This window comes from Paenibacillus sp. FSL R5-0912 (assembly GCF_000758605.1).
In the GTDB taxonomy this organism is placed as follows: Bacteria; Bacillota; Bacilli; order Paenibacillales; family Paenibacillaceae; genus Paenibacillus_AQ.
In genome coordinates, this window is record NZ_CP009282.1 from 1499461 (window position 1) to 1557131 (window position 57671).

Consider the following 57671-nt stretch of genomic DNA (forward strand, 5'->3'; position numbering starts at 1 on the left):
GTCTGGAGAATGATTTCGGCCACCTGCTGGAGAACAGCAATCAGGACTGGTCGAAATTTAAATAAAACAAACTTTACCAGTATCAGGGTTGACAATCTGCAGCAGCGCCCTATATTATTGGGTTTATCATTTAGAGAAGGGAGGCCGATGGGTCATGATTGGAACAAATGGTTTGAGAACGCCGCACAGTCACATTACAACCGCATATGAACAATCTGATCTCATCGCCTTCGTCCGGAAGACATAATGCGCAGCGTGCTTATTATGTCACAACTGCATACGGGTGTCCCAGCTTGAATTCGAAGCTGCACCCAGCGCTCCGGGAGCCGCATGATCAGAACTGATCTGCGGCTCTTTTTGTGTACCACAAAACTGGGATTTATCTTACCAACCTGAGAGGAAATGAAAACATTTATGAATAGCATGAAGCAGCAAGCGGGGGAGATATCCCGCTACAAACATGAGGTAGCCCTTCCGGGCGGCGACCTCAGGGTATATGCCAGCGAGCAATTATTTGGCTCACTTGATTACAAGGTCCTGGAAATGGCTAATAACAATCTGCAAATCCCGAATATAGAATATATGAGCTACACCCCGGATGTGCATGTAGGCGTCGGAACCTGCATCGGGACCACGGCGGTCTGGGATGCCGCGTCAGGCTATGTATCGCCGTCCATTGTGGGCAGCGATATCGGCTGCGGCATGCGCGTGCATCTGACTAACCTGCATATGGATGATCTGCGTGAAGTGAAGCTGCGCCGGAAGCTGGTCCGCAGGATAGAGGCTTATCTGCCGATGGAGGCCCAGCAGCGCGGCCATTACAGCGATATCCGGCTGGAGAATATCGTCCGCAAAGGGCTGCACGGCCTGCCGAACAAATATATTCCGGACAGCTACACGCCGAAGAAGTCGAGTGCGCTGTCCCATGTGGAGATCAGCAAGCTTGCCTTCGATGACGAGATTCTGAATGAGCTGCCGGATATGGCCTGGCACCGGGGTCACCGCCAGCTCGGCACCCTTGGCGGCGGCAACCATTTCGTCGAGATTCAAGCGATTGAGATTGCTGAAGAGCAGCGGCAAGTGGCTGAAGCGTGGGGCCTGAAGGACGGGCAGCTTGCCGTGATGATCCATTCCGGCTCCCGGGCCTGGGGAGGTATGGTCAATCAGTTCTGTACCCCGGCCTTCGCCAAGGTCATGGGCCAGCTTGGACTGGGCAGCGCCGACCCGCGCCTGATCTATGCGCCTCTGGCACATCCGCAGGCCCAGCGCTATGTTAATCTGATGTACTCGGCGCTGAACTATGCGGTAGTGAACCGCCATCTGATCGCTTATGGTGTACGTGAGGGCTTCCGTGACGTCTTCGGCACGAAATGCGAGCTGCGGACCCTCTATGATCTGATGCACAATTATGCCTGGAAAGAGGAGACCTCCTCCGGCACCAAGTTCGTACACCGCAAAGGGGCGACGCGCGCCCTGCCGGCCGGACATCCGGATAATCCGTCAGCCTATGCGGCGACCGGGCATCCGGCGCTGATTCCCGGCTCGATGGGCACCGCTTCCTACATCATGGTCGGCCAGCCCGGAGGAGAAGAGAATTATTATTCGATCTGCCATGGAGCCGGACGCATCCGCTCCCGCTCGGCAACGAAGCGGCTGGTGTCTGTCCATGAATTCTCCCAGTCGATGAAGGTGGGGACGGCAGACGAGATTGTAGTGAATCAGCATTCCCTGGAATCTATCATTGACGAATCTCCCCAGGCCTATAAGAATGTAGATGAGATTATAGAAAGCGTTACGGGCGCCGGCCTGGCTGCTGTTGTGGCCAAATGCAAGCCGCTCGCAGCGATAAAGGGGACGAAATAGGATGGAGCAGGAGATTAAGAAGCCTACTGTAATCTACGAGTACGATGAAGACAGAGCCGGAATCATCAAAGGTTATGATGTGTACGCACGCCTGGTTGACGGCATACTTGAAGCGCTCTACATCCGCTACGGCGTCCGTTATGAGCTGTATGCGAGCGATGACCCCAACAGTGAATACTGGAAGCTGCTGGAGAATGATGTGCAGAGTGGAAATGCCGGGGTGGAGCATGTGGCGCGGATTTTTGACCGCCTGGAGGACCGGACGTTTGTGTATGACGATGATAAAGAGCAGCCGGAATACAATATCCATCTCTCGATCCGCAATAATGTGCTGGCGTATCCTGCCATGGGCATTGCTCTGGCGCGGGTGCCGGTGTTCCAGGAGAACGGCATCAACTTTCAGGACTATGTGTTCGCGGCATCTGACGCGCAGCTGCAGTTCTTCCTGGCCAATGTGCGTACCCGGCAGCGGGAGCAGAACATCAATAAGGTGACGGTGTTCACTGACCGGCGCAATGGAATCTTCCGTGACGATGAACCCATCACCCGCTCTGTCGGGCGTGAGGAGGTCGTGCTGGACGCGGGGATCAAGAAAGAAATCTACCGTTCGCTCGACCAGTTTTTTGATTCGGACCGCAGCTTCTACGTCACTTACGATATCCCGTACAAGCGGGGCATTCTGCTCTACGGCCATCCGGGCAACGGCAAGACTACGCTCGTCAAATCGATCGCCGGAAGTGTACCGGGACCTGTGATCTACTGGCAGATTACCGAATATACGAGCAGCGAGTCAGTGAATGAGGTGTTCGAGGCTGCGGCCCGGCTGGCGCCGATGGTACTGGTGATTGAGGACATCGATTCCATGCCGCAGGAGGTCCGCTCCTTTTTCCTCAACACGCTGGACGGGGCTACTTCGAAGGAAGGCATCTTCCTGATCGGCACCACCAATTATCCGGAGAAAATCGACCCGGGTCTCATGAACCGCGCCGGGCGCTTCGACCGGGCTTATGAGATCAAGATGCCAAATGAGGCGCTGCGCCTCGAATATCTGCAGCTACGCGGGTTCTCCGCCTTCGCAGGTGAAGAGGGTACGGCCACCGCTGCGCGCCTGACAGGAGATTTCTCCCTGACTCAGCTTGGCGAGCTATATGTCAGTGCGGCGCTGGAATGGCATGAGAATGGCATGGCAGATGTCGAGTCTCTGGTGCGCGGCATGCGCGGCGAACTGGACAAGGGGCGCAAACGGGAATGGATGAAGGATGCTTCGTCCAGTATCGGATTTTATTAAGTATGTGAGAAGCGACTGTAAAGGGAAGATTTGGGGAGCCGGGAGGCTCCCTTTTTGCGTAGGGATGAAGATAAATCTGCTATAGTAAGATGGATGATTCCGGAAATATATGGCTGGAAGCTGTAACTTTTGGCGTTCTCATACGTGGATGGATTAAGGGGGGAGGAGATGGAGCCGAATTCGCTGGATGAGGTATACGAAAATTATGTTACGGACATCTACCGCTATCTGCGCTCCCTCTGCCAGGACCACCATGCGGCCGAAGATTTGATGCAGGAGACCTTTTACCGCGCTTATCTGTATTTGGAGGATTGCCGGGAAGATAAGATTAAGCCGTGGCTGTTCCGCGTGGCTTACAATGCTTTTGTAGATTATAAGCGCAAGGAGAAGCGGAGTGTGTCCAAGGAAGCCGGTTATTTCAGCGGTTTGGCTCATCCTGACACAACAGAGGGGACTTTGCTGCGTCAGGAACGCTGGGCGGAAGCGGCCTTGGCGCTCAATCTGCTGCCGGAAGGACAGCGCCATGCGCTGCTGCTGCATGATTATCACGGGCTGAGTTACAAAGAAGCCGCAGTCGTTATGGATGTGGGCCTGTCCCAATACAAGATACTGGTATTCCGCGCCAGGCAGAAGCTTCGTGAGGCGGAGCGGAGGAGGAATGAGCATGAGTGAGGAATTCAAGGAGAAGCTGCGCCAATACAGCGAAGGCACACTTCCGGAGGAAGAGCGTGAGGAGCTGGAGAGTGAGCTGGCGAAGCTTGAAGCATATCAGCTGTATCTGGAGGAGCAGATGGAGCGGGAGGAGCAGACCAGCGAACGGTGGATCAAGACTGACCCAGAAGGAAGCGCACCTACAGGGCTTAAGAAGACCAAGAGGAAGGCCAAGCGAAGAGAGAAGTCTATTATCCGGCGCGGCAAATGGAAAGCACGAATCACCAATACGTTTACTGTTTTTTCTGCGTTTCTGATCTTTACGGTCATCAGCAGCATCATTACTGCGGTCTTCTACAGCACTGGAGACCGTGGTGACACTTACAAGGATGTGGTGACATCGGCGATTGCCGTTACCCGTCCCAATACAACGGTGAGGCTTTCATCGAACGCACATTATTTTTTCCGACTGGAGTTAACCGGGAATCTGCTGAGGCAGGTGGGCAGCGAGAGCATTCAGGTGGGCAACTATACCCAGAATCTCTTTCTGGGAAGGGCGAATCTTGGGGAGTTTAACTGGATGGATGAGCAGAATGCGGCTACTTATGTATTCTATTATCCGTCTGCGAAGGGCACTGCCGGGAGAGGGGACAACAGCGATCAGTGGAAGAAGCTGGAGAAGCTTCCTGAAGGTACGGTGGCCGAGGCGTATCTGTCGCTGGACCATTTGTATACCACAGATGAGCTGCTCAAGCAATTGGAACCGCTGAACCTTCTGCCTGTCTGGTTCGGTGCAGATACTGGACCTTCAACAAGAGACGATGTGGTCAGATATCCGCTGGGCTTTCCCTACCAGCCCATCTGGCATGAGGATGATATGAAGAAATCCGAAGTCACTACTACCAAGACAGGCTGGTTCAGCTCGGTATCCTCCTATAGCAGCGTATCGCCTTCCGTTGAAGCGTACGGGAGCGGCGCGCTGCGGGATGCCAATTTCATCAAGACCCTTAAGCTGTTGCAGCAGCATCAGACACTTGCGGGCAGAGCGGTGTATATTGACCAGCTTGACACCTCTCTGGCCTATCTGGAGCAGAACGGGGTTAAGCTCTATGGAGCCGTTGTCACCGGGCCGGTCAAGGAACTGCTGAAGCTGCGCGAGGCCTCCTGGGTCAGCTATATGCGGGTGGGTGAAGTCCGGCTGTGGAACTGGCGGGAATAAGGCTTAGGCCGGGCGCGGCTTGCTTCTAAGTTCGCCAAACCGTACAATTATAAGTACGTAAACTTGAGAAGGTTGATGTGAAATGGCTGAGGAACGTTGTTTACAGCGTTTCTCAGCTATTTTACTTCCAGTATCTCGGGTCATCTTTGAACACTTGGAATTAGGATGGAAATTTACCGGGGTGCCGGCAGGAGGACTATAAGAATTAGGAGCTGAAGCAGATGAAGATTGGAGTAGTATCGGATACACATCTCTCAAGCAGGGCCAAGGGACTGCCCTCCGTGCTTATGAAAGAATTCAGCAAGGTGGATATGATTCTGCATCTGGGCGATTGGGTATCGCTGGAGATCTACGATCTGCTGGCCGGGCTTGCTCCGGTAGAGGGAATTGCCGGCAATAACGATGGATATGAGATCATTCAGCGCTTCGGCGAGAGCAAGATCGTTACGCTGGAGGGCATGCGTATAGGAATGATTCACGGACATGCGCCGTATTCCCGCAAGGGGACGGATGGAAATGCGCTGCTGGCCTTTGAAGGCCAGGAGGTGGACTGTATTCTCTTCGGCCATTCCCATCAGCCGCTGATGCGCCGGGAGAACGGTATTCTGCTGTTCAACCCCGGATCACCTACGGACAAGCGCCGGGAGAAGCAGTATTCCTTCGGCCTGATGGACATTGAAGACGGTAAAATCACGGCCCGTCATGTCTTTTATGACTCCAAGGAATAAAGGAAGCAGGGGAGAAGGAGGGAAGAGCTGTGTTGAAATTTCGTTTTGAACGGGCAGGGCTTGAGGATGTGGAGGAGCTTGCTCCACTATTCGATGAATATCGCAGCTATTACGGCCAAGCCTCTGACCTGGAAGCAGCACGGGAATTTCTGAAGGAGAGGCTGTCCAATGAGGAATCTGTAATTTTTATAGCAGCAGCCGGTGAGGGTGCGGACAAGCGGACGTATGGAATGGCGCAGCTGTACCCTTCCTTCTCCTCCATTACAGTTCAGCCCGTATGGATTCTGAACGATCTGTTTGTGACGTCGGAGCAGCGCGGGCATGGACTTGGCTCACTGCTGCTTGAAGGCGTGCGCGGATTTGCGCAGGGTACTGGTGCGAAGGGACTGACGCTTTCAACGATGACGCATAATACCGGCGCACAGCGTCTGTATGAAGCCCAAGGCTACATCCGGGATGATAGCTTTTTCACTTATCATTTATATTTCTAAAGATATAGTTAGGGGAGTTTACGTGGAGACAAGCAATAAGCTGGCCGTGTTTTTTGATCTGGATGATACGTTGTACGACCATTTGGTGCCTTTCCGGGAAGCGGTGCGCGAGGTGCTGGCGCCAGATGAAGACAAGCTGGATTATGCGGAGCTGTTCTACACCGTACGGCATCACAGTGACCTGCTGTGGCCGAAATATCTGCGCGGGGAGCTTGAACTGGAGGAGACCCGGGTGATGCGGCTGGAGCTGGCTTTTGCCGAATATGGCCTGCCCTTGAACCGGGAGCAGGCAGCCAGAGTTCAGGCCTCCTATATTGCCCGCCAGTACACGATCGAGATGATCGAAGGCGTGGCGGAGCAGCTTAAGCGCTTCATTGCCCTGGGTCATCCGGTAGGCATTATCACCAACGGCCCGCTGGAGCACCAGATGGGCAAGCTGCGCGGGCTGGGTATAGATAAGATCATTCCGCAGGAGATGATCTTCATCTCGGATGCTGTCGGCCTGGCTAAGCCCGACCCGGCCATCTTCGCCCATGTTAATAAGATGACGGGAACTGCACCTGAGAACAGCCTCTATGTAGGCGATACATGGGCTAACGATGTGGTTGGTGCGCTTGCGGCAGGCTGGAAGGTATGCTGGTACAACCCGCGCGGCCGGCAGCCGGGTGGGGATCACACGCCAAGCTATATTTTCACCAATTATAAGGAGTTCAGCGAGCTGCCGCTGGTATGACAAAAAGGTGCCCTCCCCCAAAGGAAGGCACCTTTTCTGCTTACATACGATGCTGTACATCCACACTGCGCGGTATTAATCAGCGAAGCTGTACGTAGGATCGGTCAGATTCAGCCGTTCTCTCAGCGAAGAGGTGGCATGAATCTTATTGTCGTCTGTGATGAAGAAGGCATCGATCTTCTCCGGGAGTGCTTCAAGATACTTCATGCCGTCTTCGAGACCCATCAGGAATACACCGGTTGACAAGGCATCCGCATCTGTTGCGTTCGGACTCATAATGGTAATGCTCTTCAGCCCGTTCTGGGAAGGGAAGCCCGTACGCGGGTCAAGAATATGATGGTAACGCACACCGTCCTGCATGAAGAAGCGTTCGTATACCCCGGATGCGTCAATAACCTCGTCCGAGATTTTGATGGTACCCAGCTGGGTACCTCGGCTCTGATCGGGGTCCTGCAGGCCGATATTCCAAGGCGAGCCGTTCGGCTTGTTGCCAAGCGCAATAATACTGCTGCCGCCGAGATTGATCATCGCACTGTCCAGGCCTTGCGCCTTGAGGTAGTCGGCGATCCGGTCAGCGGCATACCCTTTGCCGATCCCGCCCATATCCAGTACCATGCCTTCTTTAGCCAGCTTGACCGTCTTCGCGGCATCATCCACAATAACATCCTTGTAATTGGTCAGGCTGCGGGCTTTATCAATCGCTGCCTGATCGGGAACATGCTCTCCGCCTTCACCGATTGCCCAGAGGTCAACGAGCGGTCCAACAGTCGGATCATATAGCCCGTCCATTTCTTCGGCATATTTGAGGGAAAGCTTCACGATATCCAGCGTTTCGTCGGATACGGCTACGGCTTCTTTACCGGCTGCCTGATTCACAGCGTATAATTCCCCATTCTCCTTGGTGCGGCTGAACTCGATGTCCATCCGTTCCAGCATCGCCTGAATATCATCCATATTCTTCTGCTCTACAGTATTACCGAAGACCTTGATATTCACGACCGTATCATAAATATAAAACGTCTGTTCCAGGGACTTCGTATCGCCATCCTTCGTGACCGTTGCACCGCCGGGGGGTTCAGTAGTCGTGCTGTCTTTTCCATTGTTGCCCACCAATAGCCAGATGCCCACAGCTGCGACGATAACAATGACGAGAGCAGCCAGAATAACGCCAGATTTCTTGTTCTTAAACATATTCCACCATCCATAAAGTTAGTTTCTTGATCACATCTTTATTATCATACCCCAGAAAGAATGGCAAGGGATACTAATTTCATGACATTTTGTGCAGAAGAGCAGCTTGCAGAACGGAAGCGGATTGAAACTTTTATCAAAAAGTTGTCTTCTTGCCGGTGACATGATAAATTGATTGTGACTTGGTGACCAAAAATAAAATTTAGTCAATTTATGGTCGTACAGGAAGAAGGGAGTTTTACCTATGTCCATTGACCGCAAGGCGTTGATCCTGCAGGCAGCGACCCTGTCCTTTGTACAATTTGGCTATAAAGCTACGACTATGGATCAGGTATCCAGAATCGCTAATGTGGGCAAAGGCACAATCTATACTTTTTTCAAAACCAAAGAAGAGCTGTTTGAGGAAATTCTGGACAAGGCTTCGCAGGAATTAATGTCGGTGATGAACCGTGTAGCGGCGGAACAAACGACCTTTGTGCATAACTTGCTTAATCTGCTGGACTCCATTCTGGAATTCCGGTCCGATCATGAGCTATTTGTGAAGCTCGCCCAGGAGGTGCGGGACATCGGGACAGCCCAGGCGCTGGAAGGGGTTAAGCGGATGGAGGCATACGCGCTTGATTTCTTGAAACAGCAGATTGAGGAAGCCATCGGCAGCGGTGAGGTGAAGCCCTGCGATTCCAGTGTTGCGGCATTTATGATTCTGCGAATGTACCTGGCGCTCACCACGGAATGGAACAAATCCCATGAGCCGCTGGACAAAAACAAGATTAAAGAGCATATGATCCTGTTCATTTCGACGGGGATTCTGCTATAGTGTGGGTGGGCTTTTCCCGGATGAGGGGAGTCCGCCCCACGTCTATAATGAGAGCGTCTTCATATATACCGGAAAGCGAGGCTGATCCAAGTGAAGGGCAATAACAATGATTCTACCGGCGGCAGAATGGAAGGTCCGGCGGCACCCAAAGATCCGGAGGACAGAAGAGGCGGCTTCTTCGTAATGTTCGAAACAGCGATAGAGGCGACAGCCAGAGCGGAGGGCAGTCCATCCCAGGAAGTGTATCTGGAAGGCAATTATCTGACGGATAAGGCAAGATACATAGGCGGGATTACGGATGAGGGGATGCTGGCGCTTCTGACCACCTGGGCCGGGTTCCGTGAGCTGGTGCATAGCATCGGGGTGTCCGTGAAGACCGGGACAGGCAGTGAAGGGGGAAAGGTCTCCTTTCTTATGCAGAACTGGGGCGGAAGCAGCAAGTATGAGACAGGAACGCAGCTGCGTGTCCCCTGTCCGGGGGACGGGACGGAGGTATTGCTGAAGCTGGAGGAGGCCATGTGGTCCGGGGACGATATAAGTCCCGGTAAATTCGCTTTTGAATTTAGCCGTGAAGGAGAGCTGGCAACGGCGAGTATTATTTTCTATTTGAATGACGGCTATACTGCGCCTGAAGTTGCAATGGAAGCTCCGGTTGCCTTCGGTTCGCTCGAATACCGCGCAATGATTGCTAAATCTCTGCTGCATTCGGGCAATAATTACCGGCTCAGAACAGCTATAGACAAAGCAATTAAGGGTGAGGATGTCACTATTGCTTATATTGGAGGGTCCATCACCCAAGGTGCAGGGGCTAAGCCGATCCACACCGGTTGTTATGCCTACCAGTCTTATTTGCAGTTCAAGGAGCTGTTCGGTAAGGACGGTGGAGAGAATATCCATTATGTGAAAGCCGGAGTGGGCGGGACGCCTTCTGAGCTTGGAGTGATCCGTTATGAAAGAGATATTCTGCGGGAGGGTGCGGTAACGCCGGATATTGTGGTGGTGGAATTTGCAGTGAATGACGAGGGCGATGAAACGAAGGGCAATTGCTTCGAGAGCCTTTGTCTAAAAATTCTGTCTGATCCGGCCCGGCCTGCCGTGATTCTGCTGTTCAGTGTGTTTGTGAATGACTGGAACCTTCAGGAACGGCTCGCTCCTGTGGGCAGGCACTATAACCTCCCGATGGTCAGCATCAAAGATGCGGTAACCGGACAGTTCCGTTTGAGCAAGACTGAGGGGAATGTCATATCGAAACGGCAATTTTTCTACGATATTTATCATCCTGCGAATGACGGGCACCGGGTTATGGCTGACTGTCTGGGTTATTTATTCTCCGAGACCTGCCGGTCGCTCCGGGACGAAGAGGATATTACAACCGCTAAACGGCCGGTTCTCGGAAATGATTACGCGAATATACGGCTGCTAGACCGCAAGAGCCTGAGCGATCTCAGCGATGTCCGGGTGGAAGCTGGCGGCTTCAGGGCAACCGACACGGATTTGCAGCGGGTAGAGCTAGATGCCGATCCCTTCGGCACCCCGGAATTTCCGCATAACTGGCAGCATACGGCAGCATCCGGTGAGGAAGGCTTCAGGCTGACCATCACCAGCAGCAATCTGATCCTCGTATACAAGGATTCGGGCAGCCCTGATTTTGGCAGAGCAGATATCTTCGTCGATGGCAGCCTTGTACTGACTGCTGATCCGCATGTGAACAGCTGGACGCACTGTAATCCGGTCATTCTGTACCAGAATGAGCAGAGTCAGGAGCATGTCATTGAGATCCGCATGGCGCCGGAAGATAAGGACAAATGCTTTACGGTACTGGGCTTCGGTTATACTGCTTGATGGTTTAAGAACCAGCACACAACAGGACTGAAGAAGTGAGTTCATTCAGACAATGCAGCGACTTATGTATTCAGTCCATGTGGAAATTGAGTGATAGTTGTATTATGTACAATTAAAACCTGCGAAAAGGGTTGCTGCCTTCTTATAACTGCAGTTTGTACAACTAAATCCGCCCGAATCGGACAGAACCCTCTACAACCGGCATTTTAATTGTACGAAATACAACTAAACGGAGAATGGGGTGTAAATTAGACGATTTAGTTGTATAAAGTACAATTAAGCATGCCGGATATCCCATATTCCGTTCACTGCAAAGGTACGTAGGGGATTTTGGAACTGTAGGAGCGATAGCGGACGCCTTTGTCACCGGATTCCCACCGCGAACAGCGGTACAATTCATTCACCGCAGCTACTTCCTCGCTTAAATGGGGGAATCTTTAGTTCAATCTATATAGGTTAAATCTGGCGCTGCTAGTCCAGCATAAATTCCCTGTATTTATCCTTACGGGGGTTAAGTACGAAGAGAATTCCGCTGGCATAGCCCGAGACGGCATTGAAATTCCGCTTGAGGGTAGCTTTGCCGGTTAAATAGGTCAGTGTCCACAGCAAAGCGGCATAATTCTTCACCGGTGCCTTGCGCAGATTAAGCAAATAATAATGATTTACTGCAGTAGCCCGGGCCACCCGGCCAGCCTTGTCGCGGGAGCTGGGAGATTCATGATGCATGATCTTCATCTCCGGGTTGATGACAAGCTTGCCGTATCTGCTGGCCAGATGGCACATATAGATATCGTCAGCCACCGCATAGCTGGTCATCCAGGGGTAAGGCTTCATATCCTGCAGCGCCGACGTCCGGAAGGACATATTGCAGCCATGGAAGAAATCCGTCTCAAAAATATTCTCGGTCTCCCCCCACAGCAGCAGGGAGCCTGCCAGTGTGCTTGCCGACAGCCGGCCGGGTGAAGCCGACATCTGGCAGGTCAGCCTGCCGAGCAGTTTGCCGGACTTGCTGCTGGAGAGGCCCTTGGCGATGCCGCCAACTCCGGCAATGGACGGGTCCGAAGCGTAAGTGTCCAGCATCCGGCGGATGTAGAGCGGATCATCCAGCTCGGCATCGTCATCGAAGCTGAGCAGAATTTCACCGTCGATAAGACCCAGGGCTTCATAGCGGGAGAGCCAGACGCCGGGTTTGGTTTTGCGGTAATAGCGCAGCTCGGCTTGAGGCATACGGCCCAGTACCTTGCGGAAATACTCCAGCACTTTCTCCTCAATCTCGCCGTCATCCACAATCAGCAGTTCAATTGAAACATCCTCCAGCTCTGTCTGCCTGCCGATGGATTCAATGCACAGGGTCAGATCGCTGATCCGGTTGCGTGTAGGAATTACTATAGACAGATCATGCATACCGCTGACTCCTCCCGGGACGTCCTAGACCGTCCGCTTTAATTTTAGATTACAATGCACCGAAAGTACGTGTTGATCTAATTTTACTCCCCCTTTTGTAGGCCGTATATACCACTTTGGTTTACTTTTATTTAGTACAGTTGCGCTTATAATAGAATTAATTTCAGAATGTATATGCTTTCAAAACCTAAGCGGATGCTTCCGAAATGAGCTCTGTTCGAGTTATACAGGGTGTGAAAAAATTTTAGGAGGGGACGTTATGCATGTCGGGATCTTTATGCATACCAATTACTTTGAAGATTTCTTCGTAAAGGGTCTGGGTCTCAGTGAAGAGGAATATGTACATTCGTATCATAACGATTTTTCTTTCGACTATGCGCGTCTTCTGCAAACCAAGGGGATCCGCACGACCATTTATAATTTCACCAGAATTGGGAGTGAGGTCCGCACCTATCAGCACGGAATCGTGGATTGTACGATTAAGTTTATCCCGGTGGGCATGCTGTATAAATGGTATTCCGTCATTCCCTTGTCCCACCGGACACCGATCGGCAAATTCGTATCACAATATATATCCACGATTCAGAGAGACCTGTGTGATATTCTGCGGGGAGACGGAATCAGCCTGATTTATGCCCAGGAATATGCTTCCGGACGGTTTGAGCGGCTGGCTGCCGCTGCGAAGAAGCTGAGCATCCCGATCATTGCCGCTTACCACGGGGGCAGCATCCATAAGTGGATTCTGCCGATCAAGAAGCATACGCTTCATAAGGCAGCATTCATGACTACGCTTAACGAAGATGAGCAGAACAGCATGGTGCGCCACTTTCCGCATCTGGAGGGGCGGATCCGGCTGCTTCCGAATTTCGTGAATTCGGCGATCTTTTACCAGCGGGATAAGGATGAAGCAATAGCTGCGTTGGGGCTGGACCCCGGCTACAGATATATTATTACCGTTGGACGGCTGTTTGAGCATCAGAAAGGCCATTCGCTGCTGGTGCAGGCCATGGAGCAGCTGAAGCAGTACCCTGACCTTAGAATATTGGTTGCCGGCGGCGGTCCGGATGAACAGAATCTGAAGAATATGATCCGGGCCAAGGGGCTGGAGGACCGCTTCATCATGCTCGGTACAATCCGCAACAAGGATATGCTGGCCAGCTATTACAGCGTCTCTGAGCTGTTTGTGCTGCCTTCGCGGTATGAAGGATTGCCGCTGGTTATCCTGGAAGCGGGGGCCTGCGGTCTTCCAACCGTTGCTTTTAATGTGATGGGGGTCAGAGGTCTGGTACGCCACGGGGAGAGCGGACTGCTCGCTGAAGGGCTTGATCCGGCTAAACTTGCTGCATCCCTGGATCAGCTGCTCGGCAATCCTGAACTGTGCCGGGAGATGGGGGCAGCAGCGCTGCAGATTGTCCGCTCTGATTATTCGGAAGAGATTATCGGAGCCAGACTCTACAATCTGCTTCAGGAGAGCTTAGGGCTTGATCCGTCCGCACCGCTCTTTGGTGACGGGTATGCTCCAGAGTTAACGTCTCCCTTGTAAACCGCTGTCTTATTGTTGTGCCGTTGTGACTGAGGCCGCGGCTGCTGGAATACGGCCGATGGTCACTCCTCTAATTGGCGAACCCGTTGCAGATCTGATGCTCTGCGACTACATAGAAGCCGTATAGCTGCTGTATGCCTGCATAGAAGCCGATGGCGGCTATACAGGCATACAGCAGCTTGTTGCGGAACGGGGCGATTTTGGGATAGCTGCCGCATATATCAACAGACCCGCCGTAAGCAAGCATCCAATCTGCGGATGGCAGAAAGTTTGTTTGTAATTTTCGGTTTTTAACTATATAATAGTAAGTGACATGTAAGACTCGTCAATTGTAGTACAGCGTTACATCCAATACATTTCAGGAGGAATTCCCATGAGAATAGATATATGGTCCGATTATGCCTGCCCGTTCTGTTATATCGGCAAAAGACGGCTGGAGCACGCCCTGAGCCAGTTCCCGGACCGTGACAAAGTGGAGGTCGTATTCCGCAGCTTCCAGCTCGATCCGAATGCGCGCACCGACGAAACGAGAGATATTCACGACATTCTGGCTGCCAAATATGGCATGACCCGTGACAAGGCTAAAGCTACGAACGCACAGCTTGCCGAACAAGCGCAGGGTGTGGGTCTTGAGTTCAACTTTGATACGGTCCAGTCGACCAATACGTTTGACGGTCACCGCTTAAGCCATTTCGCGGGTACAAAGGGTAAAGCCCAGCAAATGACCGAACGGCTGCTGCGCGCGTATTTCACTGACTCGCTGAACCTCGGTGACCGCAAGGTACTGGCTGAGCTGGCCGCTGAAGTCGGCTTGGATCAGGCTGAAACGGCTGCGGTGCTGGAGAGTGACGCTTATGCTGATCAGGTGAATGCAGATATTGATGCAGCCCGGCTGCTGAATATCACCGGCGTGCCGTTCTTCGTCTTCAACAATAAGTATGCGGTGTCCGGCGCGCAGCCGGGTCCGGTATTCATCGAAGTCCTGGATACCGTCTGGGCCGAAGAGCAGAATACCCCTGTGCTCCAGGTAGTCGGCAAGCCACAGGCGAAGGCAGAGGATGCTGACGGCTGTGATGATGGCTCCTGCAGCATCTGATTCCGTTTAGGCAGACTACACACAAATACCCCGCTGTATGGATTTTCTCCATGCAGCGGGGTATTTCTTTTACCTATTTCGGGCCATATAACAGTACTATCTGAACGAAGTCACAAGGCTCGATAACAGCGTGCGCACATCATGCTGGTATTCCTTAATCGGCTCAACCGGACGGCCCATGCCGAACAGTGTGTAGACAGCGATTCGGGCCGCCCTGACGGAATATTCTTCCGTGAAGACCACATCATCCGGGATTTCACAGTATTGGCCGACAAAGGCCAGGTTAGTGGAGCCTTCAGGTACAACCTGCGGCCGGTCGCTGTTCAGCCGTGGCATAAACTGGGAAGTGATATAAGGCATCATGCATGGAATGCAGTTCGCTGTAGCCATGATCTCTTCCTTATGCGCTTCGAAATGGAGATGGCCAATCAGCTCCTGCATGATCTCTTCGCCGGTACAGTCACACATTTTCTTGTGGACATAATCACCGACCTTATCCGGATACAGTCCGTAACCCCAGAATACTTTGACATGCTCCGGCTGGTTGCGGAAATGCGGCTGGAAGGCCAATACAACGGACATCAGCCAGCTGGAATCCTTGAAGGTCACTAGTGCCCCAGTGCCGGCACGGTTGCGGGTGAAGTCTTCCATGAGGTCGAAGAACTTCGAGTCCTGGAAGGTAACCGTGAAGGATTCCCATTTGGACTCGTCCACATGATCGTCGAAGGACGAAGGATTGCCGAGACCCTGCTTCTTGGCGGCGATATTCTCCCACAGCTTCCAGGAGCTGCCCTTGCCGTTCAGGCGGGGTGCGGAGGTCATCGATCCGAGGCTGGAGCCTTCGGTCATCGAGCCGTTGGTGATAATGACACGGTCGCCTTCGTTTACCTCGATCACGTCTTCCACGCCTTGGCGGGAGACCTTCATTTTCGTAACGGTAATGCCGTCGCCTTCTTTGAATTCCAGATCGGTTACCGTACATTTTAACGTGAAATCTACGCCAAACGGTTCCAAGTACTGGTGCAGCGGCAGAATAATCGAATCATATTGATTGTAAGGGGTGCGGGTTACGCCTTCGAGCGTCTGAATTCTCGGGAATTCATGAATGAAGCGGATCATATACCGTTTCAGCTCAACCGCACTATGCCAAGGCTGGAAGGCGAAGGTAGTCGCCCACATATACCAGAAGTTGGTGGTGAAGAAATGCGGCCCGAACCAGTCATTAATCCGCGCTTTGCCCATTTTGGCCTCCGGAGTAATGATCAGCTTGCCGAGGGCCAGGCGGTCAGCCATATCGAAGCCCATTGAATTGACGTCCTGAATCTCACCCTTGCTGTCGACCAGGCGCGCCTTGGAGCGGGTGGGATTGGCATCATCGAACTGGGTGATTTCTTCCCGCAGCGTCAGCCCCGGCTGGTCAATCGATGGAATCGTATTTAGAAGTTCCCATAGGTTCTCATAGGTTTCGTCGTTCAGCATCCGGCCGCCCCGGATCACATAGCCGTGCTCCTCATTGCCTGAGCCGTCATTGCTGCCGCCGAGGATCTTCATCTCTTCAATAATGTGAATGTTCTGTCCGGGAAAACCACAGTCTCTGACGAGGTATGCCGCACCCGCAAGTGATGCAATTCCGCCGCCGACAAAATACACCTGTTCGTTACCGTACTCTTTTTTCACTGATTGTCGCCTCCATAGGTTTGCTTGATTGCTGTACCTGAACCGAGTGTAATATAGCGCCGCTGTGGAAGGTATCATCAAAAGTCCGCGAGTGTATGAAATTTGGTCATATCGAGCAAAGTGTATAGTTTTTGGACAGAAAAAAACCCCACACTGTGGGGCTTTGGCTTCGCTGCTTACCCGGGTAAGCAGCCCGGAGGGTTACGACGTCGCCTGTTCATATTTATGCAGCGCCTTCAGAAAATTTCCCTCGATCAGCACACTGAGCTTCTCAATCACATGCTTCGGCTGATCCTTCATGCCGTCGCGCATCCACTGAATCACAAGCCCGGTGAAGGCCAGCGTATAGAAGTTAGCGATAAATTGCTTATCCTCCAGCCTGATATCCATTCCCGTGGCCAGCTCGTCAATGACTCCCATGATCAGATCATTAGTTACTTCATACAAGTAGGCGTCGAGATGTGTCCGTCCAAGCGAGTCCAGCGTGTTGCAGCAGAAGGCTTTATTGCTCTCGATATAGCAGAAAATCCGGTGAAAGCCGTCCGTCCACGTGCTGTAGCTGCGGTACTGGGCAATGCTCTCGACCGCCTCAGTCTTATAGATCCAGCCCAGGAGGTCAAAGATATCCTGAAAATGATAATAAAAGGTCTGCCGGTTCACTCCGCAGTCGTCAACCAGATGCCTGACGGAGATTTTGTTCAGCGGAATATGTGCCATCAGCTCTTTCAGGGAGTGGGCGAGCGCATTTTTGGTCAGCAAGGAATTGGACATCAGGGTCATCAGCTCCTCTTGTAAACCTGTATAAGGGTAGAGTCCGGCCAGCAGAAGGCATCAGCGTCTGCGCAAATATTGAACAAGCAGCCGGCTGCCTTCCACAAGCAAACCCAGGACGAAACCACCCGCCGTGAACAGGAGAAAAGACAAAAAGCCCGCAAGATCCTCCCAGCCTGACATATCGCGGGAAGTGTACATGAACATCAGGCTGATCCCGAGCACAACACCTGCGGTCGAGAATATCCACACCAGCCGGGCACCATACCAGCCGAAGCTGTTAATAATGCCGGAGAGCACGATGGCAAGAGCAGCCCAGCGCAGTAAGATCAGAAGATCGAAACCCTCGCCGAGCAGCACGAACCGGTGCAGAATCAGCAGCAGCCACACAATCAGCGCATAACTGACATACCACCAGAGCCAGCGGCCTATCCGGGCAGGAGGCAGAAAGTTCATAAGCAGTTCACCCGCCTTAAGAATTATACCTCCTCCAGTTCCCCGGCGCTTTGCAGCAGGAACTTCAGAAGGTTCGGAATATCTTCCATTTGTTCTTCAGTAATTTGTCGCTTGAACTGCAGTTCTATGCAGTTATTGTAGGTATCGCCTTCTTGACCGTAGCGGAAGCTGAGGGATTGGACAGGCTGGAAATCCGGCCCCCAGATCGTAGACAGAATCTTCTCCGCCGCAGGACACTGCACGTTCACATCGTCAATCTCCATATAAAATCGTAATAGAAGAGTGCAGCCGGGATCGCTCCCCGGTGTTTCCAGAATTTCGTCACCCAGATCCTTCACCGAAGATTGCAGTATAATTTCGGAGGTTACATTATTGCCTTCAGTCAATTTGAACGCAAGGCTGAATTCCCGTGACATCAGCGCGAGGTTCAGCATATCCGACCGATCCGTCACGACGAGGATTCCATCCAGATTATCGTAATCGTAGATCTGGTTCTCAAAAGCAATTTTAATATTGTCAAAGACAGTAGGATGGAACAAGAGCGGCACCTTCTCACGTTTCTCTGTATTGTACCATGACGCAGAAAAAAGTGATAAAGAATGCGGATGAATCGAAGAATCCCTGCAATGACAAATGAGAGGCATAAATGCCTCTCATTTGCCCTTCAAAGAAATTAGCCGGCTTGTTTAGTTCGTCGGCGCAGGTGCGGTATACTTCAGGAATGTCTTTGGAATCGGACTCTCGAAGGTCAAGATTTCTCCCGTAGTAGGATGAGCGAACGAGAGAACGCGGGCATGCAGTCCGAGACGGCCTACGGCTTTGGTCTCTGCGCCGTATTTCTTGTCACCGGCAATCGGATGCCCGATATCCGCCATGTGCACACGGATCTGATTCTTACGGCCGGTCTCCAGATGCACTTCCAGCAGGGAGAAATGGCGGTTGGCCTGGAGCAGCTTATAACGGGTTACGGCATGCAGCCCGTCCCCTTCATGCGGACTGGAGTACATCTTCAGCGTTGAAGTTTCCTTCAGCCATGAACTGATAGTGCCTTCCGGTTTCTTGACTGCGCCTTCCACCAGCGCCACGTAGGAACGTTCCTTGACGGTCTCCTTCCAGCTGTTCTGCAGGGACTGCTGAATCGCCTCGCTTTTGGCAAACATCATGACTCCTGAGGTATCACGGTCCAGCCGGTGTACCACAAAGACGCGGTTCTTCGGATTCGTCAGGCGCACATGCTCCATCAATTGGCGGTAAGCTGTCAGTTCATTGTCTTCTCCGGTAGCAATCGACAGCAGTCCGGCATCCTTCTGAATGACGATGATATCATCATCCTCATGAACGATGGTCAGGCCGAGCATTTCTTTGGCTTCTGCATGCCTCTCCTGATCAATTGTCACGGTCTGGCCGGGGTGGAGCTGATGATTATGCTGGGTCACCGGCTTGCCGTTCACCGATATCTGTCCCCGGGACAGCATCGACTTGACTGCATTCCGTCCCTTGTTCGTAATCGTCTTAAGCAGATAAGGCAGCAGCTCTGCGGGCTCGGACACCGTATAGGACTTTATCTGAGCTGGTGTTTTAGATATTGTTTTGGCAGGTGCTCCCGGCCTTGCTCCCGGTTTATGATTAGAGGTCTTGTTCCCCTGATTTCTGGTTCCTGATTTAGGCTGGGCCTTGGAGGCTGCTGCGGGCTTCACGGACCGCTTGGAACCCTCTTTCGGATTTCTTCTTGTATTCATGCCTGCATTCTCCGTCCTGTAAGATTGTACTCCTCAATATACCATGCACTGTGAAGAAATACTACGGAGAGCGCGGGGATAACTAGACATAAATCATCAGCCCGATAAGAATAAATACGCTGAGAATACAGTAGATCCATCCCATAACAGCAGCGTATTTTTTCTCCCGGAACCAGCCTCTGTCTTTATATATCCTGGAATCTACAGTCAGCATCAGCAGCGCGGAGACAAACAGAATGATCGAGGAACAGGTGAGTAACCGGATTATGCAGATCAACCCTCTCTAAAGTGAAAATATTGTACATTCGCGATTTTTACTGATCTTTAAGTCCGACTCTCCGGAGGCGCAGAGACAATTTGATATCGACCTCCACAGTGCTGTACATCATTTCCCAATCGTCTTTTCCATGGATATGCTGCTTCCAGAATGAAGGATGTTTGCTTCGGATCATTTCACCCATACCAAAGATATCGGAATGATCCTTTTGCGTTTTTTGAATCAATCCGGTCAGCAGCTTGCTGATCCCTTCTTCGAAATCCCGTTCAATCTCATGCAGATTGGCCGATGAATTGACCGGTTTGTCACTATTGTAGTGCTCATCCAAATCCCCTTCCAGAAAAATCTCATAGGAGACATGGGGCTTGCCCTCAGTGATTCGGCTCCTGACCCGGGTAAAGCGTTCATTTGTCTTGGTCATAACGACTCCCAGATTCTTCGTTTTGAAGAGGGCAGAGTACCCCCCGGGGTCTATTCCCTGGATGGCCATGAATACGCCGATCTCAATCGGTACGGTCCTGCTGACCATTTTTCCGCCGCTGAAATAAGCCAGGCCTTTGATCATAATATTATCTTTATCACGGAGTGCGATATAGGGAAGGTAAGCACTTTGTCCCCATGCGGAATGTGCTGACCAGAACGTGCCGATACAATCCCGGGGGAACTTGCCGGAGGCGACGGATTTCTCCATCATGGCCAAAATGTAGAGCGTAGGCACACGTTGAAGCGGGGGCTCCAGATCCATAAATGCTGAAGCCGGCCCTTCGGACACAAGCAGCCAGGTTCTGCGCCGGATCTCCGGATTACGCCTTAGATAATCGTTCAGCTCATTGAAATTGCCCCGGGCGATACCCTCGCTGATGATAATGATCCGCAAATGAACCAGGTAACGCGGGTCAGCAATTTGCTGCTGCAGATTATTCATAGCGTCGTCCAGTGAAATGCCGTATACATGTACCACCCATAGCGGATTTGAGCTTCCTTCACTAGATCCGCCTCCGCTGCTCGGCCCAAGAGGAACCCTTCCGGGAACTGCAATCTGTGCCGTAACACTGATGTATTCTGCAGGTAAAGAATCATTATCCATATGAGTGACCTTATCTTCTTTTTCTGCCACTTCCGCTTTGACCTTGTCGATGGAGAGGCCAAGCACAAGCGCGCGGTCTTCAATCTCTACCTGATCCCAGCATCCCGCCAGAAGCGGAGCGATAAAAACCAGCAGCAGGGTCAGTGCAGAATTGCGAAGAAGCCATTTACTCATGCGGGAACCTTCTTTCTTGGAAGCCGGATCAAGTGCGCAAGCCATAGTAGCAGCGGATAGCCAATCAGCAGAACCATTACGGCATTCCCGAGCTGCAGAGACCAATAATAAGTGTCAAATACATTCGTAGGAAACATGGATATGGCAAACACCACCGGGAGCAGGACACTGGAAGCCATACGCTGGTCGCGGAGAGCGAACAGATTCTGTATAAGGTAAGCAGATACGTAATACGTAGTGTAGACCGTTGTGTAGACGGAAATGACCCAAAGAACTATAAAGATGGCATCCAGCCGTTCAAAGACTCCTTGCTCAAAGGCTGCATTCCGGGCCATCTCCAAAGTGGGATAGATCAGCAGCTTGCTCTCCTCAGCACCGAATATTCCCAGTGAGGTGATAACGATCAGCAGATAAATGGCACCGGACGTGAAGATTGCCAGTGCTCCTGCCCGTACGGCCTGCTTAGGCTTCACCATAAAGGGAATCAGCAGTGTGATTACGAATGAGCTCTGAAACAAATAGCTGGCGATCTGTGCCCCTTTCCAAAACTTGTGATTCAGGGGCATAAGAATAGGCTGAAGATTAAGCAAAGTAATATTGTCCATTGAGATCAGAATCATGATTACGATAGAGCCGACAATCAGCGGTAAATAAAAGGCATGGATATAAGAAAATTTCACAATATTGCGCCTGGAGGAGAGCAGGCATACGAACAGCAGCAGAAAAATGGTGGCCTCAATGGGTGTCTTCCGGTAGAGCACGGTTGTGGCGATATCGCCGAACTGGCGGGCGGTAAGGCCCGTCTGTATAACGAACACCAGCATAATCACAGCAGTGAACAATACAGCGAACGGACGGCCGATCAAACGGCGGCTGAACACAAACAGAGTTTCTTTGGGGTAAAGCTGGCATAGAGAGGTAAGCACATAGTAGATTAAAAAGGAGATGATCACACCTGTGAGCGCGATAAAAGGCCCACTGTTATCCCCTGCTGCGATCATAAAACGGGGGAAACTCTGTATTCCTACGCCGATAATCGTGCTACAGATGACGGCTGCCGCCCGAGCTGTTGTGATCTGCCTGAAATTACTCATCGGTCTCACCTTCCTGACTGAGGATCTGATCTACATAAGCGGAGGAAACGCTGCCAGCTATCCTGGTGTTATCCTTGGCATGCAGGAAGCTGGGGCGGCGGCGCATCCACCACAGAGGAACTCTGACCAGAGTGTCCTTAAGGTCACGCCACTTCCCCGGGACGTAAGGCGACATGTATGGAACTCCGAAGGATTCCAGAAACAGCAGATGATTCACAATAAGGATCGTGCCGATCATTACACCATACAGGCCGAACATCCCAGCCAGTATTATTAGAGGAAACCTAAGCATCCGCAGTGCGATTGCGGCATTATACGCCGGTGTGGCAAAAGAGCCGATTGTCGTAAGCGCGACAATGACGACCGTGATCGGGCTGGCCAGCCCGGCACCCACGGCGGCCTGGCCGATGACAAGGACGCCTACAATAGATAAAGCTCCGCCGATCATTTGCGGGAGGCGGATGGTGGCTTCACGCAGCACTTCCATGGATACCTCCATGATCAGCACTTCCAGTACAGCAGGGAAAGGGACACCGGCTCTTCCACCCGAGATGGCCACGGCGAACTCTGTAGGCATTAATTCGGGGTTAAACGAGATTACAGAAACATAGAACGCCGGGAAAAAAAGGGAACAGGCTAAAGCGATCAGACGGATCATACGGATCAGGCTGCCCATAATGAAACGCTCTGTGTAATCATCTACCGTCTGAAAGAACTGGTTGAACAGAGCAGGGACGATCACAGCAAAGGGAGAACCGTCGACAAGCATGGCAACCCGCCCTTCCAGCAGAGCGGCAACCGTCTTGTCGGGCCGCTCTGTGCATTGTACCTGCGGGAACGGAGACAGCGGCTGGTCTTCGATGAACTGCTCAATATATCCGGCATCAAGAATGCCGTCGGTATCAATCATTGAGATTCTGCGCATCGCTTCAGCAACGAGCCCGCTGTCGGCAATGCTCTCGATATAACATAATGCCACCCTCGACTGGGTACGTGTTCCGATCGGGCTGATTTCGATCCGGAAATCCGTGCTCTGAAGCCGATAGCGCAGCAGGGAGAGGTTATTCTCCAGCTTCTCCACGTAACCTTCACGGGGGCCGCGGATGACCTGCTCGGTCTGCGGCTGCTCCACGCCGCGCATGTCAATCTGGCGCATATCGAGTACGAGGGCTTCGGGCACTCCCTCTATCAGCAGAATTAGCTCACCCTTCACGGCCGCGTCAGGCAGCACAGAAATGTCTGTAGTGGTGGTTCCTTGTGTTACCTGGACGGCTGTGCTCCAGATATAATGGATCATGCCGGCAATAGAATCCGGAATATCCTGATGCCCGGAGGGCCCGGCCATTAAGGGTTTAAGGACATGCTCGCGCACCTGCTCCATATTAACCAGTGAAGAGAAGAAGAGCATTGCGGCCTGGTGAGCTCCGAAGAGCTGGAAGTCGCGGACTACGAGGTCGCCGTTGTCGCCGAGCCGTGCCTGCAGCGCTTGTAAATCGGCCTGCAGATTTCCTGTAAGCGGACTTTTGTCAGGCTCTGGAGGAGAAGCTTGCTGCTGCTTGTGCATATAAGAGGTATATATATCTTTCCAGGCTTGCAAGTGGCCGCCTCCTCAGCAGTACAATTTGAATGTATTTCTATAAAGTGTTGCTTGAACGCGTGATTTTTATGTAAATTTTATGTAACAGGCCCAAAAGGAGTGCTATGATATCTGCTTCAAGCGGTTGCCTAAGTACCCTGTTGCCCGGTAAACTAAAGGTAGAAAGTCTTAAGGAGTCAGAAGAGATATGAAGATGCAAGGATCACTAATGGAACAAGCGCAGGCTGAACTGCAAAAATATTACGGTTATCCTGATTTCCGGGAAGGCCAGAAGAAAATTGTGAACAACTTACTCGAAGGCCGCGACACGCTGGGCATTCTGCCTACCGGGGGCGGTAAATCGATCTGCTATCAGGTTCCTGCACTGCTACTGCCGGGACTTACACTTGTTGTATCCCCGCTGATCTCGCTGATGAAGGATCAGGTGGACGCCCTTACTACCGCCGGAATTCCTGCAGCCTATATCAACAGCACCTTAAGCGGCAAAGAAGTGAATGACCGGATCCGTGCCGCCCGCCGGGGCGAATTGAAGCTGCTCTATGTGGCGCCGGAACGTCTGGAGCTGGACTGGTTCCGCCTGGAGATGGCGGGTCTGTCCATCTCCTGCGTAGCTGTCGATGAGGCGCACTGCGTATCGCAGTGGGGCCATGATTTCCGCACCAGCTATCTGGCGGTGTCGCCGTTTGTAGAGGAGCTGCCACAGCGGCCAATCCTGGCCGCTTTCACCGCTACAGCTACACCTGAGGTTATGGAGGATATGGTCCGGCTGCTTCGTCTGCGCGATCCGGGTGTCTTCATGACTGGACTTGGCCGTGATAATCTGGCCATGCAAGTGCTGCGCGGAGAGAATAAGCGCGAATTCGTGCTGGACTACACGGCGCAGCATTCGCATCAGCCGGGCATCGTCTATGCCGCCACCCGCAAAGAGGTGGATGATCTCTATCAGCGGCTGCAGGCGACGGGAGTCGCCGCGGGCCGCTACCATGCCGGGATGAGCGACCAGGAACGGGCCGAGAGCCAGGAAGGATTCCTGTATGACGATATCCGCGTCATGGTGGCCACGAATGCTTTTGGGATGGGGATCGACAAGTCTAACGTTCGTTATGTCATTCATTACAATATGCCGAAGAATATGGAGGCTTATGTCCAGGAGGCCGGACGTGCCGGCCGCGACGGGGAGCCGAGTGACTGTATTCTGCTCTTCAGTGCGCAGGATATTATGACGCAGAAGTTCCTGATTGAGCAGAATCCGCAGGACACAGAGCGCAAAGCCAATGAATACCGCAAGCTGCAGCAGATGATTGATTACTGCTACACCACCCGCTGTCTGCGCAGTGCACAGCTGGATTATTTCGGCGAGAATCATGACGACGATCCGTGCGGCATCTGCAGCTCCTGTACCGATGAACGGCAGCTGGTAGACATGACGGTGGATGCACAGAAGATCTTCTCCTGTATCCACCGTATGCGCGAACGCTACGGGGTGGCGCTGGTGTCCTCGGTGCTGAAGGGCTCGCGCAACCAGAAGGTGCTGCAGTACGGCTTCGAGAAGCTGCCGACCCACGGGGCGATGTCGGGCCGCAGCGAGAAGGAGATTACCGAGAGCATCAATGTGCTGATCTCAGAGGGGTATCTGGCCTTGTCCGAAGGCCAGTATCCGGTCGTGCGGCTTCAGCCGCTGGCAGCAGAGGTGCTGCGCGGCCAGCGTGAGGTTCACCAGCGCGTGGCCCGCACGCTGGTCACCTCCGGCACGCGGGACCGCAGCCGGACGCGCGACCATTCACCGTCGGCCGTAAACGAGACGGTCTTCGAGCAGCTGCGTCTGATCCGCCGCGAGCTGGCGGGGCGCGAGCATGTGCCGTCCTATATCATCTTCAATGATGCGACACTGCGCGAGATGAGCGTGGTTTGCCCGCAGACTGAAGGCGAGATGCTGAGAGTGAAGGGTGTCGGCGAAGTGAAGTATCGTAAATACGGTAAGGCATTCCTGGAGTTTTTTCAAAATGAAATGTAAAGAAGGTTATAAGGCATGAGAATCATCCTGGCCACATTAAATGCCAAATATATTCATACATCGCTGGCGATCCGGCTTCTGAAGGCGTACAGCGAGCATGAATTCGAAGATATCCTTTTGGCGGAATACACCATCAAAGATCCCGTGATGAATATCGTGTCGGACCTTTTCCAGAAGCAGCCGGATGTGATCGGCTTCTCCTGTTATATCTGGAACATCGAAGAAACAGTCAAGCTGGTCTCAATTCTCAAGCAGGTGATGCCGGAGGTGAAGATCGTACTTGGCGGGCCGGAGGTGTCTTATGAGCCGCTCTACTGGATGAAACGGGAAGCCGGAATCGACTTCGTAGTCAATGGGGACGGGGAAGAGACCTTCCATCATCTGCTGCAGGAGATCCGGGATGAGCATAAATATCATTTTGTATACGGCGCTGCCTACCGCAAGGGGGAGGACCTGATCGTCAACCCGCCGCGTCCCAAAAGCGACCTTAATACCCTGCCGACGCCCCACCGGTTCGCGGAGGATCTGCCGGAGCTCAGCAAGCGCATTGTGTATTTTGAGACAAGCCGGGGGTGCCCTTTCAATTGCCAGTTCTGCCTGTCCAGCATCGAGGTAGGCGTGCGTTATTACGATATTGAACGGGTGAAATCCGATCTGCTCTATCTGATTGAAGGCGGGGCCAAGGTGATCAAATTCCTCGACCGCACCTTCAATATCAACCGCAATTACGCGATGGAGATGTTCCAGTTCCTGATCGACAATCATCAGGGCTGTGTGTTCCAATTCGAGATTACAGCGGATATTATGCGTCCGGAGGTGCTGGATTTCCTTGCGCAGAATGCGCCGCCCGGAGTTTTCCGCTTCGAGATCGGTGTGCAGTCGACCAATGATGAGACCAACGAACTGGTCAAACGCCGCCAGAACTTCACGAAGCTGTCCCGCACGGTAATGAAGATCAAGGCCAGCGGCAATATCGACCAGCATCTCGATTTGATTGCCGGACTGCCGATGGAGGATTACTCGACCTTCCGCAAGACCTTCAATGATGTATTCGCCATGGAGCCGGAGGAGCTGCAGCTAGGTTTCCTCAAAATGCTCCGCGGCACCGGGCTGCGTGCCCAGGCTGCCAAATACGACTATACGTATATGGAGCATGCGCCGTACGAAATTCTCAGCAGCCATGTGATGCCCTTCTCCGATATTATCCGCCTGAAGCGGCTGGAGGATGTACTGGAGAAGTACTGGAACAGCCACCGGCTGGATCACTCGGTCAAGTATCTGATCCGCCATGTCTTCCCGTCCCCGTTCGATTTCTTCCAGGAATTCGGCGACTACTGGGAAGCGCGGGGCTGGCAGAAGATCGGGCATCAGCTCGAGGATCTGTTCACCCGGCTGCATGATTTCCTGACAGACCGGGGCACGGCTTCCATGGAGATTATCACCGGACTGATGAAGCTGGATTACTTCCTGGGCCATAAGTACAAGCCGCGCAAAATCTGGTGGGATGATGTGCTCGATAAGTCAGAATGGGCGAAGTACCTGAAGCAGATTGCGGAGCAGCCGGAGCGTATTTCGGCCAAGCTGGCAGAGGCAGGCTTAAGCGAGCGTGAACTGCAGAAGTACATCGTGCTGGATGTGCTGCCGTTCGTGCTTGCGCCGGTGCTGGATTCGATCAGCGGGCTGCGTTTTGACGGCTTGGCTGGTGCTGAAGGTGAGGCGGCAGAGAATGCGACGGTTGCCGTGGCTGGCTATGAAGGCAGCGACAAAGCCGAAGGAGGCATGTCCGGCAGCTTGACTACGGCCGGGACGGCAGCTACGGTGGCTCCGGCAGCACTGCTGCAAGCTGCAGTAGCTGTGGCCGGGGACACAGTACCGGCCGTGGCGGATGCGCATCCCGGTTCCAGCGGCGGCAGTACGCTGCTGATTGTGCTCTATCAGCAGGATGAGAGCCAGCGGGCGCAGTATTACGCGCTGCCTATATAGACGGAAGCCTGCTGAAATGGCCGGAGCTTACGGTTGTCCCTTGGGGGCAATGAAGCTCCGGCTTTTTGCTGTGTGCATGGCGCTCAACTACTTCAGCAGATGGGATATGAAGAAAGTGGCAAGCCTCCATTAAGAAATACGACTGGGTAGGATTGTGTAGAACGAGTAGCGAATAGATTGAGTACCAATAACAGACAGGAGGATTTCAATGACACAGTTTTATCTCATCCGCCATGGTGAACCCGATAGGAACATCAATGAGCAGTACAAATTAAAGGGCCATGGCCGGGATCTGGTACCTCTTACGGAAGCAGGAGTGAACCAGGTATATCGGACAGCGCAAGATGAGCGGCTGAAAGAAGCGGAGGTCATTATTTCTTCTCCTTACACAAGAGCACTTCAAACGGCCGCTATTTTATCCAAGGAACTCGGTTTAGACATAAAGGTTGAATTGGATTTAAGGGAATGGCAGCCTGACTTAACCTTTGAATATGATTCCCTGGAGCAGCTTGCAGAGCTGGGGAACGATTATGATGCTAATCTTGGGGTATATCCTCCAGGGGCAACCAAGCAATGGGAGTCCAAAGAACTGCTGAAGAACCGCGTGGAGAAGGTGATTGACAGATATCTCGGATTTGAAAAAGTGATCATTACCGGACATGGCATGGCTTTTCGTACCCTCGTAGGAGAGATGGAAGAAATTCCGCATGCCTCCATTACCGGATATAATAAAACACAGGCTGTAATAGGAATTACGTAATTGTAATTGGCGGTATCCGGTGTTAATATCAGGAATGAGATGCCTGTAAAGGAGCATAAACCGTATCATGTGGATGACTCTGTAAAGATTAACAAGCCGGAAGAATGTCTGAAATAGTGAACGCACTATTGTATTAGGCATGTCTTTCTTTAATCTTACAGGGTATGCAGGATAAGGTGTGTCATAAAACCACTTCTGCGGATACCCTTTTGGTATCCGCTTTATTGTCGTGTCGCGGGAAATACGCATCTCCCTTGATTCTTACCTGCCTATCCTCCTAAAAATGACTGGAGGAACTACTATATGCATACTAAATTGATCTTAATTGAGGGCTTACCGGGCTCCGGGAAATCAACCACGGCTCAGCTGGTGCATGAAATTCTTACAGAGAATAATCTTAGGGCTCAGCTATTCCTTGAAGGGAATTTGGACCATCCTGCTGATTATGATGGAGTCGCTTATCTAGATGAAGTTGAATACGATGATCTATTGAGCGCCTATGAGGAATTTAGGGATTTATTAAGCCCATATACATGGAATCAAGGGAATAGTTATTTCGTGGAATACCGGAAACTAATCAATGAACACAGTTCAAGTATTCCAAATGAAATGCTGGATACTTTGGTGAAGCACGATGTGTATGAATTGCCGCTAGACCGAAACAGGGAACTGATTACGGCAAAATGGAAGCAGTTTGCGGAGAGAGCCTTAAATGGCGCTGACCTTTATATTTTCGATTGTTGTTTCATACAGAATCCTGTAACCATGGGAATGATCAAACATGATGCTGCCAAGGAAGACATCACAAATTATGTTGTTGAACTGGCAGCCATATCTGAAGCGCTGAATCCGCTTCTGATATACGTTGACCAGAACGATCTTGAGTATTCCTTCGGCAAGGCTGTTGAAGAGAGACCCCAAGAATGGTCTGAAGGCTTTGTTGACTATTACACCAAACAAGGGTTTGGCAAAAAACAGGGTTACACCGGCTTGGAAGGAACTCTGCAGGTGCTTAAGGCAAGAAGGGACTTAGAAGAATCCATGTTAAGCAGCTTGAATATGGCTAAGCGCAAAGTAAACAACTCTTCATATGATTTAGATGCGTACAGACAGGTTTTAGTGAAGGTATTATCAGGAATAAACTGAAGGGATTTTAAAGGCAGATGGGCGATGGAACCTGGAATTGGATCATCCTCAAGCTTGGGCCTGAATTCGGTGCAATCGGTAAGGATTGAGACCATTCTCAAGCAGAGAGCCTAGCAGATAATTGTATTTCGTGCAGTTAAAATACGGCGAAAAGCCGGATGAGCAGGGATAACTGTATTCGGTACAATTAAAATACTGCGGCGTCAATCAGGTGGAGACCCTGGCAGCAACAGAACTTTGGCAGCATAACCGAAAGCGAGGCACTCCGTCAGGTACGGGGTGCCTCGCTTTATTTTAAAGATATATCTTAAGCTGCTGACAGTTCTCATCCTTTCCCCTGCGGGTTACATGAATGGTCAGCCAGGGTACCAGAGCCAAAGCTCCATTGAAGCTAATTCGCCGTAGGCTGAAGCCGCATGGAGCCGGCAGGGAGGTGGCGGGCAAGCCAGTCCAGTACATCGGCGGTGACCTCATCCCGGTTGACCTCGTTCAGCATCTCATGCCTGCCTTCAGGATACAGTTTGTACTCTACGTCCTGTATTCCTTGGCTCCGGTAGAGCCCAGCCAGACGTTTCACCCCATGACCGTTCATCCCCACAGGGTCCTTCTCCCCGGAGAACAGGTAAACAGGCTTGTCTTTGCATACAGTAAGCAGCGTTGTCCTGGTATGAAGCTCCCGCAGCAAATGGAAGAAATCCCGGAAGAAGCGGGTGGTGCAGATCGCTCCGCAGAAAGGATCGGCAATGAATTGATCCACTTCCTCCTGGTCACGGCTGAGCCAGTCGAAGGCTGTTCTGACCGGTGAGAAGGAACGGTTATATGCGCCAAAAACAAGTCCGTTCAACAATACGCTGCGATGGTGGTCTCCTTGAAGCCTTAACTGCATTGCCGAGAGGGATTCTGCCAGCCGCAGCATGCTCCGGGGACCATTGGTGCCGCTGAGAATGAAGCCGCTGTAAATCTCATTGCCTACTTCGCACATCAGCTTCTGGGCCAGGAATGAACCCATGCTATGGGCGAACAGGTAAATCGGCACATGCTGATGCCGGGAGCAGGCGATTCCCGCAAGCTGCAGCAGATTGCGGCGCATCCAGTAGAAACCGTTCTCCCCGGTATCGCCGAGCAGATTGACTTGGCCGGCGGTGAGGCCATGGCCCCGGTGGTCATTGGCATACACCGCATAACCGGCTGCGGTGAGCGCGGACGCAAAACGTGCATAACGCGCAGCCGTTTCACACATGCCGTGAGAGATCTGCACGACCCCTCTGACGTCGGCTCCAGCTTCCGGCAGCCATTCATAGACATGGATTTTGACGCCTAGTGGATCGGTCATGGTAAAGGTGTTCTCTGTCATCGCCGTCCTCCTGAAAGTTAAATTCAGCAATCCTAGCGTAAGAGTACTTCGTTATACTAAATCTGCCCGGTATACCAGTTATGAATGGATGTAAACCGCTGCTGCTTACGGCAGATAAGAGCGGAGAACGGTGGACATGCCTTCAATGCTGTAGGCGCCGAGGCTGGACGGGAGCAGATAGCATTCGCCCGCTGCATAAGGCTGGGAGCCGTCTTCCCAGATCAGGTGGCCGCTGCCTTCACAGATCACCAGAATGGTGAAGCTGTCGTCCGTGGTGGCAAGCTGCCATTCACCGGCGACCACACCTTTTTCTACGATGAAATAAGGGGAGGAGGCGATTTGCAGCCATTCACCGGCCACTGCACCGTCTGTCTTCATCGAGGTCGCGCCTGCACCTTCATAGGCAGTCACATTCAGGGAATCCTCAATATGCAGCTCGCGCGGTTTGCCGTCCAGGCCGGGACGGTCGTAATCATAAATCCGGTATGTAGTGTCGGAGTTCTGCTGGATTTCGGCTACAACGACACCTGCGCACAAGGCGTGAACGGTGCCTGCGGGAATATAGAAAGAATCTCCTGCCGCTACAGTCACTTCCTGCAGGCTGTCCATAACGGTCCCGTTCTCGAGAGCATCCTGCAGAACCTCGCGGGTTACGCCTTCTTTCAGACCGTAGATGATTTTGGCGCCCGGCTTGGCATCCAGCACGTACCACATTTCTGTTTTGCCCAGTTCGCCCTTGGGTAATCCGGCATAATCATCAGTAGGGTGTACCTGTACGGAAAGATTGTCATTGCAATCGAGCAGCTTGATCAGCAGCGGGAATCTTCCGCCGTCCTCCGTAATACCCTTGCTGCCAAACCATTCATGTCCGAACTGCTCACGGATGGCATCCAGACCTAGTCCGGCGAGTTCGCCGTTCACTACAGAAGAAGTTCCGTTCGGGTGGTCAGCGATCATCCAGCCTTCGCCGATATGGCCTTCCGGCAGCTCCAGGCCGAATTTCTCCAGCGCACGGCCTCCCCAGACACGTTCTTTGAACTCCGGCTGAAATTTCAGAGGATATGGTTTCGTCATTACAACATCTTCCTTCCTGATTATAGAATGGTTAAAACTTAATATTTAAACGGTACATCGGACTATAACCCAATAAGTAACCGGTCAAACGCGGGTCAACCAAGCCGGATCATATGTGACAGGCTTAAGCTCACACATTATTGGCAGCATCATGGTTATGTTGTACTTATTACAACATTGATTGAGCGATACCAGGGTGATTGGAAGCAGGGCTATCTATGCGCCGGCTGGAAGAACTCAAGCTTCTCGCTGTCCGGTCCCTCGAAGAAGAAATAGCGGCTGCCGTTTGCGAGCTCTGAAATACCGGTCAGTCCCGGGATGCCGAGTCCGGCAAGTCTACTGTGCTCTTCCTCAATGTCATCGACTGTGAAGGCGGTATGGCTTACCCGTCCTTCCTGCGGCAGACCCCCGAATGCCCGTTCAATCAGTTCAATCTCCACACTGGCCTGTCCGGGGAAGCTGAGAAAGGCGAGACGCACTTCATCTCCAGGCTGGCCCAGAATACCCTGAAGCGTCAAGCCGATGACCTCTTGGTAAAATTGCAGTGAACGCTCAAGAATGTCCACTTTAATGCCAACATGCTCCATTTTGGTTACTGCCATTTAGTGATCAGCTCCTTTTTTCTTCTCTACAGCTACAACATACGGGGCGGAATCGCGCTGCAGCTGGCGATACACGATGGATTGCGCGTGAGGCTGGGCCAGTCCGGCGGCCCAGGCTTCCACGGCGGCAGCTTCACGGCCGCCGCCTTCGTGGCCGGGATACAGCACGGCCGTGATGACCCCGCCCGGGCGCAGCAGCAGCAGCGCCGCCTCCAGCGCGGCCAGCGTGCTCTCCGGCTCGGTGATGATGGTCTTGTCGGCATCGCCTGCAGGCAGATAGCCGAGGTTGAACATCACCGCAGAGACCGTTCCGCGCCAATCCGGCGGAACGGCTTCAGCCATTGCTGCATGGCTCCGCTGCAGCAGGGTCACGGGAGACAGCGCAGCAGGCGCTTCCTCCCGGGCCAGCCGCAGGCGCTCTCCGGCAAGAGCCAGCGCCGCGTGCTGGATGTCGAAGCCGTAGACCCCGCCGCGCGGCCCCGCCGCCTTGGCAAGGAACAGGGTGTCGGCACCTGCGCCTACGGTGGCGTCAATGGCCCGTCCGCCGGGGGCGAGCCGCTCGGCGGTTAGTTTATGAGCAAAGCTAAGGACGGACATGAAGCCCATTAGCTCTTCCTCCAATACTTACCCTGCCAGGTATCACGGGCAATCAGCTCGTGGTCGATGGCATTAAGAACTTCCCATTTCTTGAGGCTCCACATCGGGCCGATCAGGGCATCGCGCGGAGCATCGCCGGTCAGGCGGTGGACAATCATGTCCGGCGGCAGAATCTCCAGCGAGTCGGCAATCAGCTTCACATACTCATCCTGCTCCAGGAAGCGCAGCAGACCGGCTTCGTACTGCTTTACCATCGGCGTTTTGCGCATGAGGTGAAGCAGGTGGATTTTGATCCCCTGCACGCCCATGTTGGCAACAGCAGATACAGTCTCCAGCATCATCTCGTGCGTTTCCTGCGGAAGCCCGTGAATGATATGGGTGCAGACCCGGATACCGTGACGTCTGAGCTTCGCAACGGCTTCGGTATAACAGGCAGTATCATGCGCCCGGTTAATCAGATCGGAGGTGGACTGGTGGATGGTCTGAAGCCCCATCTCCACCCACAGATAGGTGCGCTTGTTCAGATCGGCAAGGTATTCGACCACATCATCGGGCAGGCAGTCCGGCCGGGTAGCAATGGCGAGGCCGACCACACCCGGCTGCTGCAGGATAACCTCATAATATTCCCTTAGCTCCTCAACGGGAGCGTACGTATTAGTGTAGGCCTGGAAATAGCCGATATATTTAGCGTTTGGCCATTTCAAGTGCTGGCGGTCACGTACATTGTTGAACTGGGTTACCAGATCATCGCGGCGGCTTCCGGCGAAATCACCAGACCCTCTGGCGCTGCAGAAAGTGCAGCCTCCTTTGGCGATGGAACCGTCACGGTTTGGACAGGTGAAGCCGGCATCCAGCATGACCTTGAACACCTTGGTATCCATCTGGTCACGCATTTCATAGTTCCAGGTATGGAACCGTTTATCCCCCCACAGAAGCGGAGAGGAGGTCTGTAGAAGATTAGACATGTGCAGCTCCTTTCATTAACCTTCCCATTGTATCAAAAATCAAAGAGGAGCGTAACAATTACTCCCGGAAATCCGGCGGAAAAGGGCTAGAAATAAGCAGGAAACAGCCGGGATTTCGCTTGTAAATGCTTACACAATATGTTATATTTAAAGTGTAAAAAAGCCGCTGCAGCAACCACAATCACATTTTTGAATTCATAATTTCGTGTCGTCCGGTCCATAATAAACCATAGAGGTGATAACGATGAATTCTCCAACGGTGTTTCCCGATAATAAAGGTTCGATTGATGTGCAGCTGACTCCCGATGAGGCCCTTGCCCTGACAGGCGTGGAATTTAACGGCAACCACAAGATTAAGACCGAAGCGCAGCGCAAGATCCGCAGTGCCTTCGAGAAGACATTTGATTTTAACGCTCCGGCAAGGTAGACTATGTACTGTTGAAAAATGGACCCCAATTCCAAATACAACAAAAGGGGATTTTCCAACCGGCCTTTTTCAGGCTGGACGGGGAATCCTTTTTTTTTTGAACTATTGCAGGGATATTTCAGCTTCCTGCTTAAATCCCTTTACTTTTGACGGCAAGTTCGGCACAATATTGCAAGTGGCAGTTATCCTAGAGACTGCGACGAAATAAAGTACCGCTAATTTGTTGACAAAACTCCCAAAACCGTGGAGATTTTGTCAACAAAAGCGGGTACTAATTTCCTCGCAGCTCCCTATTCACAGATAATGCAATAAGAGATAAGCGGAGGAATACTTAATGCGTTTACGCGGAAGAAAAGGAATACGTGAAAGCCTTGAGGAGCAGACTGACCTGGTCATCCTTGATCCACGCAGCCTGAAGGGCCGGTGGTCAGAGCTGTTCGGCAATGATCATCCGATTCATGTGGAGTTCGGAATGGGCAAGGGGCAGTTCATCAGCCAAATGAGCTTCAAATATCCCGGTATCAATTTCATCGGCGTGGATATGTACGATGAACTGGTCCGGCGTGCAGCCGAGAAAGCCAGAAATGTGTGGGAGCCGGCAGGGGAAGAGACGCCGCCGAACGTCAGAGTGGCACTGGCTAATATCGATTATGCGGAGGAAGTATTTGCTCCGGGTGAACTGGAGCGGATCTACCTGAATTTCAGCGATCCGTGGCCGAAGAGCAAGCATGCCCGCCGGCGTCTGACGCATCCGCGTTTTCTCGACAAATACCGCGGGCTGCTTAGTCCGCTTGGCGAAATCCACCTGAAGACGGATTCCCGCAGCCTGTTTGAATTCTCCCTGAATGCTTTTGCCGACTATGGTCTGCAGATGAAGAACATTTCCCTTGATCTGCATGAAGGCGGCGTGATCAATGAAGAGCATGTCATGACGGAATACGAAACCAAATTTTACGGACGCGGAGTGAACATTCAGCGCTGTGAGGCCATTGTCGGGGAAGAGGCAATGAGGCAGTATCAGGCCTCACGGTTGGACAAATACCGCCTGTAGTCCGCCCACGGGTAAGAATATCATTCCGCATTATTAGCTGTATAGTACAAATGGCAGTCCGGGGAAACTTCCCAGGGCTGCCATTTGCCGTTTCTCAACCAAATATAAGTAGAGTCATACCTTAAGTCCCATTGTTCTATAAGAATCCGGGAGGCTATTCCAGCATGTCAATGATGCTCTGGGCGCTTTGCAGCGGATTGAACCGGGAAATCTCCTCCAGGTGTGCTTTGCGTTTGGCCCGCACATCCCCGTAGTCGCCCAGCAGCCGTTCCATCCAACGGTCGACCACATCAAGGGAGCTTATGGGTTCCCCGAAGCCGGCTGCCGTGAAATAACGGCAGTTTTCTTCTTCCTGCCCCGGCAGCGGGGAATGGAAGAGCATAGGGATGCCCTTGGCCAATCCTTCGCTGCAGGTCATTCCGCCGGGCTTGGTGACCAGCAGGTCCGAGACCTCCATGAGCTTATCGACTTCACGGGTGAAGCCCAGCAGCTTGATGTTGGGGTGGCTGTAGCGCGGGTCTTCCTGCATTCCGCGCAGCAGCTTGTCATTCTGTCCGAGGCAGAACACAAGCTGCACCTGCTCCCGCCAGCCGGCGAGGGTCTCGTTCACCACCTCATCGTTCATCATGCCCCAGCCGCCGCCCATGACCATGACCGTAGGCATGTTCCGGAGGCTGAACTGCTTCTGGATCTCATCGCGGCCAGGATGCTCCCAGAAATCGGGATGTACCGGCATACCGGTTACCCGGATCTTGGCGGCAGCAACACTGCGGCGGCGAAGCTTGGCCTTGACCTCCGGTGTAGAGACCAGATATCGGTCCACTTCAGGACTAATCCAGCTGGCATGGGCGTCGTAATCCGTGATGACTGTGATCAGCGGCGCTTTCAGCGACGGATTCAGCCGCTTGAGTCGGGACACCACAGCGCCGGGAATGAAATGAGTGCAAACGATGATGTCCGGCTTCAGCTGCTTCACAATATTTTGCGTATGCGTATAAAATAGGCGGTGCAGGGCAAGTGTGGTAAGACGATTGAATGATTTCTGGTGCCGGTATACATAGCCCATCAGCCGGGGCTGGGAGATCACCGTTTTACGGTAGGCCGAGACAATGATCGGCGCCATCTTAGGATTGAGGAAGCTTCCGAGCTCCAGCACCTTCGTCTGCACATCAGGCGACAATTTGCGCAGGCTGCTCGACAGCGCGTATGCTGCCTGGGTATGCCCTGCGCCGAAACCTTCCGACAGCAATAATACTCTTTTTTTGCGCAATGTATAGTTCACCTGTTCTTTAGTGGTATTCAGGGGTCCGGCAGCCGGGAGGGCGTCAGACCCAGAGCGCAAGCGTGCCTGCGGCAACGCCGGAGCCGATTACCGCACCAGCGATGACATCGGACGGATAATGCAGCCCGAGATAGATCCGGGAGAAGCCGACCGTGCAGGCGAGCGGAAGCAAGATATAGGTCAGGGCAGGGTAAGCCATCATATAAGGAACCGTAGAGGCGAAGATAGCTGTAGTATGGCCTGAAGGAAAAGAATGATCCTTAAGCGGATTATGAAACGTATTGGTGCCCGGCAGCGCCAGATAAGGCCGCATGCGCGGATAGAGCTTTTTGGCAACGGCAACGGGCAGATGGCTTACTGCCAGCGCGGTCAGTGCCTGCAGTCCTGTAGTTCTCCATGGCTGTGGACACAGTGCCCAGATTAGAAGATTGATACCAATGGAGCTCGTAGCTCCTCCGAGATGAGTGAGGTACCAGAGCCAGAAGTTCAGAAAGCGGTTGTGCAGCCGTCCGTTAATCCATTGAAAGAGAAGCCGCTCCAAGAGATGCAGTTTCTTGAAAAAAGGTCTCATATCTTGTCCCTCCGTTAGTCCGGCTAAAGATATTTGGCGCAGCTTAAGCAGCAGGTTCCAAGACCTGAAGCTGTCTTTATCATACTTTTTTAAGGCAGTCCATTTCAAGAAAAAGCTCGGAATCACTCGAAAAATGCCAGTTTTGACTTGTGTACCCCAATGCGTCTACAATGATTCAAGCAGGAAGATCCCGTTTATAAGGTAACAGAGAAATAAGGATTCGGCCATGATCCGGATACCATGTTCATATCTTAGGAACGGGGCTAATACACAATCGGAAGCCTGCCCGAGAAAAAGGGATAATTCTTGTCTGCTGTAAGGGATGCAACAAAAGGGTCAGAAAGAACGTTAACAAGCCTGAGAGAGAAAGAGAACATCTAGACTTGGAAAAAGGGGGCATCAAAAGATCATGACAGACGCATTGTTTGTTACGCTCCAAGTGATCTTGGCGGCAATTGCAGTTTATCAGTTTGCATTCTCGCTGTTTGGACTGCACAAGAAAAAGAACAAGGTTAAGTATGCGCCGCAAAAGTCATTTGCCGTACTGGTTGCCGCGCACAACGAGGAAGAAGTAGTTGGCGCGTTAATGGAAAATTTGAAACAGCTTAATTATCCCCAGGAACTGTACGATGTATTTGTCATCTGCGATAACTGTACGGATAATACAGCAGCCATCGTACGGGAGCACGGCATGAATGCCTGTGTACGTACCAACACGAATCTTCGCGGAAAAGGGTATGCTATCGAGTGGATGCTCAAGGAGCTGTGGGCGCTGCCCCGCCAGTATGATGCTGTCGTGATGTTCGATGCCGACAACCTCGCGCATACCGAATTCCTGACCGAAATGAACAATGATCTATGTTCAGGGGGACGTGTAATTCAAGGTTATATTGATACCAAGAATCCGGAGGATTCATGGATTACCGCTGCTTATGGTGTATCCTACTGGTACATCAACCGGCTCTGGCAGCTGTCGCGCCATAATCTGAAGATGGCCAACTTCCTCGGCGGAACAGGCATGTGCTTCGAGACGAACCTGCTCAAAGAAATGGGCTGGGGGGCTACAAGTCTGGTTGAGGATTTGGAATTCACCATGCGCAGCGCTTCTAAGGGTGTGTATCCAAGATTCAACTATGATGCCAAGGTCTTCGATGAGAAGCCGCTTACGTTCAAGGCTTCCTCCAGACAGCGTCTGCGCTGGATGCAGGGGCATTTCACAGTCGCCCGCCGTTATTTCTTCCCTTTGCTGTGGCAGAGCATCAAAGAACGCAGCCTCACGAAGTTTGACTTGGCGCTCTATGGAGCGAATGTCTACATTGTGCTGCTGACATTCCTGATGACGGCTGTAATGTGGATCGATAACTCCATGTTCGATGGTCCGCATATTGCTAATATTTACGGTCATTTGCCGCTCTGGCTGAGCTACTTTGCCATTGGAGCCAATATTCTGACCTTCCTGCTGGCCATGGCGCTTGAGAAGGTGAAGTTCAAAAAGGTATATCTGTACCTCCTGGCCTTCCCGGTTTATCTGCTCTCGTGGTACCCCATTACGTTCTACGCGTTCTTCACGCAGAACAACAAGCAATGGAGCCATACCAAGCACACGCGTGTGGTGCGGCTTGAAGAAGTGCAGAGCAAGCAAGTGTAGTATAATGCCTGATTGTTATCTAAGTATTTTTTGGAGAAGATATTGACACTGTTCGCTCAGTGTTGTATAGTATTCAAGTATGCAAAACATAGGGATTGCAAGCAGAAGCACCGGCTTCTCACCTGAACGGCTAAATTGCCGGCTGGTTTTGATCTCAATGCTTTATGAATGGTTATAATTCATGAACGTTGATCAAACGGGGTGTCGGGGAGTTACCGGCATCCCTTTTTTATGGAGAACCGCATTACAAGAAGATCCGGAGGTGGAGTATTATCAGTAAGGAACATATGATCAATGATGAAATTCGGGCCAAAGAGGTTCGGCTGGTTGGAGCAGAAGGTGAACAAATCGGGATCAAACCGATCCGCGAGGCGTTGCAGATGGCGATCGATCTTAATCTTGATTTAGTCAATGTAGCACCGCAGGCGAAACCGCCGGTATGCCGCATCATGGATTACGGCAAGTTCCGTTATGAAACGCAGAAGAAAGAGAAGGAAGCGCGCAAGAACCAGAAGATCGTGGATATCAAGGAAGTCTGGTTCCGTGCTAACATTGAAGAACATGATTATCAGACCAAGTTCCGCAATGTTATCAAGTTCCTGGGCGAAGGCGATAAAGTGAAGTGCTCCGTTCGTTTCCGCGGACGTGAGATTACCCATGCGAGTATCGGCCAGAAGATCCTGGAGCGTGTGAAGAACGAAGTGGAAGATATTTCTGTTGTTGAGCGCCAGCCTAAGCTGGAAGGCCGCAGCATGATTATGATTTTGGCTCCAAAAGCCCAATAATCCTGGAGTCACTTGCACAGCAATTTGGCGCCGCATAATATTCAAGGAGGAAACACCATGCCTAAAATGAAAACACATAGCAGCCTGAAAGGCCGCTTTAAGATCACTGGAACTGGTAAAGTATTGCGTTACAAAGCTCACAAGAACCACTTGCTGTCCCACAAATCGAAACGCGCAAAACGCGTATTGAACGGCAATCCAGTAATGGCCCCTGGGGATGTAAGACGTTTGAAACAAGGACTTGCTAACTTGAAATAGTTAATTACACATTTTTGGGAGGTTTATTAATATGGCAAGAGTTAAAGGCGGATTTGTAGTTCGTCGTAGACATAAAAAAGTATTGAAACTGGCAAAAGGTTACTTCGGTTCCAAGCACCGCATTTTTAAAACAGCTAAAGAGCAAGTAATGAAATCGATGGTTTACGCTTACCGTGACCGTCGTCAGACTAAACGTAACTTCCGCAGACTGTGGATCGTTCGTATCAACGCAGCAGCGCGTTTGAACGGTCTTTCCTATAGCAAGCTTGTATACGGCCTGAAATTGGCTGGCGTAGAAGTGAACCGTAAGATGCTGGCTGATCTGGCAGTGAACGATCTGAATGCATTCAACTCCCTGGCTGTAGTTGCCAAAGAGAAGATCAACGCGTAAGAATGATATAAACCGAAAAGCACCGCCTGCGGGTTGTCCCGCGTGACGGTGCTTTTTTGTGCCCGAAGGCTGAGCTACTGCTCCCTGCTATATTGAAGGAACAGAATTCCGGAGGAGTGCTATTCCCAGTACTTTGTTGTGCTGAGCTGTGAAGCCAGCTTCTTGCTGCTGGCGCGTCTGATCTTGCGCAGCTCCGAACGCTCGTTGGCCGATTGGCAGATCAGCTTCTCTTCCTCAGTCTCGGCAATGATGGCCGGAACCGGAGATGGAGTGCCATCTTCGTGAACTGCAACGAAGGTAAGAAACGATGTAGCGGCAACAGCCCGTTCGCCTGTATAGAGGTTCTCCGAGATGATTTTGACGAATACCTCGATGCTAGTGCGCCCCGTCCAGGAGACGAAGGATTCGAAGCAGACGGAATCTGTGGGCCTGATCGGCAGAAGGAAGTCTACAGAGTCAGCGGAGGCGGTTACCACATTCGCACGGCAGTGGCGCATGGCCGAGATGGAGGCAACTTCATCAATTGTGCTCATCAGTTTGCCACCAAACAATGTTTTGTGGTTGTTAACATCATTCGGGAAGACACGGCCGGTTTTGAATACGCGGGATTCGTGGCAGTATTTAGAGGCCGGAACAACTTGAGGTTTGTTTTCTTGATCCATTTCAGTAACTCCCTTTGCAAACAATATGTAAACATTCATGATAATAGAAAAGCCATCACTGTGCAATAATAACGTTAATGCGCGGGTATCACAAGATGAATTTTGAGGTTTCCTGACACCTATCATACATAGTGGTTACATGCTATGTCATGGTAAGCGGTTTCTTGTTGAAAAATGCAAATTATTATTGACCTGAGGTCATTAATAGACTGGATTTTAGCTTTTTTTGCAGGTATAATTTGTTCTAATGGTATGTCCAAGCAGAACACAGAAGACATCCAATTTTCTAAGGGGGATCACATTCGATGAAGAAGTTTTACCAACTATCTTTAGTTATGGTTATGGCATTCACTGTTATTTTGGCAGGATGCGGAAACAATAACAACGCAAACACCAATGCTGGAGCAGCAACTACTGCACCAACCACAGATGCAGCAGCTACAGAAGCACCAGCAGCAACTGAGGCTCCTAAGGCTGTCAAACTAGGTCTCGTAACTGACGTGGGCGGCGTTAATGACAAATCCTTTAACCAATCCGCTTGGGAAGCCCTGCAGGCTCTGGAAACAGAATCTGGCGCGGAAATCAAATACCTGCAAAGTAAATCCAATGCAGACTACGAGCCAAACCTTAACCAATTCGTTAAAGGCGGCTACGACCTGACTTGGGGAATCGGCTTTGACCTTGGCGACGCAGTATTGAAGGTTGCTACTGAGAACCCTACTGCTAATCTGGCGATCATCGACAGCGTAGTAGAAGCTCCTAACGTTGAATCCGTAACATTTGCTGAGAACGAAGGATCCTTCCTGGTGGGTGTTGTTGCAGGTCTGACAACCAAAACTAACAAAGTAGGCTTCATCGGCGGTATGGAAAGCCCGGTTATCAAACGTTTTGAAGTTGGCTTCAAAGCCGGCGTATTGGCAGTTAACCCTAGTGCGAATGTAACGATTACTTATGCAGGAGCTTATGACAAGCCTGATACTGGTAAATCCCTGGCTGCTACCCTGTATGATGCAGGCAATGACATCATCTTCCCGGCTGCCGGCGCTACAGGTAACGGCGTATTCAATGAAGCTAAATCCCGCAACAAAGCTGGCGGTACTAAAGTATGGGTTATCGGCGTAGACAAAGACCAATCCCTGGAATTTGGCGACGACGTAACTTTGACTTCCATGATCAAACGTGTTGACGAAGCGGTTAAGAAGGTTTCCCAGCAAGTGGTTGACGGAACATTCAAAGGCGGCACTACAACTGTTCTTAGTCTGAAAGACAACGGCGTAGGCCTTCCTGAAACATCCAAAGCTAACGTTTCTGCTGAAATCCTGGCTAAAGTTGACGAGTACAGCAAACAAATCATCGATGGAACAATCACTGTTCCTGCCGAGTAATTCGTTGCCTCACCTTTACTGGATTTAACCATATCAAGAAACAAGGCCGGTTACTTGAGCTGGCCTTGTTCTCTGTTACAACATTTGTTATAGGTATACACAGCGGTACCGTCCTGCATAGGGCGGTACAGCCGTGTCTATAAGGCAGTATTATATATTCTGTGATGAGGGTGATTCCATGAGTGCTGCGGCTCCTGTCGTAGAGTTGAAGCAAATCACAAAACGCTTTCCCGGTATTGTCGCGAATGACTCTATCAGTCTGACGCTGGAAAAAGGGGAGATTCATGCGCTGCTTGGTGAGAACGGGGCAGGCAAATCAACCTTGATGAATATCGTATTCGGACTGTACCAGCCCGATGAAGGCAGCATCGAAATCGACGGGAAACCGGTTATTATCGATAACCCTAATAAGGCTATTGAGCTTGGCATTGGTATGGTTCACCAACATTTCAAGCTAGTAGAGCCTTTTACGGTAACAGAGAATATTGTTCTGGGAATGGAACCGAAAAAAGGTCTTAAAATCGACTATAAATCCGCTGCGGAGCAGGTTCGTAAGCTATCGGAGCAGTACGGTCTTCAAGTCAATCCAAATGCCAAAATTCATGACATTTCGGTAGGCATGCAGCAACGGGTAGAAATTATGAAAACCCTGTACCGCGGAGCGGATATACTTATATTCGACGAGCCGACCGCTGTACTTACGCCTCAGGAAATTACTGAACTGATGGCGATTATGAAGCGGCTCGTTGCCGAAGGCAAGTCCATTATACTTATTACCCATAAGCTGAAAGAAATTATGCAGATTTCTGACCGTGTAACCATTATCCGGCGGGGCAAGGTAATTGATACCGTCAAGACCTCCGGCACGAATCCGAACGAGCTGGCCGAAAAAATGGTCGGACGCGGTGTTACCTTTAAAGTAGACAAGCAGCCGGCACATATTGGTGAAGGCATCCTGAAGCTGTCGGATGTCAGAAGTAAAAGCAAGGATGGGGTCGCTGTGCTGAACGGCCTCAGCTTTGAAGTGAAAGCGGGCGAGATTCTGGGGATTGCAGGAGTCGACGGCAACGGACAAAGCGAGCTTATTCAGGCGATTACCGGTTTGCGCAAGATCGATTCCGGTTCAATTACAGTTTCGGGCAAGGAAATTGCCAACCTCTCTCCGCGTAAAGTGTCTGAAATGAATGTCTCCCACATCCCCGAAGACCGGCACAAGCATGGACTGGTACTTGATTTCACCGTGAGTGAGAATATGGTGCTGGAAACCTATTATAAGAGCCCGTACAATCAGAACGGATTCTTGAATAAGGATGTTATCAACCGGCATGCAGAGGATCTGGTGAAGCAATTCGATGTACGCACGCCTTCAATTGAGAACAAAGCCCGGTCATTATCCGGCGGTAATCAACAGAAAGCGATTATTGCGCGGGAAATAGACAAAAATCCGACCCTTCTGATTGCAGCACAGCCTACACGTGGCCTTGATGTTGGAGCCATTGAGTTTGTTCAGAAGCAGCTGATTGCCCAGCGTGACCAGGGTAAAGCCGTATTGCTGATCTCTTTTGAATTGGACGAGATTATGAATGTATCTGACAGAATTGCCGTTATTTATGAAGGACAGATTGTCGGAGAAGTATTCCCGCAGGATACGAATGACCAGGAACTGGGTCTGATGATGGCGGGCAGCTTGAAGCGGGGAGGCCACGCGGATGTCTAGAATCAAAAAAATATTCGCTACAGACACCTACATTATTCCGCTTATTGCGATTCTGTTGGGTTTCCTGGTCGGCGCTATCGTTATGCTGATTGGCGGATACGATCCGGTCGCAGCCTACTCGGCGTTATTCAAACGCGTATTCGGCAGTCCATACGATTTCGGTGAAGCTGTACGCGAGATGACTCCGCTAATGTTCACAGGTCTAGCGGTAGCCTTTGCTTTTCGTTCAGGTATGTTTAACATTGGTGCGGATGGCCAGGTAATGATCGGTATGACGGCTGCATCAGTAGTCGGCATCAAGCTTGGCGGCGTATTGCCTGCATTCCTGCTTGTACCTCTTGCGGTGATTGCAGCGGGTGTATGCGGCGGACTTTGGGCGGGGATTGCCGGTTACCTGAAGGCCAAACGCGGAATCAACGAAGTTATTACTACGATCATGTTGAACTGGATTGCCCTCTTCCTGTCGAACTATATTGTCCGGACATTCCTGCTCTTACAGGGGCAGAACCGTTCGGAAGATAACCCGGCATCGCTGTCGATGACTTTCCTGTTCTCCACATTCGACAATGCCCGTCTGCACTGGGGAACGGTTATTGCCCTTGTAGCGGCGACATTCTTCTACGTCTATTTGTGGAAAACCAAGCAAGGTTACGAAATGCGTGCGGTAGGTTTGAACCCGCATGCTGCAGAATATGCAGGGATGAATGTAGGACGCAATGTGATCAAGGCGATGTTCATCAGTGGTGTGTTCGCCGGATTGGCGGGCGCTGGTGAAGTACTGGGTGTGTTCCATTATCAATCGGTATTCGCGGCATCACCTGGTTATGGATTCGATGGTATCGCTGTGGCTCTGCTGGGGCTGACTCATCCGCTCGGCGTCATTCTCGCTGCTATTCTATACGGTACGCTTACGTATGGCTCTGCAGGGATGAGCTTTGGTGCTGATGTACCTCCGGAGCTGATCCGTATTGTCATCGGTTCAATTATTTTCTTCATTGCTGCGCAAGGCATTGTACGCTGGGTGCTCAAACCGTTTTACTTCAAGCGCAAGAAAGAGAAGGTGTTATAGATGGAAGTCTTAGGCCAACTGCTCAATACAACGCTTGTTTTTTCCACGGCGCTTATATTTGCCGCCCTTGGCGGCATCTTCTCTGAACGATCCGGTGTCGTCAACATCGGACTTGAAGGCTTGATGATGTTTGGTGCATTTGCTGCAGCAGTAGGCGGGTACTACGCTCAGGAAGCAGGAATGGGTGAATGGGCGCCTTGGGTTGGTGTGCTTTGTGCCATGGCTGTGGGTGTGATTGGTTCACTGATTCATGCGGTGGCTTCAATAACCTTCAAGGCCGACCAGACGATAAGTGGTACGGTCATCAACTTCCTTGCCGCAGGCAGTACACTGTATATGGTTAAGCTAATCTTCGACGGTTCGGGTGAAACTCCGCTGATCGATGGTTTTAGCAAATTATCCATTCCCGGACTTTCCAAGATACCAGTGATCGGGGAAGGGATTTTTAATTCCTATCCAACGACCTACTTAGCGATTATATTGGTGATTGTTATTTATTTCGTCCTGTTCAAAACTCCGTTTGGACTCCGTCTGCGTGCAGTCGGTGAACATCCGAGTGCAGCAGATACACTGGGTGTAAATGTAAACAAGATGAGATATATTGGCGTAATGCTGAGCGGCCTGCTGGCTGGTATCGGCGGAGCCACGATTACTTTGACAACTACGGGTACGTTTGCGCATAATACCATCTCCGGACAAGGCTTCATTGCCATCGCAGCGATGATCTTCGGTAAATGGAATCCGCTGGGTGCTTTCGGAGCGGCCGTGTTCTTCGGTCTGTCCCAGGCCATCCGTAACTATGTGCAATTGTTTGAATGGTCCAAGAGCATTCCGCAGGAATTCATTTTCATGATTCCTTATGTACTAACTATCATCGTACTGGTAAGTGCAGTCGGACGTTCTTCGGCACCTAAGGCTCTGGGGGAACCGTACGACCCGGGTAAACGCTAGGGTCAGTTTCTCCTTGTTTAATTCTCTTTCGTTGCAGTGCGCATTTTCGGTTATCCGGAAATGCGTTTTTTTTATTCGCGGTGATGCTGCTCCTTCATGATTCGGGCAGGACAGATGTACAGGCAAATACCGGCTGAGGCGAATAGACTGCTTAAGAAACTCATTAGGAGGGATATTATGGCACAGCCGGTTACGAAAAAACAAGTCATGAAGCTGGTGGGTAGAAATATCGTTGCAGTAAAAAAAGACGGCTCCAAGGTGATGGGCAAGTTACTCCGTGTTTCGGGCAACCGTCTTGTTTTACAGCGTATCAGTGGTAAAAAAGTACAAACCAAAGCATTGATTCCGCTTGTATTATTTGATTTGCTGGCCGTCGGTACGGCTCCATACGCTTATGGCGGCGGGGGTTATGGATATGGAGGGGCTCCTTACGGAGGCGGATATGGTTACGGCCCTGGGCCTGTTCCCGGTCCTTACGGCGGTTATGGTCCTGGTCCCGGTTATGGTGTTCCGCCTATTGGATTCTTTTAAGCTGTAGAGCGGTCAGAGTTCGTCAGATAAACTGTTTTTCAAGCTCATAACAGTAGTTTTGCGGTTGATAACGGGCTACGCTGTAGCCCAGTTTTTCATAAAAGGCAAGACCGGCTGTATTTCCGGTATCCACAGAAACCTTAGCCCGCCGGCATGCACGTGATAGTGCAAACCGCTCCGCTCTGTCCATCAGCATATTCCCGTAACGCCTACGCCTTGCATTAGGCGCAATGGCGAGCATATCGATATATAACAAATCTCCATGCAGCATAAAGTGTACGAACCCCAGCGGATCACTCTCATAGTCAGGACAAGCCACGAGAGTAACGCCTTGCCCCAGACGGCGGGGCAGATCTTTTCTGACCTGATTGATAATCGTCTGTGGAAGATGGGATAGCGGGACAAGCTGCTTTTCAATCAAGTCAAAAATGACGGTGTCATCCTGCTTGGGTCTGCGGTAACGAATCATAAAATGCCCCCTTTCCACGCATTGTCGTACATCATATGCCCTGCTTGGTGTGGGCGTTCCGGAAAGGGTAGAACAACATTTTGTGAAGAATTTAATATATATCCGGAAGATGGGTATTGACTTACCGTGTGAGGAAATCATATAATGTGTCTAAACATTTTAACGAACATACATGTATCGGCGATGAAGAGGACGAAGTTTTAAGGGCTCTTTTGTTCAGAGAGTGAGAGGAATTGCTGCAACCTCCACCAAAATCCCTTATATACGAGCTCACCTCGGAGCTGTTTCCCTGAAAGGTCCATCAGCAAGAGCGTTGGAATTATTAGGGGGAATCGTCTAGTCCGCGTTAGGGACTTCAGGTTACAGAGATTTGGGCCCTGCCTACATCGATGGATTTTTGTATCCTGATAAGGCATTTCATCGTGAGATGGAATGCAAACATGGGTGGTACCACGGAAGCTAAACCTTTCGTCCCTCACGCGCTTATTCTGCGCGTGGGAGGCGAGAGGTTTTTTTGTTGAATGAGGAGGATTTACGGCCCGTTCGCCAATATTAATTGTTGTATAAAAGACGTCCTGTCATTTGAATAATGAATGTGAACAATCGAAGGGAGGAATACTGATGAGCGCGCAATTACCGGAAGAAGTGCGGTCTATAGAGCAGTTACGTGAGAAATGGAAAAATCCTGAGGTGATTACAGGGTCTGAAGTCCTGCTGCGCAGTCTAGTACTGGAAGGTGTGGATACTGTATTCGGATATCCGGGCGGGGCTGTACTCTATATCTATGATGCTCTTTATGGATTCGATGATTTCAAACATATTCTGACACGCCATGAGCAGGGAGCGATTCATGCGGCTGACGGATATGCCAGAGCGAGCGGCAAAGCAGGCGTATGTATCGCCACTTCAGGCCCGGGGGCAACTAATCTGGTAACAGGAATTGCTACTGCATTCATGGACTCTGTTCCGCTGGTGGTAATCACCGGGAACGTATTCTCCAGCCTGATCGGCACAGATGCTTTTCAGGAAGCGGATATTACTGGTATAACGATGCCGATTACGAAGCACAGCTATCTGGTACGGGATGTTGAAGACCTGCCGCGAATTATTCATGAGGCATTCCATATCGCGAATACCGGACGCAAGGGTCCGGTGCTGATTGATATTCCGAAGGATGTATCGGCTGCGAAGACATTGTTCACGCCGGTTCAGCAGCAAGGCGTTAACCTTCGCGGTTACAACCCGCGCACAGTGCCTAACAAGCTTCAGCTTGATAAGCTGGTGAAGGCCATTGCTGCTGCAGAGCGTCCGATTATTATTGCAGGCGGCGGGGTCATTTACTCCGGAGCGCATGAGGCGATGTATGAATTCGTGAAGCGTACAGAAATTCCTATTACTACAACATTGCTGGGTCTCGGCTGTTATCCGAGTGCGGAGGATCTGTGGATGGGAATGCCGGGCATGCACGGTACCTATACAGCGAACAATGCGATTCAACAATGCGACCTGCTGATTAATATCGGTGCCCGGTTTGATGACCGTGTAACCGGTAAGCTGGATGGTTTTGCTCCAAAAGCCAAGATTGTTCATATCGATATTGATCCGGCGGAGATCGGCAAGAATGTATCGCCTGATATTCCGATCGTTGGCGATGTAAAAACCGTGCTGGAAATGCTGATCCCTGATGTGAAGCGGGCCGCGAATGCGGATGCCTGGAGAACGCAAATCGCCCAGTGGAAGCTGGATCAGCCGTTGCGTTATAAAGATTCTGAGGCAGAGCTGAAACCGCAATGGGTAATTCAAATGATTAATGACACCACTAAAGGCGAGGCAATTGTTACTACTGACGTAGGACAGCACCAGATGTGGGCTGCACAATATTACAAATTCAATCACCCTCGTGCATGGATTACTTCGGGTGGTCTTGGTACAATGGGCTTCGGCTTCCCTGCGGCAATCGGGGCGCAAATGGCACATCCGGAGCGGCTGGTAGTCTCCATTAATGGTGACGGCGGCATGCAGATGTGTTCACAGGAACTTGCGATTTGCGCGATTAATAAGATTCCGGTCAAAATCGTCGTAATCAATAATCAGGTACTGGGAATGGTCCGGCAATGGCAGAATCTCATCTATGAGAAGCGTTACAGCTATACCGATCTTGCCGGCAGTCCGGATTTTGTGAAATTGGCTGAAGCTTACGGAGTTAAGGGTCTGCGGGCTACGAATAAAGAGGAAGCCGGAGCCGCGTGGAAAGAAGCCCTGGAAACACCTGGACCCGTCCTGGTAGAATTCGTTGTCCCTAAAGACGAGAATGTCTACCCGATGGTAACCCAAGGGTCAACCATTGATCAAATGCTGATGGGGGATGAATAGCGGTGATGAGACATACGATTTCCGTGCTTGTAAATGACCAGCCGGGTGTGCTGCAGCGGGTATCCGGACTGTTCGGCCGCCGGGGGTTCAATATTGAGAGTATTACTGTAGGCCAGTCTGAAGAGATTGGGCTGTCCCGGATGGTTATCGTTACTCTTGGAGACCAGCATACGCTTGAGCAGATTGAGAAGCAGCTCTATAAGCTGATTGATGTCATCAAGGTCATTGATCTTGGCTCCAAGCCTATGGTTGCCCGTGAGCTGGCGCTGATTAAGGTCAAGGCTGATCCGGCTGAACGGCCTGAGATTATGGGTGTGGTCGAAACCTTCCGGGCCTCGGTAGTGGATATCGGAACAACTAGCTTATTAGTACAGGTAGTTGGAGAGACCCAGAAAATTGATGCTATGATTGAGCTGCTGAAGCCGTATGGTATTAAGGAACTGTCACGAACAGGTGTAACGGCGATGATTCGCGGCAATGCCTGATCGTCACAATTTATAGCTTTAACGAATTACTGCTTGCTTGCATTAATTTATTAAGATATGGTTAGGTTTTCCCGCGAAAGAGCGGGGGCTTGAGGAGACGCCAATGCATAAGTATTGAAGCCCTGCGCTCTTGAAGCACCCGCTCTTTACGATGGGTCCAAATTAAAGGAGGATATTGACAATGGCAGTTACAACGTACTATGAACAGGATGCAGAACTTAGCGTATTAAAAGGAAAGACAATTGCAGTAATCGGGTACGGAAGCCAAGGGCATGCTCAGGCACAGAACTTGCGTGACAGTGGACTCCAGGTTGTCATCGGCCTGCGTGAAGGCAAATCATTTGAAACTGCGAAGAATGACGGTTTTGAAGTATTGTCTGTTGCAGAAGCAGTATCCCGTGCAGATGTAGTGCAGATTCTCATGCCGGACGAAACACAGGCATCCGTATATAAGAATGAAATTGAACCGAACCTGAAGAATGGCGCGGCTCTGATGTTCTCCCACGGCTTTAACGTACATTTTGGTCAAATCGTTGCTCCTAAGGATGCAGACGTGCTGCTGGTAGCACCTAAGTCCCCGGGCCACATGGTCCGCCGTACTTATGTTGAAGGCTTCGGAGTTCCCGGCCTGATCGCCATTGAACAGGACGCAACCGGTAATGCCAAGGCGATCGGACTTGCATATGCCAAAGGTATCGGCTGTACCCGTGCAGGAGTTATCGAAACTTCCTTCCGTGAAGAAACAGAAACAGATTTGTTCGGTGAACAAGCTGTCCTCTGCGGCGGTGTATCCGCACTGATCAAAGCCGGATTCGAAACACTGACAGAAGCCGGTTATGCTCCTGAGATGGCATACTTCGAGTGTCTGCATGAAATGAAATTGATTGTGGACCTGGTGTATGAAGGCGGACTTGCCACTATGCGCGATTCCATCAGCAACACAGCTGAATACGGTGATTATGTAACTGGACCACGCATCATCACGGATGAAACTAAAAAAGCAATGAAAGAAGTGCTGTCCGATATTCAACAAGGTAAATTCGCCCGCGACTTTATCCTTGAGAACCAATCCGGCCGCGCCTTCCTGACTGCTACCCGCCGCAATGAAGCCGCTCATCCGGTAGAAGTGGTAGGAAGCCAGCTGCGTGAAATGATGCACTGGATTAAGAAATAGGACATATACTTAAGACTACATGAACCATAGGTGATTCTCAGATGCGGCCGTAATTTTGCGAGCCGCATTTGGGGATTTATGGACAATTTGCAGGAGGTGCTCAGCATGCGGAAAATATATGTGTTCGACACGACGCTGCGTGACGGAGAGCAGTCACCGGGTGTGAACCTCAACACGCGCGAGAAGGTGGAAATCGCCTATCAGCTGGAGAAGCTGGGAATTGACCGGATGGAAGCTGGATTCCCTGCGGCTTCACCCGGAGATCTGGCTGCGGTTAACGCAGTGGCCAGAGCCGTGAAGAACGTCACTTTGATTGGCCTCTCCCGTTCTAGAGAGAGTGATATCGATGCGGTTAAGGAAGCGCTGCAGGGTGCACAGGATCCTTGTATTCATATTTTTCTTGCTACATCACCGATTCACCGCCAGCACAAGCTCCGTATGGATAAAGCACAGGTACTGGAAACTGCGCAGTCGGCTATCCGTTATGCCAAGAAATATTTCCCCAAGCTGGAGTTCTCTTTGGAGGATGCCGGCCGGACAGAACGTGATTTCATGGCTGAAATGGTGTCGATGGCGATCCGTGAAGGTGCCAATGTGGTGAACATCCCTGACACTGTGGGCTATTTGAATCCTTCGGAATACGGAGCTATTTTCAAATTCCTGAAGGATACGGTGCCTGATATCGAACGTGTACAGCTCAGTGCACATTGTCATAATGATCTGGGGATGGCCACCGCCAATACGCTGGCTGCCATTCAGAATGGTGCGGATCAGATCGAAGGGACCATTAACGGCATTGGTGAGCGGGCAGGAAATACAGCGATTGAAGAGGTAGCTCTGGCGCTGGAGACCCGGAGCGAATTTTTTGACGCCAAAACTTCACTGGTCCTGTCGGAAATATCCCGTACCAGCCGCTTGGTCAGCAAGCTGACCGGGATGGTAGTGCCCGGGAATAAAGCCATCGTCGGTGCCAACGCCTTCGCCCATGAATCCGGTATTCATCAGGATGGCATGCTGAAGGAGAAGACCACCTACGAGATCATGACACCTGAAACGATCGGCCTCAAAGAGAGCAAGCTGGTGCTCGGCAAGCACTCCGGACGCCATGCCTTCCGCGACAAGCTCAGTGATCTGGGCTATGACGTCCCGGAGGAAGAGCTGAATGCCGCTTTTGCCAAGTTCAAGGATCTGGCGGACAAGAAGAAGGAAGTCTCGGATGAGGATATTCTGGCTCTTCTGGAAGAGAAGCTGATCGATACACCGGAGACCTTCAGCCTGCAGACGATATATGTGACTTATGGTAATGAAGCTACGCCAACGGCCAAAGTTATTATTAACGGGCAGGAGCCGCAGCCGATTGTGGCAGTTGCTGAGGGCAATGGTTCCGTAGACGCGATCTATAACGCCATTGATCAGGCTACTGGTGAAGAAGTCACCTTGGGAGACTATTCGATCAAGGCAGTCAGCAGAGGCAAAGACGCGCAGGGTGAGGTTCATGTTGTGCTGTCCCAAGGCGAAATCGCAGCGCAGGGCCGCGGACTCAGTACCGATATTCTGGAAGCGAGTGCCAGAGCCTATCTGGATGCGCTGAACAAGCTGATTGAGAAGCGTAAGTCGCTGCTCCCGGCTGACCAGGCCAGCCTGTAAACGGTATATATAGTAGCTTTAACTTAATTGAAACCTATGGTTAAGCCATTGGGCCAGCAGAACATTCTGCTGACCGGATGGCTTTTTTTGTTTTTCCTGGGGGAATTATGGTCTATGAGCGGTTTGTCAGTGATTTATCAGTGACTTTAGTTACAATTTAACTTGTCATAAACACGCCTTTTGGCACTTTCTTTGTCAATACTAAGCGGTTTTTAGGAAATTGGAGTGAGAAATGGAGAAATTACTTAGCTGTTCAGAAAATGTTCATGTCACTGCTCTAATGTCTAATCTGATCATTCCACGACTGAGGTAAGAACAAATTATACATATGAAAGAGGGAGAGGTCTTGAGATTATTGAAAAAGAAAAAATGGGCACTGGGGCTTGGAATAATACTATTTGTAACAACATTTGCTCAGGCAATGGGTTTCTTCACCAATGTAAATGCGGATGCAGTGAACACAGAAATTACCGAAGATATTGTTAAAACTGTAACACTCTCGGTTTACGAAAATGGGATGCAGGTTACGGATAGTGTGTACAAGCTGGATTCTATGGTTAAGCTGAATTTGACATATGAGCTTCCGGATGCAAAGTATGACAAAGGCGCTACATACACGTACACCCTTCCTTCCCAATTAAAAATTAATCAAACGTATTCCGGTACGCTGGTTAATAGTGAATTCGCTAATGGAATCGGTACTTATACTGTAGGTGCTGATAATAAAGTCGTATTTGTTTTTAATGAAAATATTGAAGGGCTATTAGATATAAAAGGCACTTTTTGGGTTGAATCTACCCTAAGCTCAACTACAGTTACCGGCAGCACAACGCAGGTGCTCCATTTTCCGATAGCGGGAAATGCCAATAACTCAATTACACTCCAGGTTCAACCCAGTAACGGCAAAGCTATCACCAAAACCGGAACACCAATGCCGCAAAAATATAATGCCAGCAGTATTGACTGGACGGTTGATGTAAATACGCTTTTGAACAAACTTGATAATGCTGTAATTACGGACCCCATGCAGACAGGCTTGGAGCTGGATCCGGCTTCTATTGCTGTATATGCCTTGACGGTGGATGTTAAAGGAAACTTAACCCTTGGCGGGCAGGTCAGTTCTGCACTCTATGACACGACCGCAAGTGATCTGACCAAACTGGATCTGAAATTCAAAAATTCAATAAATGAAGCCTACCGGATAAAGTTTACTACCAAGAACATAAGTACTACAGAGCAAACAAAGTTTAATAATACAGCTACACTGACTGCTAATGGCTCACCTCAATCTGCCTCTGCAGAGGTTAATATTAACTTGGGCAAAACGCTGGAAAAGTTTACAAGCGGATATAATTCCTCAGATGAGACTATTACTTGGGAGATTCGGTTCAATTATAATGAAAAGTCAATAACGTCAAATAATGCTGTCCTGACTGACTATTTCAACATAACCCAAGACTATGTTGCTGATTCAATGATTATCTATAAAGTCAAGCTCGATCAAAATGGGTCTGGAACAGATGACGGAACGTTGCTTGCAGATACGGATTATACGCTTACCCAACTACCTGACGTATCAGGTACAGCTGGATTTAAGCTTCAGTTCAACCATGATATTCAATCTGCCTACCGGATTGTCTATAAGACAAAGGTAGCTGAGCGGGTATACACTGGTGAGAGCATCGTAAATAAGGCGACTTATAACGGGCAAACTGTTCAAGCGAGTACTTCGACTACCCAACGTATTTTGAACAAGCAGGCTGTAAATAACGGTACGGATGTAGACTACTTGAACAAGACCGTGAAATGGACTATTAAGGTTAATGAAGACAGCAGAACTATGACAAACCTGGTACTTACCGATAAATTTACTAACGCAGGATTGCAACTGATCGGGAAACCGGATATTTCGCCTGCGCTTGTTGAAGGTACAGATTATGAGATCACCAATTTAGGCTCTGGTGAATTTAAGGTGAATGAGGGTTTTGAGATTAAATTTTTAAAGCCAATTACTAAGGCTTACACGATTACGTACAGTACAAAATTTGATTATTACTCATTGATCACTGCTTCAAAATATTTCATTAATACTGCATCCATTGTGTGGAATGAAAAAACATCAAGCAGTGCTCAGACATCAAGTTCAACATTCACTCCAGACGGTAAGGTTATTAAGAATGGATTTAAGACAGGAAAGTATGATATAGCCAGTAAGAAAATCACCTGGACAGTTGGAGCGAACTATAATAAAAGAGTGCTCGCTGCAGGTGCGGAGCTGGTTGATACCCTTCCGGCGGGTCAGCAGGTAGTTGCGGGTACTGTAATCGTTAATAAGCTGAATTATGGTGCTGATGGAGCACATTACTCTGTAAATCCTGCTTTGGTTGAGGGTACAGACTACACAGTTACTGTAACAGATAAATTGCTCAAGGTTAAATTCAAAGACAGCGTGGATTATGCTTTCTATGTAGTTTTTAAAACGGAGTTCAAAGACGGTGATATTAACCTGTCTAGCGTTGCTAATAACGCCATTTTGAATAACTCGGACGATAAGCCAGTCTCGGAAGTATTATCCGGTAGTGCAAGTGTAACGAATGGCGGACAATATGTAACAAAAACCGGATCCCGGGATAGTTCTGATCAAACTATCATTAACTGGACAGTAACGATTAATGCAAACCAGTCAAACGTGAGCAATGTTCAAGTCGTGGATACTCCGAGTAGTAATCAGGTACTGCTTCCTGAAAGCTTCCAGCTGGTTGAGACCACTGTTAACCCTGCGAACGGTACTGTAAATGTTACGGCTACCAAGCTTGAGCGTGACAAGGATTATACGCTGGATTTCATCACGGATAGTACCGGCAAGGATACATTCAAGCTGGCATTTACGAACACCATTAATAAACCATACATTCTCACCTATAAGTCAGTCATTGCGGCAGTAGGGACCGTACCTGTAACCAATGCTGTATCGTTCAGTGGATTGGGGTCCCAACTGGTAAGTAAACCTTCTTCATTCACCCAAAACTTCACCATCGTTGATACCGGAGGCACGGGAAGCGGTGTGAAAGGCTCGCTTAAGGTGCTGAAAACAAATGCAGACCAAACTAAAAATCTGCAGGGTGCTGAGTTCTCCCTGGATCGTATTGTAGGCACAGAACTGAAGGATACAGTGAAAGCAGCCAGCGATTCAGCTGGCAATCTGGAGTTCACTAATTTGCGGGCCGGTAAATATGTTCTAAAGGAAACAAAGGCACCCTCCGGATATGCACTGGATACTACAGTGCGGACGGTAACCATTAATTCTTCTACACCTGTTCTGCTGACCGTTACGAATGATTATAACGGCTCGCTCAAGCTGACTAAGGTTGCTCAGGATGATTCGTCCAGAAAACTTGCAGGTGCAGAATTTGAACTGTATGATACTACGAATAAATTGGTCGAAACGGGAACTACCGATTCAAACGGCGTAGTATTATTTACGAAATTAATGGGAGGAAGCTACACATACAAAGAAACTAAAGCACCGGCTGGATATAAGCTTAATGGTAATAGTGTTCCCGTAACTATTGATCCGGCTCAACAAAAGGCCGTGACGGTTACTAATGAAGCACTTCAAGGTTCGCTTAAGCTAATAAAGGTAGATAAAGATGATGCAACGAAGAAGCTTGCAGGAGCAAAGTTTGAGTTATACAATTCCAGCAATACTCTAGTGGCAACATCTACTACCAATGCCAGCGGGGAAATTGTATTCAGTAATTTAAAGTTCGGAACCTATTTCTATCAGGAAACAGCTGCTCCGGCCGGATATGAATTGGATTCAACAAAGCAGAGCATTACGATTGATTCGGATGTGCAGAAGGTTCTGGAACCGATCAAGAATACAGCAATTCTGGGCTCACTCAAGCTCGTTAAGGTAGATGCAGCTGACAGTACGAAGAAGCTTGCCGGAGCGAAGTTCGAGTTGTACAATTCCAGCGATGCCATGGTGGCAGCGGCAACTACTAACGCCAGTGGTGAAATTATTTTCGATAATCTGAAGATTGGAGCATATACACTGGAGGAAACCAAGGCTCCGGCCGGATATGATTTGGATTCCACGGTGCGCAACCTCACGATTAGTTCGAAAGTACAGCAGGTGCTGGCTCCAATTACGAATAAAGAAACCTTGGGTTCACTCAAGCTTGTTAAAGTAGATGCCGCGGACGGAACGAAGCAGCTTGCCGGAGCGAAGTTCGAACTGTACAATTCCAGCGATGCTATGGTGGCAACGGCGACTACCAGTGCCAATGGTGAAATAGTTTTCAATAATTTGAAGCTTGGAGACTATACACTGAAGGAGACCGAAGCTCCAACTGGGTATGAATTGGATGAGACGGTGCGTAATGTCCAGATTGATTCGAAAGTACAGCAGGTTCTGCCGTCGATCCCCAATAAAGCAACCACAGGCTCACTCAAGCTCATAAAGGTGGATGCAGCGGACGGAACGAAGAAGCTTGCAGGAGCAAAGTTCGAATTATACAATTCCAGCAATACTGTGGTTGCGGCAGGGACTACCAATG

General features: G+C 50.7%; 52 protein-coding genes and 1 pseudogene (2 of these 53 only partly in view). 32 read left to right on the forward strand and 21 right to left on the reverse strand.

Annotated elements, in window-relative coordinates:
- From R50912_RS06510 to R50912_RS06545, 8 genes are all read left to right on the forward strand, one after another.
- Positions 1-65: the final stretch of a YqkE family protein gene (locus R50912_RS06510; protein WP_042233324.1), read on the forward strand. 196 nt of this gene lie to the left of the window's left edge; the window shows 65 of its 261 coding nt (coding positions 197-261); the start codon falls outside the window, past its left edge; its stop codon occupies positions 63-65.
- 349 nt (positions 66-414) lie between these two features.
- Positions 415-1863, forward strand: coding sequence for an RtcB family protein (locus R50912_RS06515; protein ID WP_042233327.1), 1449 nt, complete (start codon positions 415-417; stop codon positions 1861-1863).
- A 1-nt stretch (position 1864) separates the two neighbouring features.
- Complete coding sequence (locus R50912_RS06520; RefSeq protein WP_042233329.1) at positions 1865-3151, forward strand: ATP-binding protein; 1287 nt, start codon at positions 1865-1867, stop codon at positions 3149-3151.
- Between the two features lie 168 nt (positions 3152-3319).
- A complete protein-coding gene (locus tag R50912_RS06525; protein ID WP_042233330.1) occupies positions 3320-3823 on the forward strand; it encodes a sigma-70 family RNA polymerase sigma factor in 504 nt (167 codons plus the stop codon).
- Positions 3816-5021: an anti-sigma factor gene (locus R50912_RS06530; RefSeq protein ID WP_042233332.1), complete on the forward strand. Its 1206-nt coding sequence runs from the start codon at positions 3816-3818 to the stop codon at positions 5019-5021. The genes R50912_RS06525 and R50912_RS06530 overlap by 8 nt, the downstream gene beginning before the upstream one ends.
- Before the next feature lie 221 nt (positions 5022-5242).
- Complete coding sequence (locus tag R50912_RS06535) at positions 5243-5749, forward strand: metallophosphoesterase family protein (protein WP_042233334.1); 507 nt, start codon at positions 5243-5245, stop codon at positions 5747-5749.
- A gap of 29 nt (positions 5750-5778) precedes the next feature.
- A complete protein-coding gene (locus tag R50912_RS06540; RefSeq protein ID WP_231637792.1) occupies positions 5779-6240 on the forward strand; it encodes a GNAT family N-acetyltransferase in 462 nt (153 codons plus the stop codon).
- Between the two features lie 22 nt (positions 6241-6262).
- The gene (locus tag R50912_RS06545; protein WP_042233336.1) at positions 6263-6973 is read left to right on the forward strand and encodes an HAD family hydrolase; all 711 of its coding nucleotides are present in this window, start codon (positions 6263-6265) and stop codon (positions 6971-6973) included.
- A 75-nt stretch (positions 6974-7048) separates the two neighbouring features.
- On the opposite strand, the gene R50912_RS06550 is transcribed toward R50912_RS06545, so the two are convergent.
- A complete protein-coding gene (locus R50912_RS06550) occupies positions 7049-8164 on the reverse strand; it encodes an FAD:protein FMN transferase (RefSeq protein ID WP_042233338.1) in 1116 nt (371 codons plus the stop codon).
- Positions 8165-8408: 244 nt separating this feature from the next.
- Here R50912_RS06550 and R50912_RS06555 point away from each other — a divergent pair, with 244 nt between their 5' ends.
- Both R50912_RS06555 and R50912_RS06560 read left to right on the forward strand, forming a co-directional pair.
- Positions 8409-8981, forward strand: a complete 573-nt coding sequence (locus tag R50912_RS06555) for a TetR/AcrR family transcriptional regulator (protein ID WP_042233340.1) — start codon at positions 8409-8411, stop codon at positions 8979-8981.
- Between the two features lie 126 nt (positions 8982-9107).
- Positions 9108-10823, forward strand: a complete 1716-nt coding sequence (locus tag R50912_RS06560; RefSeq protein ID WP_042241752.1) for an SGNH/GDSL hydrolase family protein — start codon at positions 9108-9110, stop codon at positions 10821-10823.
- Between the two features lie 471 nt (positions 10824-11294).
- Here the strand turns inward: R50912_RS06560 and R50912_RS06565 are convergent, their stop codons facing one another.
- Positions 11295-12227 (reverse strand): glycosyltransferase family 2 protein, encoded by a 933-nt coding sequence (locus R50912_RS06565; protein WP_042134449.1) that lies wholly within the window; start codon positions 12225-12227, stop codon positions 11295-11297.
- A gap of 259 nt (positions 12228-12486) precedes the next feature.
- Between R50912_RS06565 and R50912_RS06570 the strand changes: the two genes are divergently transcribed.
- A complete protein-coding gene (locus R50912_RS06570) occupies positions 12487-13770 on the forward strand; it encodes a glycosyltransferase family 4 protein (RefSeq protein WP_042233342.1) in 1284 nt (427 codons plus the stop codon).
- A 70-nt stretch (positions 13771-13840) separates the two neighbouring features.
- On the opposite strand, the gene R50912_RS34800 is transcribed toward R50912_RS06570, so the two are convergent.
- Positions 13841-14017 carry a hypothetical protein gene (locus tag R50912_RS34800; RefSeq protein ID WP_156122988.1) on the reverse strand — a complete coding sequence of 59 codons (177 nt, stop codon included), beginning with the start codon at positions 14015-14017 and terminating at the stop codon, positions 13841-13843.
- Between the two features lie 126 nt (positions 14018-14143).
- Here R50912_RS34800 and R50912_RS06575 point away from each other — a divergent pair, with 126 nt between their 5' ends.
- Entirely contained in the window at positions 14144-14866 is a 723-nt protein-coding gene (locus tag R50912_RS06575; RefSeq protein ID WP_042233344.1) for a DsbA family oxidoreductase, read from the forward strand.
- A 96-nt stretch (positions 14867-14962) separates the two neighbouring features.
- Here the strand turns inward: R50912_RS06575 and R50912_RS06580 are convergent.
- The 9 genes and pseudogenes from R50912_RS06580 to R50912_RS06620 form a co-directional block, all read right to left on the reverse strand.
- A pseudogene (locus tag R50912_RS06580) lies at positions 14963-16552 on the reverse strand (oleate hydratase); the annotation flags it as partial.
- A gap of 192 nt (positions 16553-16744) precedes the next feature.
- Positions 16745-17314: a TetR-like C-terminal domain-containing protein gene (locus tag R50912_RS06585; RefSeq protein WP_042241755.1), complete on the reverse strand. Its 570-nt coding sequence runs from the start codon at positions 17312-17314 to the stop codon at positions 16745-16747.
- A 60-nt stretch (positions 17315-17374) separates the two neighbouring features.
- The gene (locus tag R50912_RS06590) at positions 17375-17770 is read right to left on the reverse strand and encodes a hypothetical protein (protein ID WP_042233348.1); all 396 of its coding nucleotides are present in this window, start codon (positions 17768-17770) and stop codon (positions 17375-17377) included.
- A 23-nt stretch (positions 17771-17793) separates the two neighbouring features.
- The gene (locus tag R50912_RS06595; protein ID WP_042233351.1) at positions 17794-18309 is read right to left on the reverse strand and encodes a hypothetical protein; all 516 of its coding nucleotides are present in this window, start codon (positions 18307-18309) and stop codon (positions 17794-17796) included.
- A 147-nt stretch (positions 18310-18456) separates the two neighbouring features.
- On the reverse strand, positions 18457-19509 hold the full coding sequence (locus R50912_RS06600; protein ID WP_081956398.1) for an RluA family pseudouridine synthase: 1053 nt from the start codon (positions 19507-19509) through the stop codon (positions 18457-18459).
- Between the two features lie 82 nt (positions 19510-19591).
- The gene (locus tag R50912_RS36400; protein WP_042233353.1) at positions 19592-19786 is read right to left on the reverse strand and encodes a CLC_0170 family protein; all 195 of its coding nucleotides are present in this window, start codon (positions 19784-19786) and stop codon (positions 19592-19594) included.
- Between the two features lie 37 nt (positions 19787-19823).
- On the reverse strand, positions 19824-21047 hold the full coding sequence (locus tag R50912_RS06610; protein ID WP_042233355.1) for a Ger(x)C family spore germination protein: 1224 nt from the start codon (positions 21045-21047) through the stop codon (positions 19824-19826).
- Positions 21044-22141 (reverse strand): GerAB/ArcD/ProY family transporter, encoded by a 1098-nt coding sequence (locus tag R50912_RS06615; protein WP_042233357.1) that lies wholly within the window; start codon positions 22139-22141, stop codon positions 21044-21046. The genes R50912_RS06610 and R50912_RS06615 overlap by 4 nt, the downstream gene beginning before the upstream one ends.
- Complete coding sequence (locus R50912_RS06620; protein WP_231637793.1) at positions 22134-23738, reverse strand: spore germination protein; 1605 nt, start codon at positions 23736-23738, stop codon at positions 22134-22136. Before R50912_RS06620 ends, R50912_RS06615 begins: the two co-directional genes overlap by 8 nt.
- A gap of 187 nt (positions 23739-23925) precedes the next feature.
- Between R50912_RS06620 and recQ the strand changes: the two genes are divergently transcribed.
- The 4 genes from recQ to R50912_RS06640 all read left to right on the forward strand — a co-directional run bounded on the left by recQ (position 23926) and on the right by R50912_RS06640 (position 29641).
- The gene (gene recQ / locus R50912_RS06625) at positions 23926-25752 is read left to right on the forward strand and encodes a DNA helicase RecQ (protein WP_042233360.1); all 1827 of its coding nucleotides are present in this window, start codon (positions 23926-23928) and stop codon (positions 25750-25752) included.
- 15 nt (positions 25753-25767) lie between these two features.
- Entirely contained in the window at positions 25768-27735 is a 1968-nt protein-coding gene (locus tag R50912_RS06630) for a B12-binding domain-containing radical SAM protein (RefSeq protein ID WP_042233363.1), read from the forward strand.
- A gap of 208 nt (positions 27736-27943) precedes the next feature.
- The gene (locus R50912_RS06635; protein WP_042233365.1) at positions 27944-28495 is read left to right on the forward strand and encodes a histidine phosphatase family protein; all 552 of its coding nucleotides are present in this window, start codon (positions 27944-27946) and stop codon (positions 28493-28495) included.
- Positions 28496-28798: 303 nt separating this feature from the next.
- Positions 28799-29641: a P-loop NTPase family protein gene (locus R50912_RS06640; protein ID WP_042233367.1), complete on the forward strand. Its 843-nt coding sequence runs from the start codon at positions 28799-28801 to the stop codon at positions 29639-29641.
- Between the two features lie 391 nt (positions 29642-30032).
- On the opposite strand, the gene R50912_RS06645 is transcribed toward R50912_RS06640, so the two are convergent.
- The 5 genes from R50912_RS06645 to R50912_RS06665 form a co-directional block, all read right to left on the reverse strand.
- Positions 30033-30995 carry an alpha/beta fold hydrolase gene (locus R50912_RS06645; RefSeq protein WP_042233369.1) on the reverse strand — a complete coding sequence of 321 codons (963 nt, stop codon included), beginning with the start codon at positions 30993-30995 and terminating at the stop codon, positions 30033-30035.
- Between the two features lie 105 nt (positions 30996-31100).
- A complete protein-coding gene (locus tag R50912_RS06650) occupies positions 31101-32069 on the reverse strand; it encodes a type I phosphomannose isomerase catalytic subunit (protein WP_042233372.1) in 969 nt (322 codons plus the stop codon).
- A gap of 212 nt (positions 32070-32281) precedes the next feature.
- A complete protein-coding gene (locus R50912_RS06655; RefSeq protein ID WP_042233374.1) occupies positions 32282-32671 on the reverse strand; it encodes a VOC family protein in 390 nt (129 codons plus the stop codon).
- On the reverse strand, positions 32672-33277 hold the full coding sequence (locus R50912_RS06660) for a tRNA 5-(aminomethyl)-2-thiouridylate-methyltransferase MnmM (protein ID WP_042233376.1): 606 nt from the start codon (positions 33275-33277) through the stop codon (positions 32672-32674).
- On the reverse strand, positions 33277-34233 hold the full coding sequence (locus R50912_RS06665; RefSeq protein WP_042233378.1) for a tRNA modification radical SAM protein MnmL/YtqA: 957 nt from the start codon (positions 34231-34233) through the stop codon (positions 33277-33279). Before R50912_RS06665 ends, R50912_RS06660 begins: the two co-directional genes overlap by 1 nt.
- A 244-nt stretch (positions 34234-34477) precedes the next feature.
- Here R50912_RS06665 and R50912_RS06670 point away from each other — a divergent pair, with 244 nt between their 5' ends.
- Positions 34478-34660 (forward strand): hypothetical protein, encoded by a 183-nt coding sequence (locus R50912_RS06670; RefSeq protein ID WP_039301551.1) that lies wholly within the window; start codon positions 34478-34480, stop codon positions 34658-34660.
- 334 nt (positions 34661-34994) lie between these two features.
- Positions 34995-35711, forward strand: a complete 717-nt coding sequence (gene trmB / locus R50912_RS06675) for a tRNA (guanosine(46)-N7)-methyltransferase TrmB (protein WP_042233380.1) — start codon at positions 34995-34997, stop codon at positions 35709-35711.
- Positions 35712-35865: 154 nt separating this feature from the next.
- On the opposite strand, the gene R50912_RS06680 is transcribed toward trmB, so the two are convergent.
- Both R50912_RS06680 and R50912_RS06685 read right to left on the reverse strand, forming a co-directional pair.
- Complete coding sequence (locus tag R50912_RS06680) at positions 35866-36981, reverse strand: UDP-N-acetylglucosamine--LPS N-acetylglucosamine transferase (protein WP_042233381.1); 1116 nt, start codon at positions 36979-36981, stop codon at positions 35866-35868.
- A 55-nt stretch (positions 36982-37036) separates the two neighbouring features.
- Complete coding sequence (locus R50912_RS06685) at positions 37037-37564, reverse strand: phosphatase PAP2 family protein (protein WP_042233383.1); 528 nt, start codon at positions 37562-37564, stop codon at positions 37037-37039.
- Positions 37565-37973: 409 nt separating this feature from the next.
- Here R50912_RS06685 and R50912_RS06690 point away from each other — a divergent pair, with 409 nt between their 5' ends.
- The 4 genes from R50912_RS06690 to rplT all read left to right on the forward strand — a co-directional run bounded on the left by R50912_RS06690 (position 37974) and on the right by rplT (position 40646).
- Positions 37974-39212: a glycosyltransferase family 2 protein gene (locus tag R50912_RS06690; RefSeq protein WP_042211122.1), complete on the forward strand. Its 1239-nt coding sequence runs from the start codon at positions 37974-37976 to the stop codon at positions 39210-39212.
- A gap of 287 nt (positions 39213-39499) precedes the next feature.
- Complete coding sequence (gene infC / locus R50912_RS06695; protein ID WP_039301536.1) at positions 39500-39997, forward strand: translation initiation factor IF-3; 498 nt, start codon at positions 39500-39502, stop codon at positions 39995-39997.
- A 57-nt stretch (positions 39998-40054) separates the two neighbouring features.
- A complete protein-coding gene (gene rpmI / locus R50912_RS06700) occupies positions 40055-40255 on the forward strand; it encodes a 50S ribosomal protein L35 (protein ID WP_036696104.1) in 201 nt (66 codons plus the stop codon).
- A gap of 31 nt (positions 40256-40286) precedes the next feature.
- Positions 40287-40646 carry a 50S ribosomal protein L20 gene (gene rplT / locus R50912_RS06705; protein ID WP_036649386.1) on the forward strand — a complete coding sequence of 120 codons (360 nt, stop codon included), beginning with the start codon at positions 40287-40289 and terminating at the stop codon, positions 40644-40646.
- A gap of 119 nt (positions 40647-40765) precedes the next feature.
- Here rplT and R50912_RS06710 read toward each other — a convergent pair whose 3' ends face one another.
- On the reverse strand, positions 40766-41308 hold the full coding sequence (locus R50912_RS06710; RefSeq protein WP_042233386.1) for an acyl-CoA thioesterase: 543 nt from the start codon (positions 41306-41308) through the stop codon (positions 40766-40768).
- A gap of 305 nt (positions 41309-41613) precedes the next feature.
- On the opposite strand from R50912_RS06710, the gene R50912_RS06715 reads away from it, so the two are divergent.
- The 5 genes from R50912_RS06715 to R50912_RS06735 all read left to right on the forward strand — a co-directional run bounded on the left by R50912_RS06715 (position 41614) and on the right by R50912_RS06735 (position 46961).
- Positions 41614-42693 (forward strand): BMP family lipoprotein, encoded by a 1080-nt coding sequence (locus R50912_RS06715; RefSeq protein ID WP_042233388.1) that lies wholly within the window; start codon positions 41614-41616, stop codon positions 42691-42693.
- Between the two features lie 178 nt (positions 42694-42871).
- Entirely contained in the window at positions 42872-44410 is a 1539-nt protein-coding gene (locus R50912_RS06720; protein WP_042233390.1) for an ABC transporter ATP-binding protein, read from the forward strand.
- Positions 44403-45479 (forward strand): ABC transporter permease, encoded by a 1077-nt coding sequence (locus tag R50912_RS06725; protein ID WP_042233392.1) that lies wholly within the window; start codon positions 44403-44405, stop codon positions 45477-45479. The genes R50912_RS06720 and R50912_RS06725 overlap by 8 nt, the downstream gene beginning before the upstream one ends.
- Positions 45480-46430, forward strand: a complete 951-nt coding sequence (locus R50912_RS06730; RefSeq protein WP_042233395.1) for an ABC transporter permease — start codon at positions 45480-45482, stop codon at positions 46428-46430.
- Between the two features lie 177 nt (positions 46431-46607).
- Complete coding sequence (locus tag R50912_RS06735) at positions 46608-46961, forward strand: hypothetical protein (RefSeq protein ID WP_042233397.1); 354 nt, start codon at positions 46608-46610, stop codon at positions 46959-46961.
- 22 nt (positions 46962-46983) lie between these two features.
- Here the strand turns inward: R50912_RS06735 and R50912_RS06740 are convergent, their stop codons facing one another.
- On the reverse strand, positions 46984-47430 hold the full coding sequence (locus tag R50912_RS06740; RefSeq protein ID WP_039301506.1) for a GNAT family N-acetyltransferase: 447 nt from the start codon (positions 47428-47430) through the stop codon (positions 46984-46986).
- Positions 47431-48051: 621 nt separating this feature from the next.
- Between R50912_RS06740 and ilvB the strand changes: the two genes are divergently transcribed.
- The 5 genes from ilvB to R50912_RS06765 form a co-directional block, all read left to right on the forward strand.
- Positions 48052-49803, forward strand: a complete 1752-nt coding sequence (gene ilvB / locus R50912_RS06745) for a biosynthetic-type acetolactate synthase large subunit (RefSeq protein ID WP_042233399.1) — start codon at positions 48052-48054, stop codon at positions 49801-49803.
- Positions 49804-49808: 5 nt separating this feature from the next.
- On the forward strand, positions 49809-50288 hold the full coding sequence (gene ilvN, locus R50912_RS06750; RefSeq protein WP_039301592.1) for an acetolactate synthase small subunit: 480 nt from the start codon (positions 49809-49811) through the stop codon (positions 50286-50288).
- 181 nt (positions 50289-50469) lie between these two features.
- The gene (ilvC, locus tag R50912_RS06755) at positions 50470-51462 is read left to right on the forward strand and encodes a ketol-acid reductoisomerase (protein ID WP_039301500.1); all 993 of its coding nucleotides are present in this window, start codon (positions 50470-50472) and stop codon (positions 51460-51462) included.
- Between the two features lie 105 nt (positions 51463-51567).
- Positions 51568-53109 (forward strand): 2-isopropylmalate synthase, encoded by a 1542-nt coding sequence (locus R50912_RS06760; protein ID WP_042233401.1) that lies wholly within the window; start codon positions 51568-51570, stop codon positions 53107-53109.
- A 346-nt stretch (positions 53110-53455) separates the two neighbouring features.
- Positions 53456-57671 carry the 5' portion of a SpaA isopeptide-forming pilin-related protein gene (locus R50912_RS06765; RefSeq protein WP_042233403.1) on the forward strand. 2141 nt of this gene lie beyond the right edge of the window, so 4216 of the gene's 6357 nt are visible here — the first part of the coding sequence; its start codon is at positions 53456-53458; the stop codon falls past the right edge of the window.

Excerpts from the sequence above, each read along its gene's own strand:
- R50912_RS06515 (WP_042233327.1), top strand. The coding sequence starts at position 415 with ATGAATAGCATGAAGCAGCAAGCGGGGGAGATATCCCGCTACAAACAT.
- R50912_RS06520 (WP_042233329.1), top strand. The coding sequence starts at position 1,865 with ATGGAGCAGGAGATTAAGAAGCCTACTGTAATCTACGAGTACGATGAA.
- R50912_RS06525 (WP_042233330.1), top strand. The coding sequence starts at position 3,320 with ATGGAGCCGAATTCGCTGGATGAGGTATACGAAAATTATGTTACGGAC.
- R50912_RS06530 (WP_042233332.1), top strand. The coding sequence starts at position 3,816 with ATGAGTGAGGAATTCAAGGAGAAGCTGCGCCAATACAGCGAAGGCACA.
- R50912_RS06535 (WP_042233334.1), top strand. The coding sequence starts at position 5,243 with ATGAAGATTGGAGTAGTATCGGATACACATCTCTCAAGCAGGGCCAAG.
- R50912_RS06550 (WP_042233338.1), bottom strand. The coding sequence starts at position 8,164 with ATGTTTAAGAACAAGAAATCTGGCGTTATTCTGGCTGCTCTCGTCATT.
- R50912_RS06555 (WP_042233340.1), top strand. The coding sequence starts at position 8,409 with ATGTCCATTGACCGCAAGGCGTTGATCCTGCAGGCAGCGACCCTGTCC.
- R50912_RS06560 (WP_042241752.1), top strand. The coding sequence starts at position 9,108 with ATGGAAGGTCCGGCGGCACCCAAAGATCCGGAGGACAGAAGAGGCGGC.
- R50912_RS06565 (WP_042134449.1), bottom strand. The coding sequence starts at position 12,227 with ATGCATGATCTGTCTATAGTAATTCCTACACGCAACCGGATCAGCGAT.
- R50912_RS06570 (WP_042233342.1), top strand. The coding sequence starts at position 12,487 with ATGCATGTCGGGATCTTTATGCATACCAATTACTTTGAAGATTTCTTC.
- R50912_RS34800 (WP_156122988.1), bottom strand. The coding sequence starts at position 14,017 with ATGCTTGCTTACGGCGGGTCTGTTGATATATGCGGCAGCTATCCCAAA.
- R50912_RS06575 (WP_042233344.1), top strand. The coding sequence starts at position 14,144 with ATGAGAATAGATATATGGTCCGATTATGCCTGCCCGTTCTGTTATATC.
- R50912_RS06585 (WP_042241755.1), bottom strand. The coding sequence starts at position 17,314 with ATGTCCAATTCCTTGCTGACCAAAAATGCGCTCGCCCACTCCCTGAAA.
- R50912_RS06590 (WP_042233348.1), bottom strand. The coding sequence starts at position 17,770 with ATGAACTTTCTGCCTCCTGCCCGGATAGGCCGCTGGCTCTGGTGGTAT.
- R50912_RS06600 (WP_081956398.1), bottom strand. The coding sequence starts at position 19,509 with ATGAATACAAGAAGAAATCCGAAAGAGGGTTCCAAGCGGTCCGTGAAG.
- R50912_RS06610 (WP_042233355.1), bottom strand. The coding sequence starts at position 21,047 with ATGAGTAAATGGCTTCTTCGCAATTCTGCACTGACCCTGCTGCTGGTT.
- R50912_RS06615 (WP_042233357.1), bottom strand. The coding sequence starts at position 22,141 with ATGAGTAATTTCAGGCAGATCACAACAGCTCGGGCGGCAGCCGTCATC.
- recQ (WP_042233360.1), top strand. The coding sequence starts at position 23,926 with ATGAAGATGCAAGGATCACTAATGGAACAAGCGCAGGCTGAACTGCAA.
- R50912_RS06630 (WP_042233363.1), top strand. The coding sequence starts at position 25,768 with ATGAGAATCATCCTGGCCACATTAAATGCCAAATATATTCATACATCG.
- R50912_RS06635 (WP_042233365.1), top strand. The coding sequence starts at position 27,944 with ATGACACAGTTTTATCTCATCCGCCATGGTGAACCCGATAGGAACATC.
- R50912_RS06640 (WP_042233367.1), top strand. The coding sequence starts at position 28,799 with ATGCATACTAAATTGATCTTAATTGAGGGCTTACCGGGCTCCGGGAAA.
- R50912_RS06645 (WP_042233369.1), bottom strand. The coding sequence starts at position 30,995 with ATGACAGAGAACACCTTTACCATGACCGATCCACTAGGCGTCAAAATC.
- R50912_RS06650 (WP_042233372.1), bottom strand. The coding sequence starts at position 32,069 with ATGACGAAACCATATCCTCTGAAATTTCAGCCGGAGTTCAAAGAACGT.
- R50912_RS06655 (WP_042233374.1), bottom strand. The coding sequence starts at position 32,671 with ATGGCAGTAACCAAAATGGAGCATGTTGGCATTAAAGTGGACATTCTT.
- R50912_RS06660 (WP_042233376.1), bottom strand. The coding sequence starts at position 33,277 with ATGGGCTTCATGTCCGTCCTTAGCTTTGCTCATAAACTAACCGCCGAG.
- R50912_RS06665 (WP_042233378.1), bottom strand. The coding sequence starts at position 34,233 with ATGTCTAATCTTCTACAGACCTCCTCTCCGCTTCTGTGGGGGGATAAA.
- R50912_RS06670 (WP_039301551.1), top strand. The coding sequence starts at position 34,478 with ATGAATTCTCCAACGGTGTTTCCCGATAATAAAGGTTCGATTGATGTG.
- trmB (WP_042233380.1), top strand. The coding sequence starts at position 34,995 with ATGCGTTTACGCGGAAGAAAAGGAATACGTGAAAGCCTTGAGGAGCAG.
- R50912_RS06685 (WP_042233383.1), bottom strand. The coding sequence starts at position 37,564 with ATGAGACCTTTTTTCAAGAAACTGCATCTCTTGGAGCGGCTTCTCTTT.
- R50912_RS06690 (WP_042211122.1), top strand. The coding sequence starts at position 37,974 with ATGACAGACGCATTGTTTGTTACGCTCCAAGTGATCTTGGCGGCAATT.
- infC (WP_039301536.1), top strand. The coding sequence starts at position 39,500 with ATGATCAATGATGAAATTCGGGCCAAAGAGGTTCGGCTGGTTGGAGCA.
- rpmI (WP_036696104.1), top strand. The coding sequence starts at position 40,055 with ATGCCTAAAATGAAAACACATAGCAGCCTGAAAGGCCGCTTTAAGATC.
- rplT (WP_036649386.1), top strand. The coding sequence starts at position 40,287 with ATGGCAAGAGTTAAAGGCGGATTTGTAGTTCGTCGTAGACATAAAAAA.
- R50912_RS06710 (WP_042233386.1), bottom strand. The coding sequence starts at position 41,308 with ATGGATCAAGAAAACAAACCTCAAGTTGTTCCGGCCTCTAAATACTGC.
- R50912_RS06715 (WP_042233388.1), top strand. The coding sequence starts at position 41,614 with ATGAAGAAGTTTTACCAACTATCTTTAGTTATGGTTATGGCATTCACT.
- R50912_RS06720 (WP_042233390.1), top strand. The coding sequence starts at position 42,872 with ATGAGTGCTGCGGCTCCTGTCGTAGAGTTGAAGCAAATCACAAAACGC.
- R50912_RS06725 (WP_042233392.1), top strand. The coding sequence starts at position 44,403 with ATGTCTAGAATCAAAAAAATATTCGCTACAGACACCTACATTATTCCG.
- R50912_RS06730 (WP_042233395.1), top strand. The coding sequence starts at position 45,480 with ATGGAAGTCTTAGGCCAACTGCTCAATACAACGCTTGTTTTTTCCACG.
- R50912_RS06735 (WP_042233397.1), top strand. The coding sequence starts at position 46,608 with ATGGCACAGCCGGTTACGAAAAAACAAGTCATGAAGCTGGTGGGTAGA.
- R50912_RS06740 (WP_039301506.1), bottom strand. The coding sequence starts at position 47,430 with ATGATTCGTTACCGCAGACCCAAGCAGGATGACACCGTCATTTTTGAC.
- ilvB (WP_042233399.1), top strand. The coding sequence starts at position 48,052 with ATGAGCGCGCAATTACCGGAAGAAGTGCGGTCTATAGAGCAGTTACGT.
- ilvN (WP_039301592.1), top strand. The coding sequence starts at position 49,809 with ATGAGACATACGATTTCCGTGCTTGTAAATGACCAGCCGGGTGTGCTG.
- ilvC (WP_039301500.1), top strand. The coding sequence starts at position 50,470 with ATGGCAGTTACAACGTACTATGAACAGGATGCAGAACTTAGCGTATTA.
- R50912_RS06760 (WP_042233401.1), top strand. The coding sequence starts at position 51,568 with ATGCGGAAAATATATGTGTTCGACACGACGCTGCGTGACGGAGAGCAG.